Source organism: Paracoccus seriniphilus (genome assembly GCF_028553745.1).
GTDB lineage: Bacteria > Pseudomonadota > Alphaproteobacteria > Rhodobacterales > Rhodobacteraceae > Paracoccus > Paracoccus seriniphilus.
In genome coordinates this window covers 519,570-575,757 of record NZ_CP067129.1, presented here as the reverse complement: position 1 = coordinate 575,757, position 56,188 = coordinate 519,570, and the positions used below count along the sequence as shown (strand labels likewise).

Annotated in this window: 54 protein-coding genes (2 of these 54 only partly in view); 24 read left to right on the top strand and 30 right to left on the bottom strand. The window is 62.9% G+C overall.

What is annotated here, in order from left to right; translation table 11 throughout:
* The 4 genes from der to JHW44_RS02740 all read right to left on the bottom strand — a co-directional run.
* Positions 1–1,384, bottom strand: partial view of a ribosome biogenesis GTPase Der gene (der, locus tag JHW44_RS02755; protein WP_089343681.1) — the 5' portion only. The gene continues 101 nt to the left of window position 1, outside the view; the window shows 1,384 of its 1,485 coding nt (coding positions 1–1,384); its start codon is at positions 1,382–1,384; its stop codon lies beyond the left edge, outside the window.
* Positions 1,381–2,697: an outer membrane protein assembly factor BamB family protein gene (locus tag JHW44_RS02750; protein WP_089343914.1), complete on the bottom strand. Its 1,317-nt coding sequence runs from the start codon at positions 2,695–2,697 to the stop codon at positions 1,381–1,383. Before JHW44_RS02750 ends, der begins: the two co-directional genes overlap by 4 nt.
* A 52-nt stretch (positions 2,698–2,749) precedes the next feature.
* Positions 2,750–3,418, bottom strand: a complete 669-nt coding sequence (locus tag JHW44_RS02745; RefSeq protein WP_089343682.1) for a tetratricopeptide repeat protein — start codon at positions 3,416–3,418, stop codon at positions 2,750–2,752.
* Between the two features lie 168 nt (positions 3,419–3,586).
* Positions 3,587–3,913 carry a DUF6280 family protein gene (locus tag JHW44_RS02740; RefSeq protein WP_042251710.1) on the bottom strand — a complete coding sequence of 109 codons (327 nt, stop codon included), beginning with the start codon at positions 3,911–3,913 and terminating at the stop codon, positions 3,587–3,589.
* 361 nt (positions 3,914–4,274) lie between these two features.
* Between JHW44_RS02740 and efp the strand changes: the two genes are divergently transcribed.
* Entirely contained in the window at positions 4,275–4,838 is a 564-nt protein-coding gene (gene efp, locus JHW44_RS02735) for an elongation factor P (RefSeq protein ID WP_089343683.1), read from the top strand.
* A gap of 89 nt (positions 4,839–4,927) precedes the next feature.
* On the opposite strand, the gene dinB is transcribed toward efp, so the two are convergent.
* The 3 genes from dinB to JHW44_RS02720 are packed head-to-tail and all read right to left on the bottom strand — an operon-like array spanning position 4,928 to position 8,534.
* On the bottom strand, positions 4,928–6,022 hold the full coding sequence (gene dinB / locus JHW44_RS02730; RefSeq protein WP_089343915.1) for a DNA polymerase IV: 1,095 nt from the start codon (positions 6,020–6,022) through the stop codon (positions 4,928–4,930).
* 14 nt (positions 6,023–6,036) lie between these two features.
* Positions 6,037–6,756, bottom strand: a complete 720-nt coding sequence (gene ygfZ / locus JHW44_RS02725; protein ID WP_089343684.1) for a CAF17-like 4Fe-4S cluster assembly/insertion protein YgfZ — start codon at positions 6,754–6,756, stop codon at positions 6,037–6,039.
* Positions 6,753–8,534, bottom strand: a complete 1,782-nt coding sequence (locus JHW44_RS02720; protein ID WP_089343685.1) for an ABC transporter ATP-binding protein — start codon at positions 8,532–8,534, stop codon at positions 6,753–6,755. Before JHW44_RS02720 ends, ygfZ begins: the two co-directional genes overlap by 4 nt.
* A gap of 105 nt (positions 8,535–8,639) precedes the next feature.
* Between JHW44_RS02720 and JHW44_RS02715 the strand changes: the two genes are divergently transcribed.
* Entirely contained in the window at positions 8,640–9,818 is a 1,179-nt protein-coding gene (locus JHW44_RS02715; RefSeq protein ID WP_089343686.1) for a pyridoxal-phosphate-dependent aminotransferase family protein, read from the top strand.
* A gap of 12 nt (positions 9,819–9,830) precedes the next feature.
* Here the strand turns inward: JHW44_RS02715 and JHW44_RS02710 are convergent, their stop codons facing one another.
* Entirely contained in the window at positions 9,831–10,400 is a 570-nt protein-coding gene (locus JHW44_RS02710) for an RsmD family RNA methyltransferase (protein ID WP_089343687.1), read from the bottom strand.
* Between the two features lie 31 nt (positions 10,401–10,431).
* Positions 10,432–11,631, bottom strand: a complete 1,200-nt coding sequence (locus JHW44_RS02705) for an NAD(P)/FAD-dependent oxidoreductase (RefSeq protein ID WP_089343688.1) — start codon at positions 11,629–11,631, stop codon at positions 10,432–10,434.
* Between the two features lie 85 nt (positions 11,632–11,716).
* Here JHW44_RS02705 and JHW44_RS02700 point away from each other — a divergent pair, with 85 nt between their 5' ends.
* Positions 11,717–12,202: a peroxiredoxin gene (locus JHW44_RS02700; protein ID WP_089343916.1), complete on the top strand. Its 486-nt coding sequence runs from the start codon at positions 11,717–11,719 to the stop codon at positions 12,200–12,202.
* Positions 12,203–12,261: 59 nt separating this feature from the next.
* Here the strand turns inward: JHW44_RS02700 and JHW44_RS02695 are convergent, their stop codons facing one another.
* The 6 genes from JHW44_RS02695 to JHW44_RS02670 all read right to left on the bottom strand — a co-directional run bounded on the left by JHW44_RS02695 (position 12,262) and on the right by JHW44_RS02670 (position 20,184).
* Positions 12,262–13,398, bottom strand: coding sequence for a GNAT family N-acetyltransferase (locus JHW44_RS02695; protein WP_089343689.1), 1,137 nt, complete (start codon positions 13,396–13,398; stop codon positions 12,262–12,264).
* A 110-nt stretch (positions 13,399–13,508) separates the two neighbouring features.
* The gene (locus tag JHW44_RS02690; protein ID WP_089343690.1) at positions 13,509–14,264 is read right to left on the bottom strand and encodes a glycerophosphodiester phosphodiesterase family protein; all 756 of its coding nucleotides are present in this window, start codon (positions 14,262–14,264) and stop codon (positions 13,509–13,511) included.
* Positions 14,264–14,719, bottom strand: coding sequence for a RidA family protein (locus JHW44_RS02685; protein ID WP_089343917.1), 456 nt, complete (start codon positions 14,717–14,719; stop codon positions 14,264–14,266). Before JHW44_RS02685 ends, JHW44_RS02690 begins: the two co-directional genes overlap by 1 nt.
* Positions 14,720–14,801: 82 nt before the next feature.
* A complete protein-coding gene (locus tag JHW44_RS02680) occupies positions 14,802–18,254 on the bottom strand; it encodes an AAA family ATPase (RefSeq protein WP_089343691.1) in 3,453 nt (1,150 codons plus the stop codon).
* Positions 18,255–18,418: 164 nt separating this feature from the next.
* Positions 18,419–18,958: a molybdopterin adenylyltransferase gene (mog, locus tag JHW44_RS02675; protein WP_089343692.1), complete on the bottom strand. Its 540-nt coding sequence runs from the start codon at positions 18,956–18,958 to the stop codon at positions 18,419–18,421.
* Positions 18,958–20,184, bottom strand: coding sequence for an argininosuccinate synthase (locus tag JHW44_RS02670; RefSeq protein ID WP_089343693.1), 1,227 nt, complete (start codon positions 20,182–20,184; stop codon positions 18,958–18,960). Before JHW44_RS02670 ends, mog begins: the two co-directional genes overlap by 1 nt.
* Positions 20,185–20,308: 124 nt before the next feature.
* On the opposite strand from JHW44_RS02670, the gene ilvA reads away from it, so the two are divergent.
* Positions 20,309–21,556 (top strand): threonine ammonia-lyase IlvA, encoded by a 1,248-nt coding sequence (gene ilvA, locus JHW44_RS02665; protein WP_089343694.1) that lies wholly within the window; start codon positions 20,309–20,311, stop codon positions 21,554–21,556.
* A gap of 93 nt (positions 21,557–21,649) precedes the next feature.
* Entirely contained in the window at positions 21,650–22,939 is a 1,290-nt protein-coding gene (locus JHW44_RS02660; RefSeq protein ID WP_089343695.1) for a PP2C family protein-serine/threonine phosphatase, read from the top strand.
* Here the strand turns inward: JHW44_RS02660 and JHW44_RS02655 are convergent, their stop codons facing one another.
* Positions 22,940–23,380 carry an NUDIX domain-containing protein gene (locus tag JHW44_RS02655; protein ID WP_089343918.1) on the bottom strand — a complete coding sequence of 147 codons (441 nt, stop codon included), beginning with the start codon at positions 23,378–23,380 and terminating at the stop codon, positions 22,940–22,942.
* A 147-nt stretch (positions 23,381–23,527) separates the two neighbouring features.
* Between JHW44_RS02655 and hslO the strand changes: the two genes are divergently transcribed.
* The 6 genes from hslO (at position 23,528) to JHW44_RS02625 (ending at position 29,962) form a co-directional block, all read left to right on the top strand.
* Positions 23,528–24,562 carry an Hsp33 family molecular chaperone HslO gene (gene hslO / locus JHW44_RS02650; RefSeq protein ID WP_089343696.1) on the top strand — a complete coding sequence of 345 codons (1,035 nt, stop codon included), beginning with the start codon at positions 23,528–23,530 and terminating at the stop codon, positions 24,560–24,562.
* Positions 24,559–25,149, top strand: coding sequence for a CoA pyrophosphatase (locus JHW44_RS02645; protein ID WP_089343697.1), 591 nt, complete (start codon positions 24,559–24,561; stop codon positions 25,147–25,149). Before hslO ends, JHW44_RS02645 begins: the two co-directional genes overlap by 4 nt.
* On the top strand, positions 25,146–26,321 hold the full coding sequence (locus JHW44_RS02640; RefSeq protein ID WP_089343698.1) for a CCA tRNA nucleotidyltransferase: 1,176 nt from the start codon (positions 25,146–25,148) through the stop codon (positions 26,319–26,321). The genes JHW44_RS02645 and JHW44_RS02640 overlap by 4 nt, the downstream gene beginning before the upstream one ends.
* A gap of 11 nt (positions 26,322–26,332) precedes the next feature.
* A complete protein-coding gene (locus tag JHW44_RS02635) occupies positions 26,333–28,162 on the top strand; it encodes an ABC transporter ATP-binding protein (protein ID WP_419182514.1) in 1,830 nt (609 codons plus the stop codon).
* On the top strand, positions 28,159–29,382 hold the full coding sequence (locus tag JHW44_RS02630; protein WP_089343699.1) for a class I SAM-dependent RNA methyltransferase: 1,224 nt from the start codon (positions 28,159–28,161) through the stop codon (positions 29,380–29,382). Before JHW44_RS02635 ends, JHW44_RS02630 begins: the two co-directional genes overlap by 4 nt.
* Positions 29,383–29,446: 64 nt before the next feature.
* Positions 29,447–29,962, top strand: a complete 516-nt coding sequence (locus JHW44_RS02625; RefSeq protein WP_089343700.1) for a L,D-transpeptidase family protein — start codon at positions 29,447–29,449, stop codon at positions 29,960–29,962.
* An 87-nt stretch (positions 29,963–30,049) separates the two neighbouring features.
* Here JHW44_RS02625 and dalA read toward each other — a convergent pair whose 3' ends face one another.
* Complete coding sequence (dalA, locus tag JHW44_RS02620; protein WP_336385711.1) at positions 30,050–30,742, bottom strand: divisome-associated lipoprotein DalA; 693 nt, start codon at positions 30,740–30,742, stop codon at positions 30,050–30,052.
* A gap of 38 nt (positions 30,743–30,780) precedes the next feature.
* Here dalA and JHW44_RS02615 point away from each other — a divergent pair, with 38 nt between their 5' ends.
* The gene (locus tag JHW44_RS02615; RefSeq protein ID WP_372799824.1) at positions 30,781–31,437 is read left to right on the top strand and encodes a L,D-transpeptidase; all 657 of its coding nucleotides are present in this window, start codon (positions 30,781–30,783) and stop codon (positions 31,435–31,437) included.
* An 81-nt stretch (positions 31,438–31,518) separates the two neighbouring features.
* On the opposite strand, the gene hemH is transcribed toward JHW44_RS02615, so the two are convergent.
* The gene (gene hemH / locus JHW44_RS02610; protein ID WP_089343702.1) at positions 31,519–32,547 is read right to left on the bottom strand and encodes a ferrochelatase; all 1,029 of its coding nucleotides are present in this window, start codon (positions 32,545–32,547) and stop codon (positions 31,519–31,521) included.
* A 2-nt stretch (positions 32,548–32,549) separates the two neighbouring features.
* Positions 32,550–33,383, bottom strand: coding sequence for a methyltransferase domain-containing protein (locus tag JHW44_RS02605; RefSeq protein WP_089343703.1), 834 nt, complete (start codon positions 33,381–33,383; stop codon positions 32,550–32,552).
* Here JHW44_RS02605 and JHW44_RS02600 point away from each other — a divergent pair.
* From JHW44_RS02600 to JHW44_RS02585, 4 genes are read left to right on the top strand one after another with little or no spacing between them, the layout of a single operon-like run.
* A complete protein-coding gene (locus JHW44_RS02600; protein WP_179217664.1) occupies positions 33,382–34,152 on the top strand; it encodes a ComF family protein in 771 nt (256 codons plus the stop codon). The genes JHW44_RS02605 and JHW44_RS02600 overlap by 2 nt on opposite strands.
* A gap of 30 nt (positions 34,153–34,182) precedes the next feature.
* Positions 34,183–34,458, top strand: coding sequence for a glutaredoxin 3 (grxC, locus tag JHW44_RS02595; RefSeq protein ID WP_089343704.1), 276 nt, complete (start codon positions 34,183–34,185; stop codon positions 34,456–34,458).
* A 14-nt stretch (positions 34,459–34,472) separates the two neighbouring features.
* Entirely contained in the window at positions 34,473–35,321 is an 849-nt protein-coding gene (locus JHW44_RS02590; protein WP_089343922.1) for a carbon-nitrogen hydrolase family protein, read from the top strand.
* A complete protein-coding gene (locus JHW44_RS02585) occupies positions 35,318–35,791 on the top strand; it encodes a MarR family winged helix-turn-helix transcriptional regulator (protein ID WP_089343705.1) in 474 nt (157 codons plus the stop codon). Before JHW44_RS02590 ends, JHW44_RS02585 begins: the two co-directional genes overlap by 4 nt.
* Here the strand turns inward: JHW44_RS02585 and ubiG are convergent.
* On the bottom strand, positions 35,788–36,522 hold the full coding sequence (ubiG, locus tag JHW44_RS02580) for a bifunctional 2-polyprenyl-6-hydroxyphenol methylase/3-demethylubiquinol 3-O-methyltransferase UbiG (protein ID WP_089343706.1): 735 nt from the start codon (positions 36,520–36,522) through the stop codon (positions 35,788–35,790). The genes JHW44_RS02585 and ubiG overlap by 4 nt on opposite strands.
* A 48-nt stretch (positions 36,523–36,570) precedes the next feature.
* Between ubiG and pip the strand changes: the two genes are divergently transcribed.
* A complete protein-coding gene (gene pip, locus JHW44_RS02575; protein WP_089343707.1) occupies positions 36,571–37,557 on the top strand; it encodes a prolyl aminopeptidase in 987 nt (328 codons plus the stop codon).
* On the opposite strand, the gene JHW44_RS02570 is transcribed toward pip, so the two are convergent.
* Positions 37,554–38,561 carry a hypothetical protein gene (locus JHW44_RS02570; protein ID WP_089343708.1) on the bottom strand — a complete coding sequence of 336 codons (1,008 nt, stop codon included), beginning with the start codon at positions 38,559–38,561 and terminating at the stop codon, positions 37,554–37,556. The genes pip and JHW44_RS02570 overlap by 4 nt on opposite strands.
* Before the next feature lie 202 nt (positions 38,562–38,763).
* On the opposite strand from JHW44_RS02570, the gene rimP reads away from it, so the two are divergent.
* Genes rimP through infB form a run of 4 tightly spaced genes read left to right on the top strand, consistent with a single transcriptional unit; the run spans position 38,764 to position 44,242 of the window.
* Complete coding sequence (rimP, locus tag JHW44_RS02565) at positions 38,764–39,381, top strand: ribosome maturation factor RimP (RefSeq protein WP_089343709.1); 618 nt, start codon at positions 38,764–38,766, stop codon at positions 39,379–39,381.
* Positions 39,382–39,384: 3 nt separating this feature from the next.
* The gene (gene nusA / locus JHW44_RS02560; RefSeq protein ID WP_089343710.1) at positions 39,385–41,031 is read left to right on the top strand and encodes a transcription termination factor NusA; all 1,647 of its coding nucleotides are present in this window, start codon (positions 39,385–39,387) and stop codon (positions 41,029–41,031) included.
* 20 nt (positions 41,032–41,051) lie between these two features.
* On the top strand, positions 41,052–41,672 hold the full coding sequence (locus JHW44_RS02555) for an RNA-binding protein (protein WP_089343711.1): 621 nt from the start codon (positions 41,052–41,054) through the stop codon (positions 41,670–41,672).
* An 8-nt stretch (positions 41,673–41,680) separates the two neighbouring features.
* On the top strand, positions 41,681–44,242 hold the full coding sequence (gene infB / locus JHW44_RS02550) for a translation initiation factor IF-2 (protein ID WP_089343923.1): 2,562 nt from the start codon (positions 41,681–41,683) through the stop codon (positions 44,240–44,242).
* 152 nt (positions 44,243–44,394) lie between these two features.
* Here the strand turns inward: infB and JHW44_RS02545 are convergent, their stop codons facing one another.
* From JHW44_RS02545 to JHW44_RS02530, 4 genes are all read right to left on the bottom strand, one after another.
* Positions 44,395–44,523, bottom strand: coding sequence for a hypothetical protein (locus JHW44_RS02545; protein WP_089343924.1), 129 nt, complete (start codon positions 44,521–44,523; stop codon positions 44,395–44,397).
* A 107-nt stretch (positions 44,524–44,630) separates the two neighbouring features.
* Positions 44,631–45,029 carry an 8-oxo-dGTP diphosphatase MutT gene (gene mutT, locus JHW44_RS02540; protein WP_089343712.1) on the bottom strand — a complete coding sequence of 133 codons (399 nt, stop codon included), beginning with the start codon at positions 45,027–45,029 and terminating at the stop codon, positions 44,631–44,633.
* Positions 45,026–46,282 (bottom strand): bifunctional glutamate N-acetyltransferase/amino-acid acetyltransferase ArgJ, encoded by a 1,257-nt coding sequence (argJ, locus tag JHW44_RS02535; protein WP_419182507.1) that lies wholly within the window; start codon positions 46,280–46,282, stop codon positions 45,026–45,028. The genes mutT and argJ overlap by 4 nt, the downstream gene beginning before the upstream one ends.
* Positions 46,279–47,124, bottom strand: a complete 846-nt coding sequence (locus JHW44_RS02530; protein ID WP_089343713.1) for a peptidylprolyl isomerase — start codon at positions 47,122–47,124, stop codon at positions 46,279–46,281. Before JHW44_RS02530 ends, argJ begins: the two co-directional genes overlap by 4 nt.
* Positions 47,125–47,328: 204 nt before the next feature.
* Here JHW44_RS02530 and secA point away from each other — a divergent pair, with 204 nt between their 5' ends.
* Positions 47,329–50,046, top strand: coding sequence for a preprotein translocase subunit SecA (secA, locus tag JHW44_RS02525; RefSeq protein WP_089343714.1), 2,718 nt, complete (start codon positions 47,329–47,331; stop codon positions 50,044–50,046).
* A gap of 116 nt (positions 50,047–50,162) precedes the next feature.
* Here the strand turns inward: secA and fmt are convergent, their stop codons facing one another.
* The 3 genes from fmt to def (JHW44_RS02510) all read right to left on the bottom strand — a co-directional run bounded on the left by fmt (position 50,163) and on the right by def (JHW44_RS02510) (position 52,207).
* Positions 50,163–51,056, bottom strand: a complete 894-nt coding sequence (gene fmt, locus JHW44_RS02520; RefSeq protein ID WP_089343715.1) for a methionyl-tRNA formyltransferase — start codon at positions 51,054–51,056, stop codon at positions 50,163–50,165.
* A gap of 34 nt (positions 51,057–51,090) precedes the next feature.
* Positions 51,091–51,594 carry a peptide deformylase gene (def, locus tag JHW44_RS02515; RefSeq protein ID WP_089343926.1) on the bottom strand — a complete coding sequence of 168 codons (504 nt, stop codon included), beginning with the start codon at positions 51,592–51,594 and terminating at the stop codon, positions 51,091–51,093.
* A gap of 91 nt (positions 51,595–51,685) precedes the next feature.
* Positions 51,686–52,207 carry a peptide deformylase gene (gene def / locus JHW44_RS02510; RefSeq protein ID WP_089343716.1) on the bottom strand — a complete coding sequence of 174 codons (522 nt, stop codon included), beginning with the start codon at positions 52,205–52,207 and terminating at the stop codon, positions 51,686–51,688.
* Positions 52,208–52,287: 80 nt separating this feature from the next.
* Between def (JHW44_RS02510) and JHW44_RS02505 the strand changes: the two genes are divergently transcribed.
* Both JHW44_RS02505 and JHW44_RS02500 read left to right on the top strand, forming a co-directional pair.
* Complete coding sequence (locus JHW44_RS02505; RefSeq protein WP_089343717.1) at positions 52,288–53,472, top strand: MalY/PatB family protein; 1,185 nt, start codon at positions 52,288–52,290, stop codon at positions 53,470–53,472.
* Between the two features lie 92 nt (positions 53,473–53,564).
* Complete coding sequence (locus JHW44_RS02500) at positions 53,565–54,524, top strand: acetyl-CoA carboxylase carboxyltransferase subunit alpha (RefSeq protein WP_089343718.1); 960 nt, start codon at positions 53,565–53,567, stop codon at positions 54,522–54,524.
* Positions 54,525–54,566: 42 nt separating this feature from the next.
* Here the strand turns inward: JHW44_RS02500 and JHW44_RS02495 are convergent, their stop codons facing one another.
* Positions 54,567–55,346, bottom strand: a complete 780-nt coding sequence (locus tag JHW44_RS02495) for a lysophospholipid acyltransferase family protein (RefSeq protein ID WP_089343719.1) — start codon at positions 55,344–55,346, stop codon at positions 54,567–54,569.
* Positions 55,343–56,188, bottom strand: partial view of a cell division protein FtsX gene (locus tag JHW44_RS02490; RefSeq protein WP_179217676.1) — the 3' portion only. 60 nt of this gene lie beyond the right edge of the window; only the last 846 of its 906 coding nucleotides appear in the window; the start codon falls outside the window, past its right edge; it ends in the stop codon at positions 55,343–55,345. Before JHW44_RS02490 ends, JHW44_RS02495 begins: the two co-directional genes overlap by 4 nt.

Sequence of the window (56,188 nt, the reverse complement as noted above, 5' to 3'; positions counted from 1 at the left end):
CACGGAAGAACAGCCGAATCGGCGTCCCGGGCATGTCGAAATCCTGCCGCAGACCATTCACCAGATAGCGCTGATAGCTTTCCGGCAGCTTGTCGGTATGCGTCGCCTTCACGATGAAGGCTGGCGGACGCGTCTTGACCTGCGTCATGTAGCGCAGCCGGATGCGCCGGCCACCGGGCGCGGGGGGCGGATGGCTTTCGGTCATGTCACCCAGCCAACGGTTCAGACGCGCCGTCGAAACGCGCCGGTTCCAGACCTCATGCGCCTTGATGATGGCATTGTGCAGGCGATCCAGCCCCTTGCCCGTGCGGGCCGAGACCGTCACCAGCGGTGCCCCCTTCAGCTGCGGCAGCAGCTTTTCGAAGCTCTGGCGCAACTCGTTCAGCTTGTGAGGCTTGTCGTCTTCAAGATCCCATTTGTTCGCCGCAACCACGACCGCCCGACCTTCGCTTTCGGCGAAATCGGCGATCCGCAGATCCTGTTGTTCGAAGGGAATCGCCACGTCCAGCAGCACGACGACCACTTCGGCAAAACGCACGGCGCGCAGGCCGTCCGCGACGGACAGTTTTTCAACCTTGTCGGTCACCTTGGCGCGTTTGCGCATCCCGGCGGTATCGAAGATCCGCATCGGCGTAGACATGAACTCGGTGGTCACGCTGATGGAATCGCGCGTGATTCCCGCCTCGGGGCCGGTCAGAAGCCTGTCTTCACCAATGATCTTGTTGATCAATGTCGATTTGCCCGCATTGGGGCGACCGATGACCGCAAGCTGCAGGGGACGTTCTGCCGAAGGCCGCCAGGCCTCGGCACCTTCGCCACTTTCGGCATCGGCCTCGGACAGTTCGACATCGACCTCGGGGGCAATGGGTGCGGGGCGTTCCACCTCGACCTGATCGGCCAAGGGGGCAAGAACCGCATAGAGATCATCGAAACCTTCGCCATGTTCGGCCGAAATCCGCAGCGGATCACCCAGCCCCAGCGCATAGGCCTCCATCGCGCCGCTTTCGCCCGCACGGCCCTCGGACTTATTGGCGGCCACGATCACATGTCTGGCCCGGCGGCGCAGGATATCCGCGAAATATTCGTCAGCAGCCGTGACACCAACCCGCGCGTCAATCACGAACAGGCAGATATCGGCCTCATCCACGGCCCGTTCGGTCAGACGCCGCATGCGACCCTGAAGGCTGTCGTCATCGGCGATTTCCAGACCGGCGCTGTCGATCACGATGAAGCGCAGGTCGCCAAGACGTCCCGCACCTTCGCGCAGATCGCGCGTCACGCCGGGCTGGTCATCGACCAACGCCAGCTTCTTGCCCACCAGACGGTTGAACAAGGTCGATTTTCCCACATTGGGGCGGCCAACAATGGCAAGTGTAAATGTCATCTGAATGCGTGCAACTGGCCGTCACGGGAGACGACATAAAGGGTTTGACCGGCAACGACCGGCGCAGAGGCCGCCCCGCCCGGAATGGCAGTTTGCCCGATCAACCGCCCCGACGCGGGATCGAAGACACGCAATACACCGTCAGACGATGCAACGAACAACCGGCCTCCGGCCAGAACCGGGCCGAAATGCGCATAAATCCGGTCTTGTTTCTTGGTTTTCTCGTCCGTGTAGTAGGGCAGATCGATCCGCCAGATCACACCACCCGTGGCGGCGTCCAGCCGGATCAGCTGAGCCTGATCATTGACGGCAAAGACCGAACCACCGGCCACGACGACCGGGCTGCTGGCCCCGTCGCGCGACGACCATATTTCAGTCCCACTGGCCAGTTCGACAGCATTGATGCGCCCGGACGAGGTGCCGCCATAGACCACGCCCGAGGAAATCACCGGATCTCCGGTCATGTCGCGAATGACGGTGATCGCGCGACCGGTGCGTTTGCCGGCCACCTGCGCCGTCCAGCGGGTCAGGCCGTCTTCCGCATCAACAGCCAGCAACTGCCCCGAAGAGAAGGGGAAGACCACGGTATCGCCCTGAACGGCCGGAACCGCCACGCCCATCACACCCGCAGTCGAAGGCGTGCCCGAGCTTTGCCACAGAACCTTGCCGTCGCTGGCGCGAACCGCCCAGCCGATATTGTTGCGCGCGACGACATAGACGACGCCGTTCGACACGGCGGGACCGCCTGCCACGGGCGCATCCACGCGTTGCCGCCAGATGATGGCACCGCTGGTGGCATCCAATGCGACCAATTCGCCGAATCCGGTCGAGACGAAGACCCGCCCGCCCTCATAGGCCAATCCGCCGCCCGAGGCGCTTTCCGTGCTTTCCAGGACCGGCGTGACATCGGTGGACCATGCGGTCCCCCCCGACAGTGCCGTGGCCGTCACGCGGGCATGGCTGTCCAGCGTGAACACCCGGCCTGCGGCCACGACGGGATCGGCGGAAATACGAAAACGCCGGTCATTGCCCTGCCCGATCGCATTCGACCAGACGCGGTTCGTTCCGGCACCCAGTGCCACATGGCCGGGCTGATGGGCGGCGTTGCCACCCCGATGTGTCCATTCGCCATTGACCCGCGGTGCCGCCAGGTTCAGCGCCGTCGAGCTGACCCCGGCGGGCCCCACGACCGCCGGACCATCCGGAGAGGTCACGGCCAGCGGATCCAGCCGCTCTCCGGGCAGGATAACTTCCCGTTCGCCACATGCCGACAGGCCAAGCGCGGCCGCAAAAGCAATCGTCATTCGCAACATGCCGGTCATCCTTGTGCTTTCCTGATCTGCATCATGGTCCCGCGATCCTGCCTCAACCAGCCGAATGCGAGGGGAGCGCCTCGGGTTCGACTCCCAAGGCGATCATCATTTCGGACAGCCGCATCCGCAAGGCTTCGCTCAGCCCGTCTTTCTGCTGGATCTGGCGGATCAGGGTGATCGCATCCTCATCCCGACCCGCCTCGATCAAGGCCACGGCCTTTTGTTCAAGAGCCAGCAATTCGAAGGGTGCGCCGGTCTGCGACAGGCGCGTCAAAACCGCGTCACGACGCGAGGGGTCCATCTTTGCGCCGTTCAGCATGACCAGCTTGAGTTCGGCCAGATCATGCAACAGGGAATCCGTATTTTCATCACTCGCGATGGATTGCAGCGCCTCGGCAGCGGCATCCGTGCTGCCGTTTTCCACCCATCCGGCGGCTGCAAGCAGACCAGCCAGAGCCTCGCGGCCTTCGCGACCTGCGGAATCGACTTTCAGAATGGCCGCCGGATCGCCGGATTCCTCGGCCATCAGGACAGCATCGCCCCAGGCTTCGGCCTCGGCCTGTGCGCGAGATTGGGAAATTTCGCGGAAGGTAACGCCGCCAACCAGCAACAGCACGAAAAGAATCGCAATCCAGCCATAGCGCCGGAACAAACCGAACAGGCGATCGCGCCGAAGGTCTTCGGTCACTTCATCGATAAAGCTGTCATTCTGGTTGGCCATTGCCGCCGTCCGCTAAGTTGATCTGCTGATTGTCTTATACTGCGCTGGCCCTGTTTGCCAATGCCGCGCCGCCACCGCAGCGCAAACATGCCGCAACGCCAAATCCGCGAAAACAAAGAAGCCGCCCTTCACCAAGAGCGGCTTCAAGAAAACGCGATCGGACGGTCGTCAGGCGGCTTCGGCCTCTTCGGCTTCGGCGGCCATGCGGCGCTCGCTCTCTTCACGCGACAGCGCGACCGAAGTCCGCACGCCTTTGGACACGAATTCCATCAGACCCTTCACGACTCGCTCGTTCGGATCGATGCCAGCGCAGCTCAAGACTTCGCGGCCATCGCGCGAGCGTGCCCAACGTGCTATTTGTTCAGGACCATTGCCGTATTTTTTATCATCTGCGATGGCATCGTCCAAAGCTGCAAGCACAACCGCCGCAAAAAGCTTGCGGGCACGCTGGCCTTGTTCGAAATTAAAGGCAGAACCATCAACAAAATCGCGCATTTTATTCGTCCATCTATCTTGGCACTGGAGTCGGCACAGGCCCGGCGGGAATAACGACAGCCATCCCCGCGTGATTTCATTCCGTTTCTTCGACGGTGCCGCCTGCCTTAGAACAGTTCGACCCCGATTCGGTATTCCCTCACCCGCATGGCTGCCATGCATATCGCGCATCACATGTAAAAATCATGAAAAATCTGCCTGATTGCGACAAATTGGCATTTCGCCTGCGTTCGGTCATACCTTGACAACGGGTCAAAAGCGTTCCGGTTGCCACTGACCCCAGCCCCCGATATAGGGCAGAGGCAGCGCCGTTCAACGTCTGGACGGCAGGAATCCCCACTTCATCGCAAGAGTTCGCGCCATGCCCAAGATAAACGGCAATGAAATTCGCCCCGGCAACGTGCTGGAGCATGACGGAGGCCTTTGGGCCGCCGTGAAAGTCAATCACGTCAAACCCGGCAAGGGCGGCGCTTTCGCCCAGGTCGAAATGAAGAACCTGCGCGACGGTCGCAAACTGAACGAGCGCTTCCGCAGCGAAGACAAGGTCGAGCGCGTCCGTCTGGACCAGAAAGACCAGCAATTCCTGTATGAAACCGATGGTCGCCTTGTCTTCATGGACAGCGAGACCTTCGAACAGACCGAGCTGGATGCCGAGCTGCTGGGCGAACGCCGCCCCTTCCTGCAAGACGGCATGACCGCGACCATCGAATATTACGGCGACGAGGCCCTGTCGGTGTCCCTGCCCCAGAAAGTCACCTGCAAGGTCGTCGAGACCGAGCCGGTGGTGAAGGGTCAGACCGCAGCCAACAGCTACAAGCCGGCAATCCTGGACAATGGTGTGCGGATCATGATCCCGCCCTTCGTCGGAGAAGGTGAAAGCATCGTCGTGAATACCGAGTTGTTCGAATACAGCGAACGCGCCTGATCGCGGGCGACCGCATTTTCACGCCATGCGCCCCCGGCATCGCTGCGGGGCGCATTTTTGTTTTTGCACAAGGGTTTGGATCCGCAGGACTATAGATCGTCGAACAGGTCCAACTGGTCGGGATCGCTGCCTTCCTCGTGATCAAATCCCGACAATGTGATCCCCAGAAGCCGCGCCCCGCGCGGATCGGGAAGCACCAGGCGCGCCAGTTCCCGCGCCAGCGACAGCATTTCAGCCTCTGACGCGACGGCTCGCGGCAAGCTGCGGGCACGGGTGACCTGCTGGAAATCTGCGAATTTCACTTTCACTGTGACGGTACGCCCCTGCAATTCATGCCTGGAGACATGACGCCAGACCTTGTTGGCCAGCGGAGCCAGCGCCTCGTCAATTTCCGCCACAGTCATCAGGTCGGTGAAGTAGGTGTTTTCGGCCCCCACCGATTTTCGGATGCGATCGGGCCGGACTTCCCGATGATCAATTCCTCGCGAGATGTTCCAATAGTATCTGCCCGATTTGCCAAAGCGGCGGATCAGAAACTCCAGATCCTGCGCACGCAGATCCGCGCCGGTGCGGATTCCCATGGCGTTCATCTTTCTGGCGGTCTGCGGGCCGATGCCGTGGAACTTTCCCACCGGCAGGTTCAGGACGAAATCCGGGCCGCGTTCTGGCGTGATGACGCAAAGACCATCCGGCTTGTTCTGATCCGAAGCCAGCTTGGCCAGAAACTTGTTGTAGCTGACCCCCGCGCTGGCGGTCAGTTGGGTCGTCTCGCGTATCCTCTGGCGGATCTCCCGCGCAACCTGCGTGGCCGTCTGCCCCTCCCACAGGTGATCGGTGACATCCAGATATGCCTCATCCAGCGACAGCGGTTCGATCTGGGGCGTGTAATCGGCAAAAATGTCACGGATCTGTGCACTGACGGCGCGATAGACCTCGAAGCGGTGCTTCACGAAGATCAGATCGGGACAAAGCCGCGCCGCCCGCACCGATGGCATGGCCGAGCGCACCCCGAAGACCCGCGCCTCATAGCTGGCCGCGGCGACCACCCCGCGCAGCGATGAGCCACCGACCGCCACGGGTTTGCCCCGCAACTCCGGATGGTCGCGCTGTTCGACCGAGGCAAAAAAGGCATCCATGTCGATATGGATGATCTTGCGCAGAGGCGGAGCCGCATCCGGGGCCATGTCGGCCCCTTGGGTCATTGCGGCGACAACCGCGCCTCACCGGCGATCATGCCCTCGCCGACGCGGTCAAAGCGGACATGCGCGATGGCCTGCCCATTTGCCTGCGTGAACACTGTGCCCACCGCCCGATCCTCGCGCATGATCGGTGTGCCGACCTCGGCATGTCCCTCGATCCGCAGGGTGGTCAGGCCCTTGCGCAATTCGGTCTTGTGCTTCATCCGGGCGGTGACCTCTTGCCCGACAAAGCAACCCTTGCGGAAATCGACGCCGTGCAGACGCTCGAACCCGGCTTCCAGGATGAAGGTCTCATTGGGGATCAACTCGATCAGGCTTTCAGGGATGCAATGCGCCACGCGGATCGCATCCCAGTCGCTGCCATCATCGCCACTGCCGCCATAAAGTCGCCAGCCAAGCGCATCGTGACGCGGATCGGCAATGGCCCCTTCCGGCATCTGCCCGGTGCCGCGCCCCACGGACATGTCCAGAAACTCCAGCCCGACCTTGGAGCGCAGCTTGTACATCGTCAGCCGTCGCATCAGATCATCGGCCAGATCGGCGTGAACATCCAGCAACAGCGCCTCGTCCTGCGGCACGATCAGGAAATCGACCAGATATTTCCCCTGCGGCGTCAGCAAGGCCGCCCAGCAGGGCGCGCGGGTGACATCATTGGTGACCAGACCTTGCAGAAAGGTCACGCGGTCCTCGCCATTCAAGCGAATGATCCTGCGATTCATGGGGCTTCTCCGAATTGCAATGCGACAAGGCGGGCGTAGGCACCACCCTTTTGCATCAATTGATCATGATCACCCTCTTCGACAACCCGTCCGGCCTCGATCACCACGATCTTGTCGGCGCTTCGGATGGTCGAGAGACGATGCGCGATCACCAGTGTCGTCCGGTCGCGGGACAGATCGTCCAGTGCCTGCTGGACCAGACGTTCGCTGGCGGTGTCCAGCGCACTGGTCGCCTCGTCCAGCAACAGCACCGGCGCATCGCGCAGGACCGCCCGCGCAATGGCCACGCGCTGACGCTGACCACCTGACAGGGCCGAACCACGCGGCCCGGCGCGACTGTCCAGCCCTTGCGCCATGCCCCCGACGAATTCGGCCACATGAGCGGCCTGCAGGGCGCGGTCCAGTTCGGCCTCACCGGCATCGGGCCGCCCCATCAGGATATTTTCGCGCAGGGTTTCATCGAACAGCGCAGATTCCTGCGCGACGGTCGAAAACTGGTCCCGCAGCACCGCCAGATCATACTCGGACACGGGCACATCCCCCAGCAAGACCTGCCCATCAAGCGGATCGACCATCCGCGTCAACAGGTTGAAGACGGTGGATTTTCCCGCACCCGAAGGACCGACCAGCGCGGTGGTCTGCCCTGCCTCGGCCCGGAAGCTGAGTCCATGCAGAACCGGCTGATCATCATAGGACAGGCGCACATCGCGCAATTCGATCGACATCTTGTCGGGGGCCTGCTTGCGCGGCCCCGAGCGGATCGTCGACTTGGTATCAAAGACATCATAGATGCGTTCCAGGCTGGCAGCAGCGGTCTGCCATGTCCCGGCCAGCCCGCCCAACCGACGCAAGGGCTGAAAGGCCAAGGCCAGCGCCGTGAAGAAGGACATGAAATCGCCGACGCTGCGTTCGCCCTCCATGACCTCGTTTCCGCCCAGGGCCAGCACCGCGACGAAGCCGATTCCGGTGACAATATCCGTCAGCGCCGGAACCAGAGAACTGATCGCCGCCACCTTGACCTGCGCATCGCGAATCCGCGCGACGATCTTTTCGAAGCGCCGGGTCTGGCTGTCTTCGGCCCGGTTCAGCCGGATCGAGGCGATGCCATGCAGGACCTCGTCCAGCCGGGTCGCACGCTCGCTGGCATTGACGCGGTTCTGTCGCATCTTGCGCCGCACATAGCGCTGCACCAGCGCCGCCGGTGCAATCAGCAGTGGGGCACCGATCACCGCCGCAAGGGTCCACAGCGGATCAACCGTCAGCGTCACCGCGAACAGCATGATCAGCGCGATCACGTCCCGCGTCGCCCCGGTCAGCAGCGACGCCCAGACGCCCTGCACCGCGATGGTATCACCCTGGACTCGCTCGATCACCGCGCCCGGAGGGTTGTCACGGAAATAGCGCCCATCCAGTGTCATGATATGGGACAGCAGGTCGGTCTGCATCTGCGTCGAAATCGACAGTGATATCCGCGTCAGCATGGCGCGGCTGGCAACCAGCGTGACGGCCCGCAGCAGAAAAATGCCAAAGATCGCGCTGCCGACCCACCACAGAGCCCCGGCCTGCTTTCCGACGAAAACAAGGTCGAACAGCGGTTTCAGCATCCAGGAGATCAGCGCAAGGGTCGAACCTTCCACGGTCATCAGCGCAAAGGCGAGCAACATCTTGCCGCGATGGGCATGGAGGTAGTCGGACCACAGCCTGCGGAACAGCGAAGTCGAGGGGGAGGATTGGGTCACGGTCGGGCCGGCTCCTTGGGGCAGTATCCGTCCAGCCATAGCGCGTCGGGCCAAGGCGGGGCAAGGCGGCGCATCTGTCCCGGACCCGTTGACCTCTTCACGCGTCGGGCATACCGCTAATGCAAATTCTGAAGGAACAGCCGCATGAGCCTTGCCGCAGGTCACGCCATCATATCCATTCCCGGCCCCTCACCTGCGCCCGAACGGGTCCTGCGCGCCGCCCATCGCGCCTCTCCCGACCTCTACGGCGAAGAACTGGCCGAGTTGAACATGCAGGTCATGGCACAGTTGAAACGGCTGGCCGGCACCAATGCGCATCTGGCCCCCTATATCGGCAATGGTCATACCGCATGGGAAGCCGTTGCCGCCAATCTCGTTTCGCCCGGCGACCAGATCCTTGTGCTGACCAGCGGCTTTTTCGGTCGCGCCTGGGCGGAACAGATGGCGACCCATGGCGCCTATGTCGAGAAACTTGATTTCGGCAACAATCCCGTCGATCCAGAACGGCTGGCGCTGCGTCTTGCCGAGGATACCGATGGCCAGATTCGCGCAGTACTGGTCTGCCAGGTCGACACGGCAACGGGCTGCATGGCAGATATTCCGGCAATCCGCCAGGCGATGGGGCAGCATCCGGCGCTGCTGATCGTCGACGCCATCGCCTCGCTGGGATGTGCGCCGATGATGATGGATGACTGGGGCGTGGATGTCCTGCTGTCCTCCAGCCAGAAAGGGCTGATGTGCCCGCCGGGCACCGCCTTTGTCTGGTTCTCGGATCATGCCGCAAGCCAGCCGGCCGGTGAGCGCAAGACGCCCTTCTGGGACTGGCATATCAGGGCCAGCGCCGGGCGTGAAAGCCTGTGGCAGTTCTGGGGCGGCACGGCACCGGTGCAACAATTGTTCGCCCTGAACGAGGCGCTGACCATGCTGCTGGACGAAGAGGGACTGCCGACTGCCTGGGCACGCCACGCGGCACTGGCCCGCGCGGTCTGGGCCGCCGTCGAGGCCTGGGGTGCAAGAAATCCCGACATCCGCCTGGCCATCGCCGATCCCAGCGCCCGCGCTGCATCCGTGACCGCGGTGCACATGCCCTTTGCCGATGCCCTGCGCGCCTGGGTGACCGAGCAATGCGGTGTCACCCTGGGCATCGGGCTGGGGGCACAGGATCCGGCCAATGCCCTTCGCATCGCCCATATGGGCCACGCCAATGCCGGCATGATTCTTGGTGCGCTGGCCTCGATGCAGGCGGGGTTGATCGCGCTGGAGATCCCCCATGGTCAGGGTGCCCTGCATGCCGCGGCCACGGTCATTGCCGAACCGGCCTGAGGGCCGTCGGCTTCAACCCCCGGCGACCATCCGGGCAATCGTCACGACCGTATCGCCATAGCGGCGCTGGTCCAGTTGAACCAGCCCGGCGGGCAACAGCGGCGGGCGCGATTCCTCCCAGACCACCACGGCACCATCCGACAGCCAGCCACCTTCGATGGCCGAAGCCACGGCACGTTCGCCCAGCCCCTTGCCATAGGGCGGGTCCAGAAACAGCAGATCATAGGTGGGGCCGCGATTGGGCCCCAGCCGCGTCGCGTCTCGACGCCAGATGTCGCTGACGCCCAAGGCCCGCGCCCGCTCGACATTGGCGCGAATCAGTGCCCGTGCCGCCGTCCCGTCATCGACGAGGCTCAGTCTGGCCGCGCCGCGCGACAGGGCCTCCAGACCCAGGGCACCGGTCCCGGCAAACAGGTCCAGCACGCGGGCACCGGGGATCGGGTTGCCGAAGCTTCCGTTGATCAACAGGTTGAAGATCGATTCGCGCACGCGGTCCGTGGTGGGCCGCAGATGGGCACGGGCATCACCTTCACCCACGTCGGCCAGTTTGAGGCCGCGGAAATTCCCGCCGACAATCCTCATGCCGTCACCCCGCGCCGGACTGTTGCAATGGTCATAGCAGGGCTTTCAGATCGGGGGCATTCACGACAAGCTCGGGGTCCGGTGACTTCCCGGCCTCGATCAGTCTCTTGCCGATCATATAGGCCCGGGCATCGTTCAGCGCATCCACGGCGATCAGCTGATCCATGTGGTAATACCAGACCGACCCGCCATGCATGCCATCGCCCTTGCGCTGCACGATCCGGTCATGGCCGGTGCCCAGCCCGGCAATCTGCAGTTTGGCGTCAAACTGATCCGACCAGAACCATGGCTTTGGCTCATAAGCGCGATCGGCACCCAGAATGTTGTCTGCGACGGTTTCACCCATATCGATGGCGCCGCCGACGCTTTCCAGCCGGATGCGCTGGCCACGCCACGGAAAGCTGGCGCAATCGCCAGCCGCCCAGATCGCCGGATCCGAACTTCGCCCGCGATCATCGGTGGCAATGCCATTGTCGATATGAATCCCGGCCTCATGGGCAATCGCCACATCGGGCAGCACGCCGATCCCGGTGATCACGACATCCGCAGGCAGGTTGCGACCGTCCTGCAGGGCGACGCCGGTCACATGATCGGTTCCGGTGATGCGCTCGATTCCCGCTGCTTCGAGGATCCGCACCCCGTGGCTGCGATGCATCTCGCGCACCATATCCGCCGTTTCCGCCGCTGCGACGCGACCCAGAATGCGCGGAGCGGCCTCGACCAGCGTGACGTCCAGACCCAGCTTGCGCGCCACGGCGGCCGCCTCCAGCCCGATATACCCGCCGCCGATCACGACCAGCCGCCGACCCGCCTGCAATTGAGGCGCCAGCGCATCCACATCGGACAGGCTGCGAATGACGTGAACGCCCGGCAACTCACCACCCATCCCGGCAGGCAGGCGTTTGGGGGTGGCCCCGGTAGCCAGCGCCAGCGCATCATAAGGAAGACTGCCGTGGTCGGTGGCAATCAGCCGCGCGGCCCGGTCGATGGCCGTGGCTCTTTCGTTCAGCCGCAGTTCGATCCCCTGATCCTTCCACCAGTCGTCGCTGCGCAGCAACAGGCGGTCCAGCCCCATATCCCCCAGCAGATAGGCCTTGGACAGGGGCGGACGCTGATAAGGGGCGACCGGTTCGGCCCCGACGATCGTCAGCGGCCCCTCATGTCCGCCTGCGCGCAGGCGCGCCGCCATCGAGGCCGCCGCCTGCCCCGCCCCTATGATCACGATACGCATGGTTTTCCGCCCGCCTGTGTTCTGGCCAGTTTCACCTGCACATCCTATAGTCGCCGCGAATCCGTTGCAATTCATGGAGATCACGATGACCATTCAGGTTGGCGACACCTTTCCCGGCGGCACATTGCTGCGCGTCGGCGAAAACGGCCCCGAAGCTGTCGACACTGCAGAACTGGGGAAAGGCCGTACGGTCATTTTTGGTCTGCCCGGCGCCTATACCGGCACCTGCACCAACGCCCATATGCCCAGCTTCATCCGCACGGCACAGCAATTTCGCGACAAGGGCATCTCGCGCATTGTCTGCCTGACCGTCAATGACCCCTTCGTCTGCGACGCCTGGGCGAAATCGACCGGGGCGCCCGAAGCGGGCATCGAGGTTCTGGCCGATGCGGATGGCAGCGTGACCAAGGCGCTGGGACTGGATTTCGACGCCCCGCCCGCAGGCCTGTTCGGACGCTGCCAGCGCTTTGCCGCGCTGCTGCGCGACGGCAAGGTCGAGGTCATTGATGTCGAGGATTCCCCCGGCACCTGCAGCGTCAGCGCCGGCGAGGCATTGCTGGAAAAAGCCTGATCAGGCAGCCGCCCCGCTTGCGGCTCAACACCACGATCCGGCGCGGACAGCGCGCCGGGTCAGCTGTCCGATTTGCGGAACGGCCCCCAATCGGTGAGGATTTCGATTTCGTCATCCACGGCGCTGCGCTCTTGATCCAGATATTGCGCCAAAGCCCCCATGAACCCCGGATCGCTGACCCAATGCAATGAATGGACCGGCGCAGGCAGATAGCCCCGCGCCAGCTTGTGCTCGCCCTGCGCGCCGGCCTCGACGCGTTCGATGCCATGCTCGATCGCGTAGTCGATGGCCTGATGATAGCACAGTTCGAAATGCAGGAAGGCGTGATCCTCGACACAGCCCCAATAGCGCCCATAGACCGCGCTTTCGCCCAGGAAATTCAGCGCCCCGGCAATGGGTCTGCCATCCCGCTCGGCCAGGACCAGCAGGACATCGTCACGCATGGTCTGATGAACCAGATCAAAGAATTCCCGCGTCAGATAGGGCTGCCCCCATTTGCGACTGCCGGTGTCCTGATAAAAGACCCAGAAGGCATCCCAATGTTCAGGCCGCAGATCATCGCCCTGCAGGCGCCGGATGCTGCCGCCAAATGCCTGCGCACGCTGGCGCTCCTTGCGCAAAGCCTTGCGCTTTCGCGATGAGAGCGCAGCCAGAAACTCGTCATAGCCGGCATAACCGCGATTATACCAGTGGAACTGCTGGGTCACGCGCGGCAGGAACCCCGCTTCGGCCCCCAGTTCGGCCTCTTCCTCGGTGCAGAAGGTAACATGCACGCCCGAGGCTCCGCCCCTTTCGGCCAGCTGAGTCATGCCGCTCAGCAAGGCCCGCCGCACCTCGGGGTCGGGCGACAGCAACCGGTTGCCCGTCGCAGGCGTGAAGGGCACGGCGCATTGCAGCTTGGGATAATAGGCCCCGCCGGCTCGCATATAGGCCTGCGCCCAGGCATGATCGAAGATGTATTCGCCCTGACTGTGCGACTTGGCATAGAGAGGCGCGGCCCCAAGAATCAGCCCGTCGCGCTCTATGGTCAGATGCAGGGGTTGCCAGCCTGTTCCCGGCCCGACCGAACCGGATTTCTCCAGCGCATCCAGAAAGCGATGGGTGGTGAAGGGATTGCCATCCCCGAGCCGGTCCCAGACATCGGAAGGAATCTCGGCAATTGCAGAATGGGTGGACAGGGTCAGGGGCGCGTTCATGCGATCAAACTAGTCGTCCGCCCGGAAAATGCCAGATCTTGCCGATCACATTCGCAGCTTCCGGCCACGCATGCCGGGCGCACAGGCAAGAGACCTGCGCGCCCGCCGTTTCAGGAAGCCGGTCGGTAACCTTCAAAGGTGATATTGTCCGCAATCCTGCGCGCCTTCGCCTCGTGCGCGGCGGAACGGATCGTCCAGCAAAGGATCGGCACGCCCTGCGCCTTCAGCGCCGCAACACGCGGATTGTCCAGATCATTGTGATCATGCGAGATGAAACAGGCCCCGACATCATCGAAATCCGCGATATCGCGCAGATGACGACGGGTTTCCTCGTCCAGCATGGTCCAGTCCTGTTCGCCATAGCCGCAGGTCGTCAGACCGACCGGCACATCCGGCGCGATCTTGTGAAATGCGCCGACGATACGGGGGTTGAAGGACATCACCGCAACCGGCCCGTCATAGCTGCTCAACAGACTGGCAACCCTTTGGTGCAGATCCCCGATATGGCCACCCAGACCCCGATCCTGATCCTTGATTTCGATCAGCAGTGGCACGCGGCCAGCCACCAGTTGCAGCATCTCTGCCAGGGTCGGAATGACCTCGCGGCTGCCCGACAGTTCGGTGCCTGTCAGCTCGTCGACACTGATCTCCGTGATCGGACGCGGATCATTCGCCAGACGCTTCAGATCATAGTCATGAAACACCATGGCCTCGCCATCACTGGCGGGCTGAATGTCCATTTCGATGCCATATCCCGCGTCGATGGCGGCACGGGCGGCCGCCAGACTGTTTTCCGGCACGCCATCGCCATGCAGCCCGCGATGGGTGATGGGGGCGGTCAGAAACGCCCTGGGCAGCGTGGCCATCACTCGACCTCGAAGATCGCTTCGATCTCGACCGCGACACCCATCGGCAGCGACGGAGCGGAAACTGCGGCGCGGGCATGTGCCCCGGCCTCGCCAAAGACTTCGACCATCAGGTCCGAGCAGCCATTGATGACCTTGGGCTGATCGGTGAAGTCAGGCGTGGAATTGACGAAACCCGTCAGCTTGACCACCCGTTTCACCTTGTCCAGCGAGCCGGTCGCAGCACGCAGTTGCGCGATCAGCGCCAGACCACAGCGGCGCGCCGCAGCGGCACCGGCCTCGACCTCCATCGAGTCACCCAGCTTTCCGGTGATCAGACCGTTTTCGTCAGAGCTGATCTGCCCCGAGACATAGATCAGATTGCCGCTTTGCACATAGGGCACGTAATTCGCGGCGGGCGCAGGGGCGTCCGGCAGGGTGATTCCCTTTTCGGTCAGTCGGGCTTCGATGCTCATGATGTCCTCGTCAGGCTTGGGCCGCATGGTTGGGACAACCGGCGGCGCGTCGTGATTCGGGGGCACCCTAGCGCGAGGACTGTCAGGCGACCAGAGCTTCGGCGCGTTTGAGATCGACGCTGACCAATTGGCTGACACCCTGTTCAACCATCGTCACGCCGAACAGCCGGTCCATCCGCGCCATGGTCACCGCATGGTGGGTGATGATCAGAAAGCGCGTGTCCGTGCGCCCGGTCATTTCATCCAGCAGATCGCAGAAGCGGCTGACGTTCGCATCATCCAGCGGCGCGTCAACCTCGTCCAGCACGCAAATCGGCGCCGGATTGGCCAGAAAGACAGCGAAAATCAATGCCATGGCCGTCAGCGTCTGCTCCCCGCCCGACAGCAGCGACAGGGTCGACAGCTTCTTGCCCGGCGGCTGGCACATGATCTCAAGTCCGGCTTCCAGCGGATCATCGGATTCCACCAGCACCAACCTTGCTTCGCCTCCGCCGAACAGGCTGGTGAACAACGTCGAGAAATTGGCATTCACCGTATCAAAGGCGGCCAGCAACCGTTCGCGACCTTCGCGATTCAGGCCGCCAATTCCGGCCCGCAGCTTGCGGATCGCCTCTTCCAGATCGGTCTTTTCGCGTTGCAGATTGTCACGCTCTTCCTCGATTTCGCGCTTGTCTTCCTCGGCACGCAGATTGACCGCACCAAGGCTGTCGCGTTGGGCGCGCAAGCGGGAAATCCGGTCTTCCAACATTTCGGATGGCGTATCGGTATCAACCTCTCCCAAGGAGGCCAGCAGGTCCTGGGGGGTGGATTCGGTCTCTTCAAGAATGCGCTCGCGGGCGGCAATCTCGCTGTCTCGGGCAGCCTCGGCCCTGGCCTGGCATGCTGCGCGGGTTTCGCGGGCTTCCGAGGCAAGGCGTTCCGCATCGCGTTCCGCATGTGCGCAGTTGCGGGCAATCTCATCGGCCGCCGTCAGCGCCGCACGCGCCCGCTCCAACCGCGAAATGGCTTCTATCTCGCGATTGGTCAATTCCTCGCGCCGCTCGGCCAGCAGGGCGGGTTGCGCCTCGGCATCCTCGAGTTCAGCGGCGGCAGCCTCGCGCCGTGCGACCAGTTCCGCGCCCCGCGTCCCGGCCTGTTGCAGCCGCAGCTTCCAGCCCGATTCCTCCTTGGCGATTTCCTGCAGACGCTTCACGCGGGCCGTGCCATCGCGTCGCAACTCGTCCAGCGCGGCACGGCGGGTCATGGTGGCGATCCGTGCGGCCTCGACCCCGGTGCGGGCATGTTCCACCGCCGCTGCCGCATCATCGCGCGAGGGCAGATGGGCCAAGGCACGTTCCGCCTGCCCCAGACGTGCCGAGGCATCCGAGGCATCTGCACGGTGACGCGCCAGTTCCGCCTGGGCGGCCTCGAGCCGACTGTTGGCCAATGCCAGATCCGATTCTGCCCGCGTGGCGGCCCGCGCCGCATCCGACAACAGCCTTTCGGCCTCGCGCCGGGCATCACGTGCCGATTTCTCGGTGGCCGCCGCATCGGCCAGCCGCGCACGCGCCTCATCATGAATCTGCGCCGCATCCGCCGCGCGAGCCTGCGCTTCATCGGCCTGCTGCGTGATTTCGGTCAGCTGGTTGACATTCTGCAGATGCAGCGCCGCCGTGGACGAGGTTTCCCCCGCCAGAACACACATTCCGTCCCAGCGGAACAGATCGCCCTCGCGCGTCACCAGCCGCTGCCCCGGCAGCAACTCCGACTGCAGGGCCCGCGCCGCCGCGACATCCTCGGCAATGCCACATTGCGACAGCCGCCGGTTCAGCGCCTCGGGCGCGTTGACATGGCGCGACAGGGGCATGACGCCCGACGGCATAGGCTGCGGATCATCCCATCCGGGCAGATCCCGCCAGCCCGATTGACCGTCCTCGGCCAGTCCGGCGCGCAGATCATCCCCCAGCGCCGCGCCGAAGGCGATTTCATAGCCCTTTTCGACCTGCACCTGGTCAAGGATCGCGGCCCCGTCCGACTGCCCGCGTTCGACCAGACGACGCAGGGCGGCCATTTCGGCCGCCAGTGCGCTGGCCTCTCCCTCGGCCTCGGAACGGGCAACACGGCTGGCAGCCTCGGCGGCCTCGGCTTCGGCCCTGACAATCTCGGCACCGGCCAGTGCTTCTTCGGCGGCCTCGGCACGATCGGCGGCGGCCTCCTGGGCCTGCTCTGCCGTGGCAAGGGCTTCCTCGGCAGCAGCCCCCGCTTCGGCAGCACGCGCAGCGTTCTGTTCGGCCTCGGTGGCCGCCCGTTCGGCTCGCGCCATCATGGTGCGCAGATCCGACACCAACCTTTCGGCCGAGTGGTGACGCGCGGCCAGCCGAGCCGCTTCATCGGTCAGTTCAGCCAGGCGGGTCTCGACCTCTCGCAGGGCCTCGGCAGCCTCATCCGCCTGCATCCGGGTGCGTTCCAACTGGTCGTCATGGCCCAGACCGGCCTTTTCAAGTTCGGCCTTTTCCCAGGCCAGACGTTCCACCACCTCACCAGCATCCCGGTTCAGCGCCTCTTCCCGTTCGATATCGCGGTCCAGTTGCGAAATCCGCGCCGCCAGTGCCCGCACCTGTTCCACTGCGCGTTTCTCGGCATCATCCAGCGCTTCCTTTTCGGCCGTCAGCCGCGACAGGATCGCTGCGGCCACCTGATCCTCTTCGCGCAGGGGCGGCAAGGCCTCATCGGCAGCCTCGCGGCGCTCGCTGGCTTCACGCGAGGCGGCCTCGGCGGCCTGCGCACTGCGGAGCGCTTCGGCCAGCGCCTGTGCTGCCACCAGCCTCGCGGCCTCGGCCTCGGACCAGCGCCGATACAGCAGCAATCCTTCGGCCAGACGCAGCGTCGCCCCGATCTCGCGATATTTCGCGGCGGCGCGAGCCTGCCGCGCCAGGCTGGCCGCCTGCGTGGACAGTTGGTCCAGCGTGTCATCCACGCGGGTCAGATTGTTCTCGGCCCCGTTCAGTTTCAGTTCGGCCTCATGCCGGCGCTGATACAGACCGGAAATCCCGGCGGCCTCTTCCAGAATGCGACGACGGCTCTTGGGTTTGGCGTTGATCAGCTCACTGATCTGCCCCTGACGCACCAATGCCGGGCTATGGGCACCGGTCGAGGCATCCGCGAAGAGCATCTGCACATCGCGCGCGCGCACATCCTTGCCACCGATCTTGTAGGCAGAGCCCGCATCCCGGGTGATCCGGCGTACGATGTCGAAACGGTCTTCATCATTGAACCCCGCCGGAGCCAACCGGTCGTGATTGTCGATGGTCAGAGTGACTTCGGCATGACCTCGGGCCGAACGGCGCGAGGTGCCCGCGAAGATCACATCCTCCATGCCCTCGCCGCGCATCGCGGTCGGGCGGTTCTCGCCCATCACCCAGCGCAGGGCTTCAAGCAGGTTGGACTTGCCGCAGCCATTCGGCCCGACGACGCCGGTCAGACCCTCGCGAATCACCAGATCGGTGGGATCAACGAAGCTTTTGAAGCCGTTCAGTCGAAGCCGGTCGAAACGCAAAATGCTGCCCGTCCTGTTGTTCCTGGCTGCCGATTGTCAGCGCCTAACCCCTGCAAGTCAACCTAAACCACTATATCTGGACGTATTGCGCCCATTCATCACAAGATGGCCGAGATTCCCCTAAAGCCAGACCACTTCCGCTAGCGCGGGGCGGAGGGCGCAGATCATTTGGCTTTCGGGCGGAATGCCTTGATCCTGGCGGAATCGGTTTCGATCCGCGCTGCACCGATCAGATCAAGGCAATAGGGCACCGCCGCAAAGACCGCGTTCATGCAGGTGGCGATGGCCGATGGCTTGCCCGGAATGGTGATGATCAGGGTCGCGTCACGGATCACCGCCGTCTGGCGTGACAGGATCGCGGTCGGCACTTCGGCAAGTGAAGCGCGGCGCATTTCCTCGCCGAAACCAGGCAGTTCCTTGTGCGCGACATCCGCCACCGCCTCGGGCGTCAGATCGCGCGGCGCCGGGCCGGTGCCGCCGGTCACGAGGATCAGATCGCTGCCCGCCTCGCACAGCTCGCGCAGCTTGGCAGCCACGCCTTCGCGACCGTCGGGAATGATATGGCGCGCGATCTCGATATCCGAAGTGATCGTTTCGCGCAGCCACGCTTCGGCGCCAGGACCGCCCTTGTCCTCATAGATTCCGGCAGCAGCACGATCGCTGACGGTCACGATGGCAATGCGAGCGGTCCTGCGCTGTTCCATTACTTCACCCGTGCGTTCCGGTTGGCGACCAGCTTCAGACGCAGGGCGTTCAGCTTGATGAAGCCCGCAGCATCTTTCTGATCATAGGCGCCCGCATCATCTTCAAAGGTCACATGCGCTTCACTGTAGAGCGAATGATCCGACCAGCGGCCAACGCAGGTTGCGCTGCCCTTGTACAGCTTCAGCCGGACGGTGCCGGTGACATGTTCCTGCGACTTGTCGATGGCGGCCTGCAGCATCTCGCGCTCGGGGCTGAACCAGAAACCATTGTAGATCAGTTCGGCATAGCGCGGCATCAGGCTGTCCTTCAGATGGCCTGCTCCGCTGTCGAGGGTGATCTGTTCGATGCCGCGATGGGCCTCCAGTAGGATCGTGCCGCCCGGCGTTTCATAGATGCCACGCGATTTCATGCCGACAAAACGGTTCTCGACGAAATCCAGGCGACCGATGCCATGCTTGCGGCCCAATTCGTTCAGATCCGTCAGGATCGTGGCGGGCGACAGGGCCTTGCCGTTGATCGCCACGGCATCACCACGCTCGAAGGTCACTTCGATATATTCGGGCTGATCGGGGGCCTCTTCGGGGCTGACCGTGCGCTGGAACACGTAATCGCCTGCCTCGACGGCCGGATCTTCCAGAGCCTTGCCCTCGCTGCTGGTGTGCAGCAGGTTCGCATCAACGCTGAAGGGGGCTTCGCCGCGCTTGTCCTTGGCGATCGGAATCTGGTTCTGCTCGGCAAATTCCAGCAACTTGGTGCGGCTGCTCAGATCCCATTCCCGCCAGGGCGCGATGACCTTAATCGCGGGATCCAGCGCATAGGCCGACAGTTCGAAACGCACCTGGTCATTGCCCTTGCCCGTCGCGCCATGTGCCACGGCATCGGCACCATGCTGATGCGCCAGTTCGACCAGTCGCTTGGAAATCAGCGGCCGCGCGATCGAGGTGCCCAGCAGATAGAGCCCCTCATAGACGGCGTTGGCGCGGAACATCGGAAAGACGAAATCGCGGACGAATTCCTCGCGCAGATCCTCGATATGGATATTTTCGGACTTGATACCCAGCATTTCGGCCTTCTGGCGCGCGGGCTCCAGTTCTTCGCCCTGGCCCAGATCGGCCGTGAAGGTCACGACCTCGCAGCCATATTCGGTTTGCAGCCATTTCAGGATGATCGAAGTGTCCAATCCGCCCGAATAGGCAAGGACGACTTTTTTCGGCGCGTCGGTCATGCGGTTAACCCTTCCTCGAATTTTATGGGGGAATACGGCTATTCTTGCGTTGTCACAAGGGCATGAGACGCAATATCCCGCACGCCCCCTTGTCAAACACGGCCTTTCGCGCCATGGGCATGGGATGGAAAATTTTGTCGCCTCCGTCCGCCAGGCCGAGGCCGCGCTTCGCGACCTGTTCGAGCCTACCCCGTTGCAGCGCAACGATCATCTGTCTGCGAAATATGGCGCCGACATTTGGCTGAAGCGCGAAGATCTGACCCCGGTGCGCAGCTACAAGCTGCGGGGGGCCTTCAACGCCATGCGCAAACTGGTCGGCACCGATACCGGCAGCATTGCGCATTTCGTCTGTGCCAGCGCCGGAAACCACGCCCAGGGCGTGGCTTTCGCCTGCCGGCATTTCGGCGCGAAAGGCACGATCTTCATGCCGGTCACCACGCCCAAGCAGAAGATCAACAAGACCAAGATCTTTGGCGGCGATGCCGTGGAAATCGTCCTGACCGGGGATTATTTTGACCAGACCCTGGCCGCCGCGCAAAGTTTTTCCGCAGAAAACGGCGCGCAGTTCCTGTCACCTTTTGACGCGCCGGACATCATCGAAGGTCAGGCGACCGTCGCATTCGAGATGCTGCGACAGCTGGGCCGGACCCCGGATCTTGTCGTGCTGCCGGTCGGCGGCGGCGGGCTGGCCTCGGGCGTGACCAAGCTGATGCTGGAAACCGCGCCGGAAGCCCGGTTCGTCTTTGCCGAGCCGCTTGGCGGGGCCAGCCTGAAGGCCGCACTGGAACATGGCGCGCCGGTGGCGCTGCCTGCCATCGACAGTTTCGTGGACGGGGCCGCCGTGGCCAGAATCGGCGCATTGCCCTTTGAGACCCTGAAGCATTTCGACAGCACCGATGTCTATCTGGCACCCGAGGATCGCATTTGCCGCACGATGCTTGAAATGCTGAACACCGAAGGCGTGGTGCTGGAGCCCGCGGGCGCCCTGGCACTGGATGTGCTGGATGATCTGGGCGATCTGACCGGCAAGACCGTCGTCTGCGTATGTTCCGGGGGGAATTTCGATTTCGAACGTCTGCCCGAGGTCAAGGAACGTGCCCTGCGCTATACCGGCGTGAAGAAATATTTCGTCCTGCGGTTGCCACAGCGCCCCGGCGCGCTGCGCGATTTCCTGCAGTTGCTGGGACCGGATGACGATATTGCCCGTTTCGAATATCTCAAGAAGTCGGCACGCAATTTCGGTTCGGTCCTGCTCGGGATCGAGACCTCCGCGCCCGAGCATCTGGACAGCCTGAAGCTGCGCCTCGAAGCGGGTGGCTTTGCCTTCCGCGACATAACCAACGACGAGGTTCTGGCCGAACTTCTGGTCTGAGCCGGGTGATTGCCGAAAACTTGCGCTAAATTGGCGCAGGTTCGGCCTCCGGATTTACACGTCTTTTACGGCAGCGGGGCTAGAACCGCTGCCATGAAGACCGCAAGCACCGCCATTTCGAATCCAGCCAATGCCCCGCGCGCCTTTGCTTTGCGACGGGCCTTGCTGGTCGATCAGCGGGGCGAGGATCGCACCCGTATCGCCCATTATCTGCGTTCGGCGGGCTATCAGCTGGCCGAGGCGGATTCTGCGGCGCAGGCGCTGGAGGCATGCCGCAGGCATGATCCCGATCTCATCTTCTCGGCATGGGAACTGCCCGACCGCAAGGGGCCGGAATTCTGTCGCATCTTCCGAACCAGCCCACGGAAGGTCTATGGCTATTTCGTTCTGCTGACATCCGATCAGGATGAACAGGACATCCGCCGGGGCCTTGAGGCCGGGGCCGACGATTTTCTGGATCGTCCGGTTTCCGGACGCGAACTGCTGGCGCGTATCAGCGCCGGAGAGCGTATCCTGCGCATCGAGAAAGAGCTGCGCGCCAGCAATGTCCGCCTGCAAGCGGCACTGGACAAGCTGAAAGAGGCGCAGAGCGCGATCGACCGCGACCTGCGCGAGGCCCGCAAGCTGCAGCAGGGACTGGTGCGCGAACGTTCGGGAAAATTCGGACCGATTCAGATATCGCTGCTGCTGCGCCCCGCCGGCCATATTGGTGGCGATCTGGTTGGCTTCTTTCCCATTGGCAAGGATCGCGTCGGCTTCTACGCACTGGACGTCTCGGGGCACGGCGTTACCGCCGCCCTGCTGACCGCGCAGCTATCGGTGCATCTCTCGGGCGCCTCGGATCAGAATGTCGCGCTGCGCGCGGCGCAAACCGGCTGCGACGCCGTGCCCCCCGCCGCGCTTGCCCATTTCTTCAACAACATGATGCTGGAAGAGATGAGCACTGACACCTATTTCACGATGATCTATGCCGAGTTGAACCACAGCACAGGCGCGGTCCGAATGGTGCAGGCTGGTCATCCCCACCCGATGCTGCAGCAGTCCGATGGTCAGGTAAGGCGAATCGGCAGGGGCGGCATGCCCATCGGCGTTCTCGAGAACCCGATCTTCGATGAGATCGAATTTACCCTGAAACCCGGAGCGCGCCTGCTGATTGCCTCTGATGGCATCACCGAAGCCTGTCCGCCCGGCGGTCGGTTGCTGGGCGAGGAAGGGCTGGAGGCGATCATGCGCACGAATGCCTTTCTTGGCGGCCATGCCTTCCTGGAATCGATGGCCTGGTCGGTGTCCGAATATTGTCGTGGCGAAAGGCCCGATGACATGTCGGCGATCCTGATTGAACATGCCGCCGGCAGCCGACCCGTCCCCCTCCGTCAGACCTGATCAACCGCGCAGGAACCGCCGCAGAAAATGACGCGCCCCCGGATCGGTGATTCGCTGCAAGGCCTCGGCAGGCGTGAACCAGCAGGCACTGTGACCCGGCTCGGTCGGCGCCCCCCGCCGCAGGATCGGTCGCCCCACCCAGACATGGCACAGCTTTTCCGCCTGCATGTCATATTCGGGCATATCGCAATAGCGGCGATACACCCCGAAGCCCTGCAGTCCGCCAATCGTCCAGCCGGTTTCCTCGAAGACCTCGCGATGCAGGGCCGCCGTCAGGCTTTCCCCGGCCTCGACACCTCCACCCGGCAATTGATAATCGGGCACGGGACAGGTCTGATGCGTCAGCAGAATGCGGTCATCACGCAACAGGATCGCATAGGCTCCGGGCCGCAGGCGATAGCGCCGGCCCGCGCGGGGCATCTCTCCGAATCGAGGTATCATCATCGCTCCTGCATGGCTGCAAGTCTCCCTAAACATAGCGGGGGCGCGCAGAAACCCCCGCCCCCTTGGGATCGGACAGGAATGCCTTATATTGGGCGCGACATCGCCGGTCCACGTGCCGGACGCCCAAGACTTCAAGGATTCACCATGAGCAAGATCAACCAGATCGCCTGGGACGACACGGTTCTGCCCTTTCAACTGGACCGTTCGTCCATTCGCGGCCGCGTTGCCCGCCTTGATGGTGTGCTGGATCATATCCTGTCGCGCCACGACTATCCGGCGCCTGTCGCGGCTCTGGTTGCGGAACTGGCGCTGCTGACCGCACTGATCGGGCCAACCATCAAGCTGCGCTGGAAACTCAGCCTGCAGGTGCGCGGCAACGGAGCCGTGCGCACCATCGCTGCCGATTATTACGCCCCCGAAGGCGAAGGCAGCCCCGCCCGGATCCGGGCATGGGCCAGCTTCGACGAGGACCGGCTGGATGACCGCCCGCCCTTCGAACAGATCGGCGAGGGGTATTTCGCGATCCTGATTCATCAGGGCACGGACATGCAGCCCTATCAGGGCATCACCCCGCTGTCGGGCGGCTCGCTGTCGGCCTGCGCGCAGACCTATTTCGCGCAATCCGAACAGTTGCCCACGCGCTTTGAACTGGCCAGCGGCCGCTCGCAGATCTCGGGCGAGGACGAATACTGGCGCGCCGGCGGCATGATGCTGCAGACCCTGCCTGCCCAGCCGGTGACCAATTCGGAGGGCGGCAGCGGTGAGGACGGGCTGATGGAGGCCGCCGATATCCTGCAAGGCGGAGAATCCGAAGATTGGAGCCGCGCCAACCTGCTGCTGGATACGGTCGAAACGCTGGAACTGATCGGCCCGACGGTGGGGCCGACCGATTTGCTGCTGCGGCTGTTCCACGAGGAAACTCCGCGTGTCTTTGACGCTCAGCGGGTCGAATTCGGCTGTTCGTGCAACTCGGACCGGGTGCGCGATACGCTGTCGATCTACTCCGCCAAGGATATCGGTCACATGACCACCGATGCAGGAATCGTGACTGCCGATTGCCAGTTCTGTGGGGCGCATTACGAATTCGACCCCAACAGCCTGGGGTTCGAGGCCACCGTGGATACCGACGGAGAGCCGCTGCCCGACAGCGACGATGCCTCGGACAAGGCGGCAGAGTGAGCCCCGCCTGGTCGGAAGACCTTCTGCGTGCGGCCCTGTCGGTGAAGACGGGGCCCAGTTCCGATTTCGATCTGGATCTTTCGACACCACCGGATGTGTCGCTGCGCCCGGCGGGTGTGCTGGCGGCCTTTCACGAGGATGACGGGCGGCTGATCCTGACCAAGCGCGCCTCGGGTCTGCGCCATCATCCGGGGCAGATCGCCCTGCCCGGCGGCAAGGTCGACCCGAGTGATGCGGATGAGATCGCCGCCGCCCTGCGCGAGGCCCATGAGGAAATCGGCCTGAATGCGGCCCAGGTCGATCTGATCGGCACGCTGCCCGCGCATCAGACGGTGACCGGCTTTTCCGTTACCCCGGTTCTGGGAATCATCCGCGGCGAATTCATTCCGATTCCCGAACCCGATGAGGTGGACGAGGTGTTTTCCCTGCCCTTCGCCCATGTCAGCGACCCCGAAAAATATCAGGTCGCCCGGCGACGCTGGCGCGGCACCTGGCGCAGCTTTCACGTCGCGCCCTACGGTCCCTATTACCTGTGGGGAGCGACGGCGCGGATCCTGCTGGGTCTGGCCCGAAGGATGCAGCCATGACCCGCCTGCCCGATGATCTGATGCAGGACAGCGCGTTGCAGCGTGTCATGGAGGCCATCGAGGCCGGGGGGCATCACGCCTATCTGGTGGGCGGCGCGGTGCGCAATGCCCTGCTGGGCCAGGCGGTCGATGACATGGACCTTGCGACCGACGCCCACCCCGAGCAGGTCACGGCTCTGGCGCGAGAGGCGGGGTTGAAGGTCGTGCCGACCGGCATTGATCACGGCACCATTACCCTGGTGACCGATGGTCGCGGTTTCGAAGTGACCACCTTCCGTCGTGATGTCGAGACCGATGGCAGGCATGCCGTGGTGGCCTTTTCGAGCGATCTCGCCGAGGATGCCCGCCGTCGCGATTTCACCATGAACGCGCTCTATGCCGACCGCGCCGGTCTGGTCATCGACCCGGTCGGCGGGCTGGAGGATCTGAGGGCGCGCAGGTTGCGCTTTGTCGGCGCACCGGCGCAACGGATCCGCGAGGATTACCTGCGCATCTTGCGCTTCTTCCGCTTTCTGGCGTGGTATGGACGCGAGGCCGATCCCGATGCCGTCGATGCCTGCGCACAGTTGCGCCAAGGGCTTTCCCGCATCGCACGCGAGCGGATCGGGATAGAGTTCAGGAAACTGTTGTCCGCCCCCCGGCCATCCGCAGCAATGCAACTGATGCAGACAAGCGGTGTACTGCAGACGATCCTGCCGGACGCCGATGGCGACGCGCTGCAGGCCCTCTTTGCCATCGAGGAAAGGACCGGTGTCGCACCGTCATGGCTGCGCCGGATGGCCGCGCTGACACCGCCCGACAGGGATTGCTGGGATCTGCGCCTGTCGCGCGCCGAAGCCCGGCAGTTGCAAGGCCTGCTTGCCGGATCGCGCGGGGAATGGTCGTTGCAGCGTGCCGGATACAAGCTGGGACTTGATGCCGGATGTGACATCGCCCTGCTGCGCGCCGCCAATGGAGGGATGACACTGCACGACTCGTGGCAAGACGACCTGCAGGCGGCGGCAAGGGCGCGCTTTCCGATCCGCGCCGCTGATCTGGCCGCCGATCTGCAGGGGCCTGCACTGGGCCGCGGTCTGCGTGCCGCCGAAGACGCATGGATCGAATCGGGCTTTGCGCTGCCCGCAGCGGCGCTGTTGGATATCGCCCGTCTGGCGGGAAAGGAGATGACGTGAACCTGCACCACATGTTCGGCCGCATGGTCGACGCCTTTCGCCCCGCCGAGGGACCGCCACCTTCCAGCCTTCTGGCCTTTTTCCGCTGGTGCCTGACGGGGGCCGGGCCCGGCCTGGGCTTTGCCGCCATGGCGTCGGCACTGGGCGGCATGGCGGATGTGATCTCGGCGCTGCTGCTGGGCAAGGTCGTCGACGCGGTCGCCCTTGGATCGGCTGACGGATTCTGGGCACAGAACGGGTTGCTGATCGCCACCTTCGCGGGGTTCTTCCTGATCCTGCGCCCGGCGATCTTTGGCCTTTCGACCGCCAGTTCGAATGTGATCATCGGCCCCAATATCCTGCCGCTGGTGCTGTCGCGGCTGCACCGCTGGACGATGGGTCATGCGATCACCTTCTTCGACAATGATTTCGCCGGGCGGCTGGCCCAGAAACAGATGCAGACGGCCCGCGCGGTCACCGATGTCGCCTCCGAGTTTGTGAATGTCGTGGCCTTTGCCCTGGCCTCGGTGATCGGTTCGGCCGCCTTGCTGCTGACCGTGGATGGCTGGGGGGCGGTGGCGCTGCTGGTCTGGCTGTGCAGCTATTTCGCGCTGATCCGGTTCTTTCTGCCGCGCATCCGCTCCAAGGCAGGCGAACGCGCCTCGGCGCGCGCCATGGTCACCGGTCAGGTCGTCGACACGATCACCAATATCAAGACCGTCAAGCTGTTCGCCCATGACAAGCATGAAGACCGGGCAGCCCTGGGTGCCATGGCCGGATTCCGCGAACGCGCCCTGGATTTCGGGATCGTCTCGACCTGGTTTCGCATGTCGCTGATGGTGGTGGCTGGCATCCTGCCAGTCGTCCTTGTCGGCGGTGCCATCCTGCTGTGGCGCAACGGCATGGCGACGCCGGGAGATATCGCCGCCTCGGGGGCGATTTCGATGCGGCTGTCGCAGATGACGGGATGGGTCAGCATGGCCCTGATGGGGATCTGGGGAAGCATTGGCGAGGTCGAGGACGGGATGAAGACCCTGTCCCCACCCCATGCGCTAACCGATTCCCCCGACGCAATCGTGCTGGAGCGCGTTGCCGGGCAGATCGAATTCGATCACGTCACCTTTGCCTATGGCCGCAAGCAAGGCGGTATCGAAGACCTGACACTGACGATCTCCGCGGGCGAAAAGGTCGGCATCGTCGGTGCTTCGGGTGCCGGGAAATCGACATTGGTGGGGCTGCTGCTGCGCCTCTATGATGTCGAGAAGGGCGCGATCCGAATTGACGGTCATGATCTGCGCGATGTCACCCAGGAAAGCCTGCGCCGCCAGATCGCGATGGTCACGCAGGAAACGGCGATGTTCAACCGCTCGGCACGCGACAATATCCTTTACGGGAAACCCGATGCCACTCAGGAAGACATCATCGCCGCCGCCACGGCTGCCGAAGCGCAGGATTTCATCCCCGACCTGCAGGATCACGCCGGACGCAAGGGTTATGATGCCCATCTGGGCGAACGCGGAGTCAAGCTGTCCGGCGGCCAGCGCCAGCGCATTGCCCTGGCCCGTGCCTTCCTGAAGGACGCACCCATTCTGGTTCTGGACGAAGCCACCAGCGCCCTGGACAGCGAGGTCGAGGCCCAGGTCCAGGAGGCCCTGACCCGCGCGATGGAGGGCAAGACCGTGCTGGCCATCGCGCACCGCCTGTCCACCATTGCCGAACTGGACCGCATCATTGTCATTGACGCCGGTCGGATCGTCGAGCAGGGAACCCATGACGAATTGCTGGCCCGCAACGGCCTTTATGCACGCTATTGGAACCGCCAGTCCGGCGGCTTCCTGGGAACGGAAGAGGCCGCCGAGTGAGCCTTTGGCAGATCGAAAGACTGGGTCGGCGCGGTGACGGGGTTGCCCTGGGGGATGCCGGCAAGGCATTGGCACCGCTGACGCTGCCGGGAGAAGAGATCGAGGGCACGGCCAGCGATGGCGTGATTGCCGCAGCGCGTATCCTGACCCCTTCGCCGGAAAGGGTCAGACCGGCCTGCCGACACTATCGGTCCTGCGGGGGCTGTTCACTGATGCATGGCGCGGATGGCTTCGTCACTGCATGGAAGGAACAGGTCGTCACCACCGCGCTGGCCGCTCAGGGGTTGTCTGCGTCGATCTGCGCCACGCATGTCTCTCCGCCCCGCTCGCGCAGACGCGCGGTCCTGTCGGGGCGACGCACCAAGAAGGGCGCGCAGATCGGCTTTCACATGAAGGCCTCGAACGTCATCGTCGATCTGACGGATTGCCATGTTCTGGACCCGCGCATCCAGACAGCCCTGCCCCTGCTGCGCGAGATCGTCCGGATCGGGGCCTCGCGTTCGGCCGAACTGTCCCTGACGGTGATAGCCGGCCCCGCCGGACTGGATGTCGCGGTCAGGGGCGGCAAGACCATGGACAGCATGCTGTTTCAGGATCTTGCGGCACTGGCAGAGCGCGGCGACCTTGCTCGGCTGGACTGGGACGGGCAACCGGTCACCCGGCGCACTCCCTATCTGCAGATGGGCGCGGCGCGTGTGCCCTATCCGGCCGGGGCCTTCCTTCAGGCCACGATTGATGGCGAGGCTGCACTGCAGCAGGCCGTCGCCAAGATCACCGCCCCTGCCAAGCGCATTGCCGATCTGTTTTCGGGCTGTGGCACGTTTACCCTGCCGCTGGCCGCCGGGGCGGACATCCATGCCGTCGAGGGGCTGGCTGCGCCACTCGAGGCGCTGGATCGTGCATGGCGCGGCAGCACCGGGTTGCGCCGCATCACCACCGAGATTCGCGATCTGGCCCGCAATCCGCTCTTGCCCGACGAACTGGCGCGCTTTGACGCAATCGTGATCGACCCGCCCCGCAGCGGGGCCGAGGCACAATGCCGCCAGATTGCCCAATCGTCAGTGGAACATATCGCCTTTGTTGCCTGTGATCCGGTCAGTTTTGCCAGAGATGCGCGTATCCTGGCCGATGGCGGCTACCGGCTGAACCGGCTTTGGATCGTCGATCAGTTCCGCTGGTCCCCCCATGTCGAAACCGTGACCGAGTTCCTGCGAAACTAGCCCGACCCGGCGTTTCGTGGTAATCAGAATCCATATAAAAAAATTTCAGAATTTTGAGGCAGTGATGTATCGAGCGACGCGCCGGACCGTAACCCTGTCACTATTGGCCGCTCTGGCCGCATGCGGCTCTCCGAAATCCCGGTTCAAGACCTACAATGGCCCCCCCGTCACGCAGATCGTCGTGAACAAGGGCGCGCGCCGGATGTATCTGTTGCACGATACGACCGTGCTGAAGTCCTATGATATCAGCCTTGGCAACGAGCCGATCGGTCACAAGCATTTCGAAGGCGACGGCAAGACGCCCGAGGGCATCTATTTCATCGACCGCTTCAACCCGCGCAGCGAGTATCACCTGTCTGTCGGCGTGTCCTATCCGAACGAACAGGACAAGGAATATGCCGAGAAACTTGGCCTGTCCCCCGGTGGCGACATCTTCATCCATGGCCGCGGCCCCCTGGGCAACGCGCTGGCCCCGAAAAAGCAGGACTGGACTGCGGGTTGCATCGCCGTCAAGGATGAAGAGATCGAGGAAATCTACGCCATGGTCCGTGGCGGAGTTCCCATCGTCATCAATCCCTGAACTGCACTTTTCAGACTGACACACAAGACAAAGCCCCGGCATCTGCCGGGGCTTCACCATATTGAAAAAGCGCGAAGCAGAGCGACCTCAGCTTCCGGTAAGCAAAGTCCACCACAGCTTGCCCGATGGCTCCTGATACCAGGCAAAGCCCAGGGCGGTCGCCTGCGGATCCATGATCACATCGCGTGTATCCCGCGTCGACATCCAGGCGTTCAGCGTCTGGATGTCGTTTTCATAGGTTTCCGAAATATTCTCGCCAATCAAGTGGCCGGTATAGCCCTGCCGACGAACCCGATCCAATGGCGACGAACCATCCGATCCCCAGTGCCATGCACGGTTTTGCGCGGCCATGTCCCTTGAATGCGCCAGCGCGGCGGCGCTGAGCTGCGGGTTCAGCGTCAATGGCGTCTGACCGATATTGCCACGCAACATGTTGATTTGCTGCAACACGCGCGTCGGGATCGCCTCGGCCTCTTCCTGGTCGATCCGATAGGCGACCGGCAGCGGCTGACCATCCGGGCCCAGTTGCGGCGCCGTCCGGGGCTGACAGGCGGCCAGCGCAATCAGCGACAGCATGGCCAGCACCTTGAAATTCATCATTATAAGGCATCCCTCGACTGTAATAGCAGCAGCAATATCGAATCCGGCGCCCTCCTTCAAACGCACGAATCCGTGATCGTCGGATGGCGCGCCGCAATCTGCCGCTGACATCGGTTTGATTTGATGCACCACGTCGCCGCAGATATAATCCGCACGATCCGCATGAGGCGGGGCAGCCAAGACCGTCCGTCAAGAACGGTCACGCGAACAAGGGACGAATGTCTATGAGCAAAACGCCTGCTTTCAATCGCCGTGCCTTTCTGGGTTCGGCCGCTGCGCTGGGGGCCGCTTCGGTGGCGCTGCCGGCTTTCGCACAGCAGATCGACCCCTACACCGGCCAGCCGATCATCGGGGCAACCGGGGGTGCGACCCCTGATGCCGGTGCGGTCCAATATGACACCCAGGCCAGCCAGCGCCACAATATCTCCAGCTTCCGGGCGCAGGACTGGCGCCCCTATTTCGACAATCTGACCAATGGTGCGATCCTGTGCGACCTGACCTCGCGCGCGGTGCATTTCTGGTCCGAGGATGAAACCGTCTACCGTGTGTATCCCTCATCCATTCCCGTCAGCGAAGATCTGACCCGAACCGGCCGGACCGAGATCATCAAGAAGGTCGAAGGCCCCAGTTGGGCACCCACGCCCGACATGAAGAAGCGCAATCCCGACTGGCCCGATTTCGTCGGCCCCGGCCCGGACAATCCGCTTGGCACCCATGCACTGTGGCTGAGCTGGCAATATTACCGGATCCACGGCACGCATGACACGCGCAAGATCGGGCGCAAATCGTCCAATGGCTGCATCGGCCTGTATAACGAACACATCAAGGAACTCTTCGGACTGACCAAGATCGGCACGCAGGTGCTGTTGATCTAGGCCCGGCCAGAGCAACAACCGAAAGCAGCCGCCCACGGGCGGCTGTTTCCGTTTCTGCGCCCTGTCTTGCGGTGCCCTCTGTCAGACCCAGCCGCCGATATTCTCGCGGATGACATTCATCATGACGTCGATATGGGCGGGATCGTCATTGAGGCAGGGAATATAGGTGAACTCCTTGCCGCCAGCCTCTTCAAAGCTCTCGCGGATTTCGCCGTTGATCTCTTCCAGCGTTTCGATGCAATCCGAGGCGAAGGCCGGGGAAATCACCGCGATATCGGTATGTCCCTGTCGCGCCAGTTCGGCCACATGCTGGACCGTATAGGGGCGCAGCCATTCCTCACGGCCAAAAACAGACTGGAACGAGGTGTCGATGATGCCGTCCTCCCAGCCCAAAGCCTCTTTCAGCAGGCGCGAGGTCTTCTGGCATTGGCAATGATAGGGATCACCCTGCGTCAGATAGCGCTTGGGCATGCCGTGATAAGAGGCCACCAGCTTGCCGGGCTTGCGATCCCCAAGCGTGCGACGCACCGAATCCGCCAGGGCCGCGATATAGTCGGGGCGGTCGAAATAGGGATCGCAGGTCCTGACCGAAGGCTGCCAGGTCTGTTCCATCAGGGCCCGGAACAGCTGGTCGTTCGCCGTGGCCGAGGTCGCGCCCGCATATTGCGGATAGAGCGGCAGGAAGACGATGCGCCGGCATCCGGCCTGAACCATGCGCTCCAGCACCTCATTGGTTGAAGGATTGCCGTAGCGCATGCAGAATTCGACCATGACCTGATCGCCCCATTCCTCATGGGCGCGCTGTCTCAGGGCCTCGGTCTGGTCGCGGGTGATGGTCATCAACGGGCTTTCGCCCTTTTCCTCGTTCCAGATCAGCTTGTAATTCGCACCCGAACTGAAGGGCCGCTTGGTCAGGATGATCCCCTGCAACAGCGGCTGCCATTTCCAGCGCGGCAGGTCGATCACCCGGCGGTCTGACAGGAACTCGTTCAGGTAACGCCGCATCGACCAGTAATCATAGCCATCGGGCGTGCCAAGATTGGCGATCAGGATGCCGGTCCTGGCCGGAGTGATCGCGGGATGGTCGGCGGGCGCAAAGGCTGGCTTCATGATTATTTCCTGATTTCGTTCAGCGCGTCGGCAAGACTTATTCTGGCAGAACCCGGACGCAGCGGTTTTGGTTGCGTCTCGGACGGGGCCCAGCCGGTCAGAAAGACCAGATCAAAGGTCGCCGCGATACGGGACGGATCGTCGCGGTCCGGGAAATGCTCGGCCATATAGGCCGCGGCGCGCATGAAGATCTCGCGTCGGGTTGCATGGCGAATCCGTGACTGCATGGCGTTCGTCTCGCCCATGGCTCGCAGATCATGGGCCAGATGGATCAGGCTGCGATAGCTGGCCCGTTGAGACAGCAGATCCGCCACCGGCAGGGCCAGCCCGGCGCGATGCAGCAGCCCGCCCATGTCGCGTATTTCCCCCATGGGCAGCACGCGCGGAGACAGGCCGCCCGTCACTGCCGCCTCCGCCTGTGCCAGCGCCGCGCGCAATTCATGCAGGGTCTGACCGCCGAAACAGGCCGCCAGAAACAAACCGTCTTCGCGCAGCGCATGACGGCACTGAACGATCTGCCCCACGGGATCATCGGCCCAATGCAGGGCCATCGCATGTATGATCAGATCACAGGTCTGCGGCTCCAGGGTCAGGATCGAATCGTCAGACAGGATTCGCGCGCCCGGGAAACGCTTTGCCCAGAAATCGGGGAAGCCGGTGACAACGGCAATATCCGTAAACGTCCTGTTAATCTCGGAGAGTCTATCCTCGACCTCATCCGCCGCCATCTGGTGCAGGATGTCCGCCCATCCATCACGCAGGGCGCGGCGGCGCTGTCGCAACAGCGCGGAACGGTCGGTCAGGGCGGGGCGGTTGTCGTCGGAGGAACTGCTCATGGGCGTGGAACATAAGGTGCTTCGCGGGGCGTTGAAAGGCGCGCTGAACCTGCTTTATCCGCCGCAATGCCCTGGTTGTGGCGATCCGGTCGCAACGGCCAGCAGCAATGGCGGCGATTTATGCCCGCAATGCTGGCGCGACATGCACTTCATCACCGGATGCTTTTGCGGGCGCTGTGGTGCGCCACTGCCAGATGATGGCACGGGGCTGCGCGATGAATCACTGCTTTGTGACGACTGTCTGCGCGTGGACCGCCCATGGCGACAGGGCCGCGCGGCCTTCGTTTACAAGGGAACAGGTCGCAAGCTGGTGCTTGCGCTGAAGCATGGCGACCGCCCCGACCTGGGCCCGCCGCTGGCCAACTGGCTGGCACAGGTCTCCCGCCCCCTGATCCGAAAGGGCATGATCGTCGCGCCCGTCCCGCTGCATATGCGCCGCCTGCTGAAACGCCGTTACAATCAGGCCGGGCTGATTTCACGTGGCCTGGCCATTTCGCATGGGGCGCAGCATCTTCCCAATCTGCTTCGCCGCACGCGCCACACCCCCCCGCAAGATCGCCGCAGCGCCAGCGACCGCTTTGCCAACCTGCAGGATGCGGTGGCGGTAAACCCACGCCTGCGCGAGCTGTTGCAGGGCCGGGCCGTGCTGCTGGTGGATGATGTCATGGCCTCGGGCGCGACGCTGTCCGCCTGTGCCAAGGCATTGCTGGATGCAGGTTCCGGACCGATTTCGGTCGCGGTTCTGGCACGCGCGGTCAAGGATGACTAGATAGGGGTCGATACCAACACGGATGACATCATGACACAATCGAACCCCGTTCAGATCTATACCACCCGAACCTGCCCCTTCTGCATTCGCGCCAAGGCATTGCTGCGCGAAAAGGGCGTCACCTTTGACGAGGTGGATGTCGGTGCTCAACCGCATCTGCGTGCCGAGATGACCCAGCGCGCCAATGGTGGCCGCACCGTGCCGCAGATCTTTGTCGGCGAGACGCATGTGGGCGGCTGTGACGAATTGTTCGCGCTCGAACGTGCTGGCAAGCTGGATCCGCTGCTGCAGGATCAGGCTGCATGACCGATGGCGAAGCGCTGACCGTCGGTCTGCTGCAATTGAATGTCGGGGATGATCCTCTGGCCAATCTGGGTCAGACGATCCCTCTGATCCGTCAGGCAGCCGGCAAAGGCGCGCGCTTCGTCCTGACGCCCGAGGCGACAAATATCCTGTCCCCTGACCGCAAATGGCAGGCGAAGGTTCTGCACACTCAGGACAGCGACCCCACTCTTGCCGCCCTGCGGGTCGAGGCGCGCACTGCCGGAATCTGGCTGCTGATCGGCTCGCTTGCGCTCAAGGCGGATGACGGGGGAGACCGCTTCGTCAACCGCAGTTTCCTGATCGGACCCGACGGCGGCATCATTGCCAGCTATGACAAGCTGCATATGTTCGACGTCACGATTTCCGATACCGAGCAATATCGCGAAAGCGCCGCCTATCGTCCCGGTGATCGGGCGGTTCTTGCGCGGGTGGCGCATGTGCCGGTCGGCATGACGATCTGCTATGATCTGCGCTTCCCCTATCTGTATCGGACTCTGGCCCAGTCCGGTGCGCAAATCCTGACCGTTCCATCGGCCTTCAGCCCGACAACCGGACAGGCCCATTGGGAGCCCTTGCTGCGCGCGCGGGCGATCGAGAACGGCTGTTTCGTCCTGGCACCCGCCCAATGCGGCACCCATGCCGCACCGCACAGCCCGAATCGCCAGCCGCGCCAGAGCCACGGACATTCCCTGGTCGTCGATCCCTGGGGGAAGGTCCTGCTGGATGCGGGAATTTCACCGGGAGTTTCAATGGTTCATCTTGACCTTGGGGCAGTTGACAGGGCACGGTCTCGCATTCCGTCCCTGACACATGACCGCGCCTTCACCGGCCCGAAGACCCGATGACACAACCTGCAACCCGCAATGACAAACAGCCCTCGACCGACAGGCTCGCCGCGAGCCTGTTTGCCGAAGTCCTGATTGCCGATCAGCTGTCACGAAACCTGATCAGCAAGGCCTTGCCGCGCGGGATGCAGATTTCGCATTTTTCGGTGCTGAATCTTCTGGCCCATGTCAATGAAGAGCGCACGCCCGCCCAATTGGCACAGGCCTTCCATGTCACACGCGGAGCCATGACCAACACGCTGTCACGGCTGGAATGGGCCGGTCACATTCATATTCGACCCGATTGGGATGACGCGCGGCGCAAGTTCGTCTCGATCAGCCCTGCGGGTCGGGCCGCGCGGGACACGGCAATCGCGGCCTTCATGCCGCTGATCGCCGAGGTCGTGCGCGATATCGGCGCAGACAGGGTGCGCGGGGCGCTGCCGGTGCTGCGCGAGTTGCGCGTCCGGCTGGAGGGCGAGGCTGACTAGGTCTCGCGCCGTCCGGTCAGGATGTAATTCACCGACAGATCGCGGTCAGACAGTTTCCATCCGAAGGTAATCGGGTTGAAAACCATCCCCCGCGCATCGGCGACGGCAAGTCCCGCCCCGGACGACATCTGCGCCAGTTCGTCGGGCGTGATGAAACGTTGCCAGTCATGCGTGCCCCTGGGCAACCAGCGCATGATCCATTCCGCGCCAATGATCGCCGCACCAAAGCTTTTGGCCGTTCTGTTGATCGTCGACAGAATTACCAGCCCGCCGGGGCGCACCAGATCACGGCAGGTCGCGATGAAGGCCGCAGGGTCGGCGACATGTTCAACGATTTCCAGCGCCAGAACCACGTCGAAGGTCTCGCCATCGTCACGCAGGCTCTCGGCAGTGGTGGCGCGATAGTCGATGGCAAGCTCCTGCTGGTCCGCATGAACCTGCGCCACGGCGATATTGCCCTCGGCAGCATCTGCGCCAACCACATCAGCCCCCAGCCGCGCCATGGGCTCGGACACCAGCCCCCCGCCGCAGCCGATATCCAGTATCCGCAAGCCCTTCAAGGCGCGCAGCCCATTGCGATCACGATCAAATTCGGCACAGATCTGGGTGATGATATAGTCCAGCCGCACCGGGTTCATCATGTGCAACGGCTTGAACTTGCCCGCCGGGTCCCACCATTCGGCAGCCATGGCTTCGAATTTCGCGATTTCTGCGGGGTCTATGCTTGTCATGCGTCGGTCCTTCTGGCGGCCGGTTCGGCTTCGTTCTATAATCGCCCAATGGATAGAATGGCAGGGCAAATCTCGACATCGCAACAACGTCTGCATCCGGCAGGCGATCCCTTTGACAGTCGCCTGCTTGATGTCGGTGATGGGCATCGCCTTTACGTCGAGCAATATGGCAACCCCAAGGGCCGCCCCGTTCTGGTGCTGCACGGCGGCCCGGGCGGAGGTTGCAGTCCCTATATGAGACGGTTTTTCGACCCCGCCTATTACCGTGTCATCCTGTTCGACCAGCGCGGCTGCGGCCGGTCGCGCCCCGCGGCCTCGGTCGAGGCCAATACAACGCAGCATCTGATCGCCGACATCTGCCTGATCCGGCAGAAGCTGGAAATCGACAAATGGATCCTGTTTGGCGGCAGTTGGGGGGCGACACTGGCGCTGGCCTATGCACAGGCCCACCCCGAGCATGCCTCGGGGCTGGTGTTGCGCGGCGTATTCCTGGCGCGCCAGTCCGAACTGGACTGGTTCTATGGCGGCGGCGCAGGGCGGTTCTTTCCCGATCTCTGGGCGCAGTTTCTGGATCCGATTCCAGAATCGGAACACGATGATCTGATCGCCGCCTATCACCGCCGGCTGTTCAGCGAGGATACCGGACGGCAGGCGCGCTTTGCCCTGCCCTGGTTGATGTGGGAAAACGCATTGGCCGGGCTTCAGTCATCGCCCAGCAGCAGCGCCCCCAGCGAATACGCCCGTGCCTTTGCGCGGCTGGAGAATCACTATTTCACGAACGGCTGTTTCCTGGAGGAAAGCCAGCTGTTGCGCGACCGGCACAGGATCGAACATCTGCCCGCCGTGATCGTGCAAGGACGCTATGACATGGTCTGCCCGCCGGTCTCGGCCTATGAGCTTGCCGATGGATGGACCCGATGCGAGCTGAACTTCGTGCCCGCCTCGGGCCATGCCTTGTCGGAACCCCGCATTGCCGCAGAACTGGTGCGGGTGATGGACATGATCCGCGACAATGACCACCAGCGCGCCGGTTAAGTCGCGCTGCGATCCGCGATTTCCTGCAATTCGGCCTCAAGCCGCGGCGAAGAGACGGACATCCGGTCGGCGATACGCTTGAGACTGTGGCGCCAGTCCAGTCGTTGCAGCGACATGCGGTAATTCAGTTCGGCCTGTCGGGGTGACCATGCAGCAACGGCCTCGGCCACCGCCGCCATGTTGTGGCGCAGATCCACACGGTCGAATTCCAGCGTCGCGCCCGGCCAGAGCAGATCGCGGTAGCTGCTGTCATTGCGCGGCTGCACCCCGGCGACCGAACATCCCGCGGCCAGCGCATCGGTCCAGCGCCCGGTGATATATTCCTTGGTCTTGTGGGTATTGGGCTCGACCGAGGTCAGATTCGAATGCGCGACCAGATATTTCGCGCTGCCATAGGCCTGCATGATGCCACGCTGATTCTCGACCGGATCAGGCAGTTGCGGCGGCCGACCGGCAAAGCTCAGCCCGAATTTATCGGCCATTTCGGCGCTGCGGGCATCGTCATCCCAGTCTTCGGGCTGCCGACCCAGACGCAGCAGGTCGACCGGCCGATCCCCCTGCCCGTTGCCCAGGCCCAGAACATCGCTGCCCCAGTTCAGCGACAGAACCCGGTCTCCGACCTGACGGCGGTAATAATCCTCTTCGTCGCGACGGATGATGCACAGCAGGTCGATGCCGTTGAAATCGATTCCACGCACGTTCCGGTCTTCCCAGAAGGAATCGATGATCCAGCCGATCACGAAGCGATAGCCCTGGCGGAACGCCATGCTCTGGCGCAACTTGGAAATATCCGAGGGACCGAACAGCAGGGCCAGCAGACCGGCGTCCTCGCCCCCGCTTCTGCGCGGGCGCAGGCCCCAGGCCTTCTGAAGCTTGCCGGGATAATCGGTGGGGTAATGAACGATCTTTCCGCCGAAAACATCTGCGGCCAGATGGCCCAGTCGGAAAATCGGAGCCCAGCCGGTCGCGGCGCCGGGCGGAATGGCAACATCAATACGGGTCATCAACTATCTGAACTTTGTCATTCGGCTTTGCTGTGAAATGCCGCGATCGCCTGTTTCGGCGGCGCGACATGCAGCATGCTTGCATTTATCGCCATGCAGGTCTATATGCAGATCAACAGCGGAGCAGGCTTCCACCCCCTGCCCACCGAAGGTTTACGCATGGGCCCCGCTGAGGGCCCTTTTTCATATCCGGAAGGATCCCATGTCAAACGATCTGATCGCCAAGACCGCCATTGACCGGCGCCTGGCCGAGATTATCACCCCCGTGATCGAGGACCTGGGGTTCGAATTGGTCCGTGTGCGCTTGCAGGGCGGCAAGACAGCCACGCTGCAAATCATGGCCGATCGGCCCGAAGGCGGCATCAATGTCGATGATTGCGGCCAGATCTCTGTCGCGGTCAGCGCCACCCTGGATGTCGAAGACCCCATTGAAGATGCTTATCATCTTGAGGTCAGCAGCCCCGGAATCGACCGCCCGCTGACGCGGCTGAAGGATTTCGAGACCTTTGAGGGGTACGAGGTCAAACTGGAAACCAACCAGGCCATCGACGGTCGCAAGCGCTGGAAAGGCGTGCTGACCGGCGTCGAGGGCGAGGAAGTCCTTCTCAATATTGACGAGGGCGGCGAGACGCAGACCATCGGTCTGAATTTCGACTGGCTCTCTGATGCCAAGCTGGTTCTGACCGAGGACCTGATTCGCGAAATGCTGCGCCAGAAGAAAGAGGCCGGCATCGCCATAGACAATCTGGACGAAAGCGCATTCGACGCGATCGAAACCGAAGAAAACGAAGGCGCAGATGACGCCGATGCCAAGGAGTAAGTGATGGCAATCACCTCTGCCAACCAGCTGGAACTGCTGCAAACGGCCGAAGCCGTTGCACGCGAGAAGATGATCGACCCCGAACTGGTCATCGAAGCAATGGAAGACAGCCTCGCCCGTGCCGCCAAGTCGCGCTACGGCGCCGAAATGGACATTCGGGTCAAGATCGACCGCCGGACCGGGAATGCGACCTTCACCCGGATCCGCACCGTGGTCGAGGATGACGCGGTCGAAAACTATCAGGCCGAGCTGACGGTAGAACAGGCGCGCCCCTATCTGGCCGACCCCAAGGTCGGCGACGAGATCGTGGACGAGGTGCCGCCGGTCGAACTGGGCCGCATCGCGGCGCAATCGGCCAAGCAGGTCATCCTGCAGCGCGTGCGCGAAGCCGAACGTGACCGTCAATACGAAGAATTCAAGGATCGCGCCGGCACGATCATCAATGGCATCGTCAAGCGCGAGGAATACGGCAACATCATCGTCGATGTCGGCCGTGGCGAGGCCATCCTGCGCCGCAACGAAAAGATCGGTCGCGAAAGCTATCGCCCCAACGATCGCATCCGCGCCTATGTCAAGGATGTGCGCCGCGAGACCCGTGGGCCGCAGATCTTCCTGTCGCGCACCGATCCGCAGTTCATGGCGGAACTGTTCAAGATGGAAGTGCCGGAAATCTATGACGGCATCATCGAGATCAAGGCCGTGGCCCGCGATCCGGGCAGCCGCGCCAAGATTGCGGTGATCTCTCATGACAACAGCATCGATCCTGTCGGTGCCTGCGTCGGGATGCGCGGCAGCCGCGTGCAGGCCGTTGTCGGCGAACTGCAGGGCGAAAAGATCGACATCATTCCGTGGAATGAAGATCACGCCACCTTCTTGGTGAACGCGCTGCAGCCCGCCGAGGTTGCCAAGGTCGTCTTCGACGAAGAGGCCGGAAAGATCGAGGTTGTCGTCCCCGACGAACAGCTGAGTCTTGCCATCGGCCGCCGTGGGCAGAACGTCCGCCTGGCCAGCCAGTTGACCGGTCTGGACATCGACATCCTCACCGAGGAAGAAGAATCCAAACGTCGTCAGGCCGAATTCAACGCCCGCACCGCGCTGTTCATGGACGCGCTGGACCTAGACGAGTTCTTCGCCCAGCTTCTGGTCGCCGAAGGCTTTACCAATCTGGAAGAGGTTGCCTATATCGAACAGGACGAGCTGCTTTCGATCGACGGCGTGGATGAAGGCACCGCCCAGGAGCTTCAGGCCCGTGCCCGCGACGTTCTCGAGGCGCGCAACAAGGCGGCTCTGGACAACGCCCGCGCCCTGGGTGCCGAGGACAGCCTTATTGAATTCGAGGGGCTCACACCCCAGATGGTAGAGGCACTGGCCAAGGACGGCATCAAGACGCTGGAAGATTTCGCGACCTGCGCTGACTGGGAACTGGCCGGTGGCTGGACGACCGTCAACGGACAGCGCGTCAAGGACGACGGCCTGCTTGAACCGTTCGATATCAGTCTCGAAGAGGCACAAACCATGGTGATGACCGCGCGCATCCTGTTGGGTTGGGTTGATCCCGCCGAACTCGAGACCGCCGAGGAGGAAACCGAAGCGGGTGATGCGGCCGAGGCCGTCGAAATGGGCGAAGACAACACGGAGGCCGGGGCCTGACCGCCCCGGATCTGACCGGCTTGAGCCGAGGTGGTCGCAGAAAGTTCAATGATGAGCCCGAAAGGCGCTGCATCGCGACCGGAGAGGTCCAGCACAAGGCTGGGCTGATCCGCTTTGTTGTCGGGCCCGATGGCGAAATCGTGCCCGATCTGGCCCATAAGCTGCCGGGCCGCGGAATCTGGGTGGCCGCCGATCGTGCGGCCCTTGAAAAGGCCAGCGCGAAGGGGCTTTTCTCGCGCGCGGCGAAGACACAGGTGAAGGTCCCGGCCGATCTGGTGGATCTTGTCGAGGCAGGCGTTGCCAGACGTGTCGTGGAACTGATCTCGCTCACCCGGAAATCGGGCCGGGCGGTGGCCGGCTTCGAGAAAGTCAAAGGCTGGCTGGCAGAAGGCCGTGCAAAGGTACTGTTTCAGGCCAGCGACGGCTCGGAACGCGGAAAGGGCAAACTGTGGACGCCCACGGGCGGACGCTGGTTCGGCTGCCTGACCGCATCAGAATTGGGTTTGTCCTTCGGGCGTGATCATGTCATACACGGCGCGCTTGCGGCGAGTGGCCTGACGGACAAGGTGATCTTGGAAGCCGGCAGACTGACGGGTCTGCGCGGGCATGACGGTGGTAATACGGCCATCGGGAAGGAATGAAGACGCAGATGAGCGACAAAGACGGAAAGAAGACCCTGGGCCTCGGCGGCAGCGGCCGCTCGGGTCAGGTCAAACAGAGTTTCAGCCACGGACGCACCAAGAGTGTGGTCGTGGAGACCAAGCGCAAGCGGGTGGTCGTCCCCAAGGCGGGCACTGCGGCGGGTGGGGCTGTCGACAAAGCAAAATCGCCTCTGGTCTCGAAACATGCCAGCGATCCCTCCAAGCGGCCTGCAGGTATTAGCGAAGCCGAGATGGAGCGCCGCCTGAAGGCACTTGCGGCGGCCAAGGCCCGTGAAGCCGAAGAGGCTGCAGCCCGCGAAGCCCAGGAAAAGGCCCGCGAGGAAGAGCGCCAGCGCCGTCGCGCCGAAATCGAAGCCAAGGCACGCGAAGAGCGCGAACGCGAAGAGGCCATGAAGGCCAAGGCCGAAGAAGAGGCCCGCCGCGCCCGCGAAGCCGAAGAGGCCGCGCGCAAGAAGGATGCTCCGAAGAAGGAAGCGCCCAAGAAGGACGAACGCGGCAAGGCTGCGGCACCCGATCAGGCTGCCATCGAAGCTGCCGCTGCACGTGCCGAAACCAAGGGCGTTGCCGCCGGTGGTCCGCGCAAATCCGATCGTGACCGTCCTGACCGTGCCAATGACCGCGACAGCCGCGGCAAGGGCGCACGCGACGACAATCGCCGTTCCGGCAAACTGTCGCTGAACCAGGCACTGAATGGCGAAGGTGGCCGTCAGCGCAGCATGGCAGCCATGAAGCGCAAGCAAGAGCGTGCGCGCCAAAAGGCGATGGGCGGCAATCAGCGCGTCGAAAAGCAGGTTCGCGAAGTTCAGCTTCCCGAGACCATCGTGGTGTCGGAACTGGCCAACCGCATGGCCGAACGCGCCGCTGATGTGGTGAAATCGCTGATGAAGATGGGCATGATGGTCTCCATGAACCAGTCCATCGACGCCGATACCGCCGAGGTGGTGATCGAGGAATTCGGTCACAAGGCGGTGCGCGTCAGCGACGCCGATGTCGAACAGGTCATCGATCAGGTTCAGGACAAGCTTGAAGATCTGAAGCCGCGCCCGCCGATCATCACGATCATGGGCCATGTCGACCATGGCAAGACCTCCTTGCTGGATGCGATCCGCAAGGCCAATGTCGTGTCGGGCGAAGCCGGCGGGATCACCCAGCATATCGGGGCCTATCAGGTGACGACCGAATCGGGTGCGGTGCTGTCCTTCCTCGACACGCCGGGGCACGCGGCCTTTACCTCGATGCGGGCACGTGGTGCCAATGTGACGGATATCGTGGTTCTGGTCGTCGCTGCGGATGACGCCGTGATGCCGCAGACCATCGAGGCCATCAACCACGCCAAGGCGGCCAAGGTGCCGATGATCGTGGCCATCAACAAGGTCGACAAACCCGACGCCGATCCCGACAAGGTTCGTACCGCGCTGCTGCATCAGGAAGTCATCGTCGAGAAACTGTCCGGCGATGTTCAGGATGTCGAAGTTTCGGCCAAGACCGGCAAGGGTCTGGATGAGCTGCTGGAAGCCATCGCGCTTCAGGCCGAGATTCTGGAGCTGAAGGCCAATCCCGACCGCGCCGCCCAGGGCGCCGTGATCGAGGCTCAGCTGGATGTCGGACGTGGTCCGGTCGCGACCGTTCTGGTTCAGAACGGCACCCTGCGTCGCGGCGACATCTTTGTCGTCGGCGAACAATGGGGCAAGGTGCGTGCATTGATCAACGATCAGGGCGACCGCGTCGAAGAGGCCGGCCCCTCGGTTCCTGTCGAGGTTCTGGGTCTGAACGGCACGCCCGAGGCTGGCGATGTCCTGAACGTTGTCGAGACCGAGGCGCAGGCCCGTGAAATCGCCGATTATCGCATGCAGCAGGCCAAGGACAAACGTGCCGCGGCCGGTGCGGCAACGACGCTGGAACAGCTGATGGCCAAGGCCAAGGCCGACCAGACCGTGGCCGAACTGCCCGTGGTTCTGAAAGCCGATGTGCAGGGCTCTGCCGAGGCAATCGTTCAGGCGCTGGAAAAGGTCGGCAATGATGAGGTCCGTGTGCGCGTTCTGCACTATGGCGTCGGCGCGATCACCGAATCCGACATCGGATTGGCCGAGGCCTCCAATGCCCCGGTCATGGGCTTCAACGTCCGTGCCAATGCACCTGCACGCAACTCGGCCAACCAGAAGGGTGTCGAGATCCGCTATTACTCGGTCATCTATGACCTGGTGGATGACATCAAGGCAGCGGCCTCGGGCCTGCTTTCGGCCGAAGTTCGCGAGAACTTCATCGGCTATGCGCAGATCCGCGAAGTCTTCAAGGTCACTGGCGTCGGCAAGGTTGCAGGCTGTCTGGTAACCGAAGGTGTCGCGCGTCGCAGCGCCGGTGTGCGCCTGCTGCGTGACAACGTGGTGATCCATGAAGGCACGCTGAAAACCCTGAAACGCTTCAAGGACGAAGTCAAAGAAGTGCAGTCGGGTCAGGAATGCGGCATGGCCTTCGAGAACTATGAAGACATCCGTCCCAATGACGTGATCGAGATCTTCGAACGCGAAGAGGTCGAACGGACCCTTTGATCCGTCAATGCAAATGACAGACAACAAAAAGGGCGGCCAATCGGCCGCCCTTTTCTTTTGTGATCAGCAGGCATCCCGAATGTGATGCCTTCCCTGCCAACATGGCGCTTGGCCAGCATGAGGCCTGAACTGAAGCCCAGGCCCGGGATGCGCTAACCGGCCACGGGCTTGCCCTCATATGTATGGGCACCGACGCGAATGACGATATTGCCGTTGCGCCCAACTGCCTCGAACAATCCCTGAACCGAGATATAGCGACCAATCGTGATAGTGCGAATCATGTTCATGTCCCCCTCCGTTCATGAAGTTTCCATGAAATGATTAAAAATCACGTCGCCAATCGGGCCAGTTGCCCCAAAAAAACGCAGTTTCTGAACTGACTGCGACCCTAAAGCCACATCTGCAAGGCCGGGATCAGCGGAATATCCGCCGGAGGCATGGTGTAATTGCGCAAATCCCGGGCATGGACCCAGGCCAGGGTCTGTCCCTCCATCGGGCGCACGATTCCCTTCCACCTGCGGCAGGCAAAGACCGGCATCAGAAGATGAAAACTGTCATACTGATGGCTGGCAAAGGTCAGCGGTGCCAGACAGGAATCCCAGGTTTCGATTCCCAGCTCTTCCTGCAGTTCGCGGATCAGGGCCGCTTCCGGCGTTTCACCAACCTCGACCTTGCCGCCCGGAAACTCCCACATGCCGGCCATGGATTTGCCTTCCGGGCGCTGTGCAAGAAGCACGCGCCCGTCGGCATCAATCAGGGCCACAGCCGAAACCAGCACCGATTTCATGACCGGTAATCCGCATTGATATCCACATATCCATGCGTCAGATCGCAGGTCCAGACGGTCTGCGCTCCCTGCCCCAGACCAAGATCGACAGCGATCAGCAGTTCCTGCTGTTTCATGTAGGCGCTGGCCGCCTCTTCATCATAGTCCGGGGAACGCCAGCCCTTCTCGGCCAGAACCATATCGCCAAAGCGGATGGTCAAGAGATCCCTGTCCGCCCTGGCACCGGATTTCCCGACGGCCATGACGATCCGGCCCCAATTTGCGTCCTCACCGGCGATGGCGGTTTTGACCAGCGGAGAATTCGCAATGGCGAAAGCCACTTTCCTGGCATCTTCCGTGCTGTCTGCACCGGTGACCTGAACCTCGACGAATTTCGTGGCGCCCTCGCCGTCACGCACAACCAGATGTGCCAATTCCCGCATGACGCCATGCAGGGCCTCAACAAAGGCTTGCCCTGCGGGACTGTCCAGATCGGCGATTTCCGGTGTTGCACTGCGCCCGGTCGCCGCCAGGATCAGCGCATCCGAGGTCGAGGTATCGCTGTCGACAGTGATGGCGTTGAAGCTGCTGTCCAGCCCGCCCGACAGGGCCTGCTGCAACAGACCGGCCTCGATCCGCGCATCGGTGAAGATATAGACCAGCATGGTCGCCATGTCAGGTGCGATCATGCCCGAGCCCTTGGCGATCCCCGCGATATGGATTTCGCCGCCACCGACCGAAAGGCTGGCCGAAGCGCCCTTGGGAAAGGTGTCGGTCGTCATGATGGCCCGGGCGGCATCGGCAGCACCATCCTTGCGAAGATCACGCGCCAGACCGTCAACCGCAGCCACGATCCGCTCATGCGGCAGCGGCTCTCCGATCACGCCGGTCGACGAAGAAAACACCCGATTGGCGTCAATCCCCAGCGCCTGCGCGACTGCCTGCGTAACGGCATCCACCGATTCCTGACCGCGCGCACCCGTGAATGCATTGGCATTGCCCGAATTCACGATGATGGCCGCACCCTCGGGCGCTGCACCGCCGGCGGCCAGTTTGGCCTGATTGTCCAGAACGCAGGCCGCCCGCGTGGACGACCGCGTGAAGGCCCCCGCGACCGCCGAACCTGCCGCGATGCGGATCAGGGTCACATCTGTGCGATCCTGGTATTTGACCCCTGCCGCCGCGCTGGAAAATTCAACTCCGTCGATCACCGGCAGGTCGGGAAAGGCGGCAGGTGCAAGCGGAGAAACAGCGAGCCCGGCCTTGCCCATCATTCGGCCTCCAGCAGATCGGTGTCGTTCATCATCGCGGGTTCGATGCCTTCGACCTTTTCGATCTTGGCTTCGGCAACGATGCTTTCGATGGCAGCTTCGACCTTGCCGCGGCGGACCATCTGTATGACCTGCTCACGCACCTCGTCCAGCGTCGGTGCTTCGCGCAGCCGCGTGTCGTTCAGCTTGATGACATGCCAGCCGAAATCGGTTTTCACCGGGTCCGACACCTCTCCCTTGTCCAGCGCCTTGACCGCCTCGGCGAAGGGCGGAACCATCTGCTCGGCCGTGAACCAGCCCAGATCGCCCTTGTTGGGCCCGCTGGGGCCGGTCGAACGTTCTTCGGCCAGAGTTCCGAAATCGGCACCACCGTCCAGTTCGGACTTGATTTCCTTGGCCTCTTCTTCGGTCTCGACCAGGATATGCGCTGCCGAATACTCGGTGCTTGGCTCGACACTGCCGAACATCTTTTCATAGGTGGACTGAATTTCGTCCTCGGTCGGCTCGATCTCGGCAATCTGCGTCACCGCCGCAGTTGCAAGGGTATTGCGACGCTGAAGCTCCATCTGGGCACGTACGCCGGCGTTTTCCTTGCCGGTGCCGGCCACGGCGGTCTGACGGATCAGCTGGTCCAGCATCATGTCCCACAGCGCCTGATCCGGCAACCCCGCCATCTGCGGATCCTGAACCGACTGCTTCATCACGATCATTTGCCCCAAAGTGATCGCCTGACCGTTCACGGTGGCCACCACGGTATCCGCGCCCTTGTCCTGTGCTGCAGCCATTGCGGGCGACAGCAGCGGTGCCATCAGGGTGAAAGCGGCCAGAATAGACGGTTTCAGCATGGAAATTCCTTTGCAAATCACGACGCAGCCCCGATCGGGAACCCCGCCAGCGTTGACAGTGAAGCAGGCGACGCATACATCCAAATCAACCGTGGAAGGCGCCGCCGCCGCTTTCGTTCAGGCCCCTGATACGGCAATGCGGCTGGTCCGGGCAAGTGGCCCTGCTTTGACAAGCTTTCCCAACAACGTGATTGCGAAGGTATTATGCTCGGCATTGGAAATCTGGCGAAAAAGGTCTTCGGCACGCCGAACGACCGCAAGGTGAAATCAACACGCGGTCTGATTGCGCGGATCAACGCCCTGGAGGAAGAGTTCCAGGCCCTGTCCGACGAGGCATTGATCGAAAAGACCCGCGAATTCCAGAAGCGCGTCGCCGGAGGAGAGGATCTCGACTCGCTTCTGCCCGAGGCTTTCGCCAACTGTCGCGAAGGCGCGCGCCGTGCCCTTGGCCTGCGGGCCTTCGACACGCAGCTGATGGGCGGCATCTTCCTGCATCAGGGCAATATCGCCGAGATGAAGACTGGTGAGGGCAAGACGCTGGTCGCGACCTTCCCCGCCTATCTGAACGCCCTGACCGGCAAGGGCGTGCATGTCGTCACGGTGAATGATTACCTGGCCCGGCGTGACGCGGAATGGATGGGCAAGGTCTTTACACAACTGGGCATGACCAGCGGTGCCGTCTATCCGTTTCAGCCCGAATCCGAAAAGCGCGTCGCCTATCAGGCCGATGTGACCTATTCGACCAACAACGAACTGGGCTTTGACTATCTGCGCGACAACATGAAGGGCAGCGTCGAAGAGATGCTGCAGCGCGGCCATCATTACGCCATCGTGGATGAGGTCGACAGCATCCTGATCGACGAGGCCCGCACGCCGCTGATCATTTCCGGGCCATCACAGGACCGTTCGGAACTCTATCTGACGCTGGACAAGTATATCCCGCAGCTGACCGAAGAACATTACAAGCTGGACGAAAAGGCCCGCAACGCGACCTTTACCGAAGAGGGCAACGAGTTCCTGGAACAGAAACTGGCCGCCGACGGCATCCTGCCCGAAGGCCAGACCCTGTATGATCCCGAGTCCACCACCATCGTGCATCACGCCAATCAGGCGCTGCGTGCACACAAGCTGTTCCAGAAGGATCAGCACTATATGATCCGCGACGGCGAAGTGGCGCTGATCGACGAATTCACCGGCCGGATGATGAAGGGGCGTCGTCTCTCTGACGGGTTGCATCAGGCCATCGAGGCCAAGGAAGGCGTCGATATCCAGCCTGAGAACGTGACGCTGGCCAGCGTCACCTTCCAGAACTATTTCCGCCTTTACGAAAAACTGTCAGGCATGACCGGCACGGCATCGACCGAGGCCGAGGAATTCGCGGAAATCTACAAGCTGGGCGTGGTCGAGGTTCCCACCAACCGCCCCATCCAGCGGATTGATGAACATGACCGCGTCTATCGCACCGCTGGCGAGAAATATGCCGCCGTCATCGAGGCCATCAAGGAAGCCCACGCCAAGGGGCAACCGACGCTGGTCGGCACCACCAGCATCGAGAAATCCGAGATGCTGTCTGCCCTGCTGACCAAGGATGGCGTTCCCCATAACGTCCTGAACGCCCGTCAGCACGAGGCCGAGGCCCAGATCGTTGCCGATGCCGGCAAGCCCGGCGCCGTCACGATCGCCACCAACATGGCAGGGCGCGGCACCGACATCCAGCTGGGCGGAAATGTCGAGATCAAGGTCATGGAGGCCCTGAAGGCCAACCCCGAGGCCAATCCCGACGAACTGCGCGCCCGCATCGAGGCCGAACATGCCGCCGACAAGCAAAAGGTGCTTGAGGCCGGCGGGCTGTTCGTTCTGGGAACCGAGCGCCACGAAAGCCGGCGGATCGACAATCAGCTGCGCGGTCGTTCCGGTCGCCAGGGCGACCCGGGCCGTTCGCTGTTCTTCCTGTCGCTGGACGACGACCTGATGCGCATCTTCGGGTCCGAGCGTCTGGACAAGGTCCTGTCCTCGCTGGGAATGAAGGAAGGCGAGGCCATCGTGCACCCCTGGGTGAACAAGTCGCTGGAACGTGCCCAGGCCAAGGTCGAGGGACGCAACTTCGACATCCGCAAGCAATTGCTGAAATTCGATGACGTCATGAACGACCAGCGCAAGGCCATCTTCAGCCAGCGCCGCGAGATCATGGACAGCGACGAGGTCGGCGATATCGCGGATGACATGCGCCATCAGGTCATCGACGATCTGGTCGATGAGTTCATGCCGCCCAAATCCTATGCTGATCAATGGGATATCGAAGGACTGAAAGCCGGAGTCCGCGACAAGCTGAACATGAACCTGCCGTTGCGGGAATGGGCAGATGAGGAAGGCGTCGACCAGGAGATCATGCGCGAGCGGATCGAGGAAGCCACCGACAAATACATGGCCGAGAAAGCCGAGGCCTTCGGCGCCGAGAACATGCGCACCATCGAGAAGCAGGTGCTGCTGCAGATGATCGACCAGAAATGGCGCGAACATCTGGTTACGCTGGAACATCTGCGCTCGGTCGTGGGCTTCCGTGGCTATGCGCAGCGCGACCCGCTGTCGGAATACAAGACCGAAGCCTTCCAGCTGTTCGAAATGCTGCTGGACAGCCTGCGCGGCGATGTCACCCAGCGTCTTGCCCAAATCCGCCCGCTGACAGAGGCCGAGCGAGAGGAAATGCTGCGCCAGATGGCAGAACAGCAGAAATCGGCGCAAGAGCATCTGACCATGGAGCATGGCGCGGACAAGCAATCCAGCGATGATGCCGATGCCCCCACGCCGCTGATCGAAGGATTCGACGAGAACGATCCTTCGACCTGGGGCAATCCTTCACGCAACGATCCCTGCCCCTGCGGGTCGGGCAAGAAGTTCAAGCATTGCCACGGCGCGATCTGATATCGCCCGTGGAATGACCGGCAAGCTGTCCTGATTGCGTCCCGCGACGTGGTCCGGCCGCGCTGGCCGGGGAAAGCCCCGGCACTGCGCGGGCCGGAGGGCGACCTGCGCCGCCCCTAGCCCAGCCGCTGTGGCAGTTCCCATCCACGCAGCAGATCTTCGGCCATCATCGGACGTTTTCCCGCGCGCTGCGCTTCGAGAATTTCTACCGCCCCCTGCCCACAGGCGACGCGGAATCCCGAAAGCAATTCTCCGGGCGCACCATTCCCGTCGACAAGACGGCTGCGCAGCAGTTTCACGCGCTCGCCCGCAACTTCACACCAGGCACCGGGAAAGGGCGACAGACCACGAATCTGGCGGTCGATCTCGACTGCGGACCGCGACCAGTCGATCCGGGCCTCGGCCTTGTCGATTTTCTGCGCATAGGTGACGCCTTCGCTGACCTGGGGAACCGCCTGCATCGGCAGATCCGCGACCACCTTCACGATCAGTTCCGCACCCATTGCAGCCAGACGATCATGCAGATCGGCGGTGGTCTCCTCGGCACCGATGGGGGTGCTGCACTGCGCAAGCACGCCACCGGTGTCCAGTCCGGCATCCATCTGCATGATGGCCACGCCGGTTTCGCGATCCCCCGACAGGATGGCGCGATGGATCGGAGCCGCCCCGCGCCAGCGCGGCAACAAGGAGGCATGGATATTCAGGCAGCCTAGTCGCGGGGCATCCAGAACCGCTTGCGGCAGGATCAGCCCATAGGCGACCACCACGGCCAGATCGGCATTCAGCGCGGCAAATTCCGCCTGAGCTTCGACCGAACGCAGCCCCGTCGGTGTGCGCACCGGCAGGCCCAGCTTTTCCGCCGCCGCGTGAACAGCCGAGGGACGCGGCTTCTGACCACGCCCTGCAGCGCGCGGAGGTTGGGAATATACAGCAACGATTTCATGTTTTTCGGCCAGAGCCTGCAGTGCGGGCACAGAAAAATCCGGGGTGCCCATGAAAATGATGCGCATGCTGTCCTCTTTCCTGTGCCGTGGCCCGAAGGGATCAGCCGCGGCGTGCGAGTTTGGCAGATTTCTGAACCAGCATCTTGCGGCGCAGCGGCGAGAGGTGGTCGACGTAAAGACGGCCGTCCAGGTGATCGCATTGATGCTGAACGCTGGTCGCCCAAAGCCCGACGAAATCGCGTTCCTCAAGCTCGCCATCGGCATTGAGGAAACGCACCGTCACCGCGCGCGGACGTTCGATGGGCGCCGAGACGCCGGGAAGATTCGGGCTGGCTTCCTCGTGGCTGCGCAGCTTGACGCTGCGATGCAGGATTTCCGGATTGGCCATGCGGACCGCCTGCCCGCGCTTTTCCGAGGCATCGACCACCGCAAGGCGCATCATGATCCCGATCTGCGGCGCGGCCAGCCCGACGCCGGGCATGGCCTCCATCGTGTCGATCATGTCATCCCAGATCATCCGGACGGTTTCATTGACCGTTTCGACCGCGGCGGCCGGACGATGCAGCCTGGGATCGGCATAGGGCAGGAAGGCGCGAATGGTCATCTGCAATCCAGTCTGGGGCGGTCGCAACGACAGCCGGTTTCATCTTGCACCAACAGGCCCGCCACATGCATGGAAACGGGGCGGCCAGCGATCAGCCGCGGGCGCGTTCGCGTTTGTATTTGACCATCTTGCGGGTGATCATCTGACGCTTGATCGCCGAGATATGGTCGATGAACAGGATGCCGTTCAGATGGTCCAGCTCATGCTGGGCACAGGTGGCCCATAGCTCGTCGAAATCCTGCTCGTGCAATTTGCCGTCCAGGCCCAGCCAGCGCATGGTCACCTGCGCAGGGCGCGTGACCTCGGCATATTGATCGGGAATCGACAGGCAGCCTTCGTCATATGAATTCTGCTCTTCCGAGGACCAGCTGATCTCGGGGTTGATCAGCACCATGGGCTGCCGCTCGGCCTCGGGGTCGCGATTGGCATCCATGACGAAAATCCGTTTGAGGATTCCGATCTGCGGCGCGGCCAGACCGACGCCGGGGGCTTCATACATGGTGGCCAGCATGTCGTCGGCCAGCGCCTCGATTTCGGGCGTGACGCGTGCAACGGGCTCGGCCACCTTTTTCAGGCGGGGATCAGGATGGATCAGGATGGGACGCAGGCTCATGACAGCGATTTAGGCGATGCCTTCACCTTACGCAACAAGCAGCGTATGCAAGAATCGATGCTGAAAACATGCGAGGGGCCATGAGCAATCCCGATTTCGACCAAAAGATCGACCGCGTCGGCACGCGCTGCGCGAAATGGGACGATATGGAAGCAGCCTATGGCGTATCCGGCGCCGATGGCGGTTTGGCCATGTGGATTGCGGATATGGATTTCCGGCCCCCCGCCGCGGTTCAGCGCGCGGTCGAGGCCACGGCGGCGCATGGGATCTATGGCTACCCTGGGGCGCATCAGCCCTATCTGGACGCCATCCAGTGGTGGATGAAGAACCGCCATGGCTGGGATATCGAGACCGGCTGGATCCTGACGACTGCCGGTCTGGTCAATGCCGTGGCCATGGCGCTGAACGCCTATACGAAACAGGGCGACGGCGTGATCGTCATGAGCCCCGTCTATCACGCCTTCGGACGGGTGATCCGCGCGGGCGGGCGGGAACTGGTCGAACTGCCGCTGGCGCAACAGGATGATGGCTACGTCATGGACTGGTCGCGCTGGGAAATGATGCTGACCGGAAATGAACGGCTGATGATCCTGTGTTCGCCCCATAATCCCGGTGGCAGGGTCTGGACCGAGGAAGAATTGCGTCAGGTTGCGGATTTCTGCACCCGCCACGATCTGATCCTTGTCTCTGACGACATCCATTGCGATCTGGTCTATCCGGGGCACAAGCATCACATGATCGCGGATCTGGTCCCCGACATCAGCGACCGCCTTGTAACGCTGACCGCCGCCACAAAGACCTTCAATATCGCCGGCGCCCATATCGGCAATGTGATCATCGCCAATGACGACCTGCGCCAGCGTTTCAAGGGCGCGCTGATGGCAGCGGCAATCTCGCCCGGACTGTTCGGCATGGATATGGTCACCGCCGCCTATTCGCCTGAAGGCGCCGAATGGGTCGATGCCCTGATGGCCTATCTGGATGAAAACCGCCGCCTGTTCGATGACGGCATCAACGCCATTCCGGGGCTGCGCTCGATGCCGCTGCAGGCCACCTATCTGTCATGGGTCGATTTCTCGGGCACCGGCATGTCGCGCGCCGAATTCACCGCCCGTGTCGAGCAAGGCGCGCGCATCGCCGCAAATCACGGCCCGACTTTCGGTCAGGGCGGCAATGATTTCCTGCGGTTCAACATCGCCACACCGCGCAGCAATGTGGTCGAGGCCGTCACGCGGCTGCAGGCGGCCTTTGCCGATCTGCAGTGACCTGATGCGCGGGAATGTCAGCTCGCGTTGCATTCCGGCGCACAGCACATCATATAGAAGCGCAACGCGAACAGCCCCGGAGCATCCCGCGCATGGTCTATTTGGATTTCGAGAAACCGCTTGCCGACATTGAAGGCAAAGCCGAGGAACTGCGCGCCATGGCCCGCAAGTCCGAGGATGCGGTCGATGTCGAGAAAGAGGCGGCAGCCCTGGACAAGAAAGCCAGCGACCTGCTGCAAGAGCTGTACAAGAACCTCAACCCCTGGCGAAAGACCCAGGTGGCCCGCCATCCCGACCGGCCCCATTGCCGCGAATATATCAGCGCGCTGTTCACCGAATACACGCCGCTGGCAGGCGACCGCGCCTTTGGCGACGACCACGCCGTGATGGGCGGTCTGGCGCGACTGAACGACATGCCCTGCATGGTGATCGGCCATGAAAAGGGTCATGACACCAAATCGCGCATCCTGCATAATTTCGGCATGGCCCGCCCCGAGGGCTATCGCAAGGCCATCCGCCTGATGGATCTGGCCCATCGTTTCGGCCTGCCGGTCATCATGCTTGTCGATACGCAGGGCGCCTATCCCGGCAAGGGCGCGGAAGAACGCGGCCAGTCCGAGGCCATTGCCCGCTGCACGCAGAAATGTCTGGAAATCGGCGTTCCCCTGGTCACCGTCATCATCGGTGAGGGCGGCTCGGGCGGCGCGGTGGCCTTTGCCACCGCGAACCGGATCGCCATGCTGGAGCATTCGATCTATTCGGTGATTTCGCCCGAAGGCTGTGCCTCGATCCTCTGGCGCGATTCCGAGAAGATGCGCGATGCGGCCGACGCCCTGAAGCTGACGGCGCAGGATCTGAAGAAACTTGAGGTGATCGACCGGATCATCCCCGAGCCCCTCGGGGGGGCACAGCGCGCCCCGCAACAGGCGATCAAGGCCGTCGGCGAAGAAATCGTGGCGATGCTGGAAGAGCTGAAGGGCATGAAGCCCGCGGATCTGATCAAGGACCGTCGTCAGAAATTTCTGTCCATGGGATCGAAATCACTGGCTTGATGCCATGTTGCGAAAGGGCTGCCGAACCGGTTTCGGCGGCTCTTACTCCTTGCCCGAAAACCCTGCCTCGGCCATCAGCCGGTCGGAATTGTCCTCGATCTGGTCCTGCAGTTCGGCCATGAACGCGCTGGCGCGGCCATCTCCAGAAATCGCAGGCAGAAATTCCACCACGGCCCGGCCCGATCTGACGCCCCAGCCCTTGCGCGGCCAGAACAGCCCGGTGTTCACCGCCACCGGCACAACCGGCAGATGCGTCATCGACCTCAGCATGGCCACACCGTTCTTGTAGGGCAGCCTTTCACCGGGACGCGATCGGGTGCCCTCGGGATAGATGATCAGCTGGCCCAGCCCTTCGGGCGTGGCGCGTCTGTGCTGCACCTCGGTTGAAATGGCACGCATGGCATCGCGGCCACGTGCACGGTCGATCGGGATACAGCCCACCTTGCGGGCATACCAGCCCATGACCGGCACCCGCATGACCTCTTTCTTCATGATGAAGGCCCGACGCGGCATCGCCTGGGCGATGGCCAGAATATCCAGGAAACACTGATGTTTCGCGGCGATGATGCAGTCGCCTTCAGGCAGGGGGCCGCGCAGTTCGCAGGTGACGCCCATATGCAGTCGGGCGGCCCAGAGCATATAGCCGATCCAGAAGGTCGCGACGCCATTGGCCGCCCTGGTTCCACGCAGGGCGACCCAGGGCAGGCCGATCAGTCCGATCACCACCGTCGCCAGACCGCCATGCAGGTAATACAGGATGTTCTGCAGGTATTGCCACGGCCCCAGCGGACCCGGAGTGGCCGATGACAATTTTGCCTTCATCTGATTGACCCCAGCATTTTCAGCGCAGCCCAACGCGTCGCAAAGAAACCGACCGCAGCCGCAATGACAGGTATAAGCAATGGCAACAGCCAGTCCCAACCCTGAAAGCCAAGCCCGGTCAGAAATCCGCCGGCGGCCTGCATGTCAGGCAGCAAGGCCACCGCGCCCATGCCCAGTACGGTTCCGGCGCCCGCCCCAAGGGCCGCACGATTCGTGAAACGGCGCACGAAGGCCGTCGCGATGGTCAGATCGCGCGCCCCGATCAGACGCAGAACACGGATGACCTGCCCGTTGGCCGCCAGGGCTGCCTTGGCCGCCAGCACGATCATCGCCCCCGAGGTCGCTGCGATCAACAGCAAGGACAGGATGCCCAGAACCCTCAGACGTTTGGCCGCGGACACCAGCGGACGGCGCCATTGCGTGTGATCGTCCAGCACGGCCCCCGGCGCTTCGGCCTCAAGACGCAGGCGCAGGCCTTCGGCGTCAAACTCGTCCCCGGCAATCGGCAGGTCGATCAGCGCAGGCACCGGCAGGGCATCCACCGGCATATCCGGCCCGAACCATGGCGCCAGCAGCTTGGCCACCTCGTCATCGGGCAGAAGTTGGGGCTGCCCGACACCCGGTGTCGTTCGCAGGATCTGCAGCACGGACTGCGTGCGCGCCTCTTGCTCGCCAGCCGGGGCGCTGACGCGGACCGTCACCGATTGCGCCAATTGGTTCGACCAGCGGTCGGCCAGCCGTCCGGTGGCCAGCGCCAGGGCCAGCGCAAAGACCGCCAGAAAGGCCATGGCTCCGGCCGAGAACAGGGTCAGATGGGCCGTAAAGCCGGTTGGCGGCACGAT

Coding starts and splice junctions, on each gene's coding strand:
- ubiG (WP_089343706.1), bottom strand. CDS start 36,522: ATGACAAGCATAGACCCCGCAGAAATCGCGAAATTCGAAGCCATGGCT.
- JHW44_RS02530 (WP_089343713.1), bottom strand. CDS start 47,124: ATGCTGAAACCGTCTATTCTGGCCGCTTTCACCCTGATGGCACCGCTG.
- JHW44_RS02695 (WP_089343689.1), bottom strand. CDS start 13,398: ATGAACGCGCCCCTGACCCTGTCCACCCATTCTGCAATTGCCGAGATT.
- ilvA (WP_089343694.1), top strand. CDS start 20,309: ATGGAAAATTTTGTCGCCTCCGTCCGCCAGGCCGAGGCCGCGCTTCGC.
- nusA (WP_089343710.1), top strand. CDS start 39,385: ATGGCAATCACCTCTGCCAACCAGCTGGAACTGCTGCAAACGGCCGAA.
- argJ (WP_419182507.1), bottom strand. CDS start 46,282: ATGATGGGCAAGGCCGGGCTCGCTGTTTCTCCGCTTGCACCTGCCGCC.
- JHW44_RS02585 (WP_089343705.1), top strand. CDS start 35,318: ATGACACAACCTGCAACCCGCAATGACAAACAGCCCTCGACCGACAGG.
- JHW44_RS02660 (WP_089343695.1), top strand. CDS start 21,650: ATGAAGACCGCAAGCACCGCCATTTCGAATCCAGCCAATGCCCCGCGC.
- mutT (WP_089343712.1), bottom strand. CDS start 45,029: ATGAAATCGGTGCTGGTTTCGGCTGTGGCCCTGATTGATGCCGACGGG.
- hemH (WP_089343702.1), bottom strand. CDS start 32,547: ATGAAGCCAGCCTTTGCGCCCGCCGACCATCCCGCGATCACTCCGGCC.
- JHW44_RS02545 (WP_089343924.1), bottom strand. CDS start 44,523: ATGATTCGCACTATCACGATTGGTCGCTATATCTCGGTTCAGGGATTG.
- JHW44_RS02685 (WP_089343917.1), bottom strand. CDS start 14,719: ATGAGCATCGAAGCCCGACTGACCGAAAAGGGAATCACCCTGCCGGAC.
- mog (WP_089343692.1), bottom strand. CDS start 18,958: ATGGAACAGCGCAGGACCGCTCGCATTGCCATCGTGACCGTCAGCGAT.
- JHW44_RS02720 (WP_089343685.1), bottom strand. CDS start 8,534: ATGGCTGGACGGATACTGCCCCAAGGAGCCGGCCCGACCGTGACCCAA.
- pip (WP_089343707.1), top strand. CDS start 36,571: ATGGATAGAATGGCAGGGCAAATCTCGACATCGCAACAACGTCTGCAT.
- JHW44_RS02570 (WP_089343708.1), bottom strand. CDS start 38,561: ATGACCCGTATTGATGTTGCCATTCCGCCCGGCGCCGCGACCGGCTGG.
- JHW44_RS02700 (WP_089343916.1), top strand. CDS start 11,717: ATGACCATTCAGGTTGGCGACACCTTTCCCGGCGGCACATTGCTGCGC.
- JHW44_RS02505 (WP_089343717.1), top strand. CDS start 52,288: ATGAGCAATCCCGATTTCGACCAAAAGATCGACCGCGTCGGCACGCGC.
- def (WP_089343716.1), bottom strand. CDS start 52,207: ATGAGCCTGCGTCCCATCCTGATCCATCCTGATCCCCGCCTGAAAAAG.
- fmt (WP_089343715.1), bottom strand. CDS start 51,056: ATGCGCATCATTTTCATGGGCACCCCGGATTTTTCTGTGCCCGCACTG.
- JHW44_RS02625 (WP_089343700.1), top strand. CDS start 29,447: ATGTATCGAGCGACGCGCCGGACCGTAACCCTGTCACTATTGGCCGCT.
- JHW44_RS02690 (WP_089343690.1), bottom strand. CDS start 14,264: ATGGCCACGCTGCCCAGGGCGTTTCTGACCGCCCCCATCACCCATCGC.
- hslO (WP_089343696.1), top strand. CDS start 23,528: ATGAGCAAGATCAACCAGATCGCCTGGGACGACACGGTTCTGCCCTTT.
- infB (WP_089343923.1), top strand. CDS start 41,681: ATGAGCGACAAAGACGGAAAGAAGACCCTGGGCCTCGGCGGCAGCGGC.
- JHW44_RS02500 (WP_089343718.1), top strand. CDS start 53,565: ATGGTCTATTTGGATTTCGAGAAACCGCTTGCCGACATTGAAGGCAAA.
- JHW44_RS02640 (WP_089343698.1), top strand. CDS start 25,146: ATGACCCGCCTGCCCGATGATCTGATGCAGGACAGCGCGTTGCAGCGT.
- JHW44_RS02715 (WP_089343686.1), top strand. CDS start 8,640: ATGAGCCTTGCCGCAGGTCACGCCATCATATCCATTCCCGGCCCCTCA.
- rimP (WP_089343709.1), top strand. CDS start 38,764: ATGTCAAACGATCTGATCGCCAAGACCGCCATTGACCGGCGCCTGGCC.
- JHW44_RS02495 (WP_089343719.1), bottom strand. CDS start 55,346: ATGAAGGCAAAATTGTCATCGGCCACTCCGGGTCCGCTGGGGCCGTGG.
- JHW44_RS02710 (WP_089343687.1), bottom strand. CDS start 10,400: ATGAGGATTGTCGGCGGGAATTTCCGCGGCCTCAAACTGGCCGACGTG.
- JHW44_RS02600 (WP_179217664.1), top strand. CDS start 33,382: ATGGGCGTGGAACATAAGGTGCTTCGCGGGGCGTTGAAAGGCGCGCTG.
- def (WP_089343926.1), bottom strand. CDS start 51,594: ATGACCATTCGCGCCTTCCTGCCCTATGCCGATCCCAGGCTGCATCGT.
- JHW44_RS02745 (WP_089343682.1), bottom strand. CDS start 3,418: ATGGCCAACCAGAATGACAGCTTTATCGATGAAGTGACCGAAGACCTT.
- JHW44_RS02635 (WP_419182514.1), top strand. CDS start 26,333: ATGTTCGGCCGCATGGTCGACGCCTTTCGCCCCGCCGAGGGACCGCCA.
- efp (WP_089343683.1), top strand. CDS start 4,275: ATGCCCAAGATAAACGGCAATGAAATTCGCCCCGGCAACGTGCTGGAG.
- secA (WP_089343714.1), top strand. CDS start 47,329: ATGCTCGGCATTGGAAATCTGGCGAAAAAGGTCTTCGGCACGCCGAAC.
- JHW44_RS02740 (WP_042251710.1), bottom strand. CDS start 3,913: ATGCGCGATTTTGTTGATGGTTCTGCCTTTAATTTCGAACAAGGCCAG.
- grxC (WP_089343704.1), top strand. CDS start 34,183: ATGACACAATCGAACCCCGTTCAGATCTATACCACCCGAACCTGCCCC.
- JHW44_RS02670 (WP_089343693.1), bottom strand. CDS start 20,184: ATGACCGACGCGCCGAAAAAAGTCGTCCTTGCCTATTCGGGCGGATTG.
- JHW44_RS02705 (WP_089343688.1), bottom strand. CDS start 11,631: ATGCGTATCGTGATCATAGGGGCGGGGCAGGCGGCGGCCTCGATGGCG.
- JHW44_RS02655 (WP_089343918.1), bottom strand. CDS start 23,380: ATGATACCTCGATTCGGAGAGATGCCCCGCGCGGGCCGGCGCTATCGC.
- dinB (WP_089343915.1), bottom strand. CDS start 6,022: ATGGCCCCGGATGCGGCTCCGCCTCTGCGCAAGATCATCCATATCGAC.
- JHW44_RS02750 (WP_089343914.1), bottom strand. CDS start 2,697: ATGTTGCGAATGACGATTGCTTTTGCGGCCGCGCTTGGCCTGTCGGCA.
- ygfZ (WP_089343684.1), bottom strand. CDS start 6,756: ATGAATCGCAGGATCATTCGCTTGAATGGCGAGGACCGCGTGACCTTT.
- JHW44_RS02605 (WP_089343703.1), bottom strand. CDS start 33,383: ATGAGCAGTTCCTCCGACGACAACCGCCCCGCCCTGACCGACCGTTCC.
- JHW44_RS02615 (WP_372799824.1), top strand. CDS start 30,781: ATGTCTATGAGCAAAACGCCTGCTTTCAATCGCCGTGCCTTTCTGGGT.